The sequence below is a fragment of the Aeromonas sp. 601039 genome, assembly GCF_049174415.1.
Taxonomy (GTDB): domain Bacteria; phylum Pseudomonadota; class Gammaproteobacteria; order Enterobacterales; family Aeromonadaceae; genus Aeromonas; species Aeromonas veronii_A.
Genome location: NZ_JAAKTL010000020.1, coordinates 1 through 57,671, shown reverse-complemented (window position 1 = coordinate 57,671; position 57,671 = coordinate 1). Strand labels below are relative to the sequence as shown.

The following is a 57,671-nucleotide window of genomic DNA, read 5'->3' as shown; positions in this document are numbered from 1 at the left end:
CTGAAAGGGCGGCTGCGCTCCCACCCGGATGTGGCGGCGCGCCACTATGGGCCGGTGGAACCCGCTCGCCTCCCGCGCACAGAGAGCGAAGCGATACCGGCCTGAGCAGCGCAGAGATCCGCAGCCGGGTATATGCATAAGCCACAAGCCGCATGCACATACCCGCGCTGACAAAAACAACAAGCAACGAACAACAAAACAAGTCATGGCCAGAGCCTGGCCATCACGGAGCAACACGATGAAATTCAAGACCATGAGCGTACACAGCGGCCAGCGGATCGATCCCCAGACCGGCGCCCTCACCACCCCGCTCTACCAGAGCAGCACCTTCAGCTACTTCAACGCCCAGGCGGGCAAGGAGCGCTTTGCAGGTCAGGCCCCCGGCTTTATCTACAGCCGCTTTGGCAACCCCACCACCGCCGAGCTTGAGCAGAAACTAGCGGCGCTTGAAGGTGCCGATGAAGCGCTGGTGGTGGCGAGCGGCATGGCAGCGGTGAGCGCCATCATGTATGCCCTGGCCGACAGCGGCGATGAGGTGGCCTATATTGGTCCGCTCTACGGCGGCACCGATGCCTTCCTCAAGCAGACCTTCAGCCGCGCCGGCATAAAAGTCACCGCCTACGAGAGCGATCGGGATCTGCTGGCCAACATCCGCCCCGCCACCAAGGTGGTACTGTTCGAAACCCTGACCAACCCCACCCTCAAGGTGGTGGATCCGCGGTTGGTGGTGGAAGCAGCCCGCAAAGTGGGCGCCATCACAGTGTGTGACAACACCTTCCTCACCCCCTACCTGCTGCGTCCGCTGAAGCTCGGTGTCGACGTGGTGATGCACAGCGGTACCAAATATCTGGGCGGCCACGGCGACATCATCGCCGGGGTGGTGGCGGGCTCTCACGCCCTGATGAAGTCGATCCGCACCGTGGCCCTCAAGCATATCGGCTCCCCCATCGGCCCGCAGGAGGCCTACCTGCTGCAACGCGGGGTCAAGACCCTGCCGCTGCGGATGGATGCCCACCTGCACAATGCCCAGAAAGTGGCCGAGTTTCTGGCGGCACATCCGGCGGTGAAGAAGGTGATCTACCCGGGGCTTGCCAATCATCCGGGCCACGATGCCCTCGGCGCCTTCGCCAGCGGCTTTGGCGGCATGGTGAGTATTGAACTTGAAGGCGGGTTTGCACGTTGCGCCACCCTGCTCGATAACCTGCAACTGTTCGTGCAGGCGGTGAGTCTGGGCGATTTGGAGAGTCTTGCCTGCCATCCGGCCAGTACCACCCACGCTGCCATGGACGAGGCGAGCCGCCTCGCCGCCGGGGTCAATGACGACCTCATCCGCTTCAGTATCGGGGTGGAAGATGCGGACGACCTGATCGCCGATCTGGCAGCCGCGCTGGCGCAGATCTAACCGGGAGCGAGTTTCTCACTTGCCCGCCAAATTGCTGCGAGTGATAACACCCAGACACAACAACGGCCCATCAAGGGCCGTTGTTGTTTGTCGCGATGTGGAAAATGCGGGATTTACTCCTCCCACACCACCACTTGCGATGAGGGCCAGCGCTCCCCGACATGGGCATATTTTTGCTCCAGCAGGTGACGCTTGATCTTCATGGTGGGGGTCAGCACGCCGTTCTCGATATTCCAGGGTGTCTTCACTACCAGAATGCCGCGAATTTTGGCATGGGATTCCAGCTGATCGTTGACCCGCACCCGCGCCGCTTCCAGTCTGGCGTTGACCTCCTCCCGATTGCCCTTCATGGCACTCTCGGCCAGCTGCACCAGCGCAATGGGCTGCGGCATGCCGTAACCAATCACGCAGAGCTGTTCGATGATGGGTTCCTGCCCCAGCAGCCCCTCGATGGGCACCGGCGCCACATACTTGCCCTTGGCGGTCTTGAACACATCCTTCATCCGGCCGGTGATGGTGAGATAACCCTCCTTGTCCAGCTTGCCCATATCGCCGGTGTGGAGCCACCCCTCGGTATCGATGGCCTCGGCGCTGTGCTCGGGATCCTTGTAGTAACCCAGCATCATCCCTTCGCAGCGGCAGAGGATCTCCCCCTCGTCAGAGATCTTGATGGTCACTCCGATCCCCGCCTTGCCGACGGTGCCGATCTTGTCGGCGCGGAACGGGTAGTTGATGGTGGAGTAGGCGTGGTTCTCGGTCATGCCCCAGGCTTCCGTCACCTTGAGGCCAATGCTCAGATACCACTCAAGCAGCGCAGGGGAGACAGGCGCGGAGCCGCAGCCGAGTACCCGGGCCTGATCCAGTCCCAACCCCTTTTGCAGCTTGCGTTTGATAAGGCCGGAGATAAGCGGGATCTTGAGCAGCAGTTCGAGTTTGTTCTGGGGCAGCTTCTCGTGGATCTTGATGCGGAACATGGCCCACAGCCGCGGCACCGAGATAAAGACGGTGGGACGGCAGCGTTTGACATCTTCGATAAAGGTGTCGAGGGATTCGGGGAACGCGATAGTAGCACCGCCATAGAGGCTGCCGCCGTAGATGTAGACCCGCTCGGTAATATGGGCCAGCGGCAGGTAGGAGAAGCCCCGATCGGCCTGGCTCAGGCTCACCGTCTCCACCAGCTTCTCGCACGACCAGGCGTAACGCTCGACGCTCAGCATGGCCCCTTTCGGCTTGCCGGTGCTGCCGGAGGTGTAGACCAGACTCAGCAGGGAGTCAGGGGCCTGCACCGGGCTGTCAGGGATCGGCTCATGCGCCTCCAGCAGATCGTCCCACTGGTGGCTGGCTGGCATGGTGTCATAGGGGAAGGCGATGCGCAGCAGATCGTCGGGTACGCCAGCCTCCTGACTCTTCCAGTCATCCAGCTTGCCGACGAAGATCGCCTTGGCTTCGCTGTGGCGCAGCACATATTCGATGGTGTCGACGTTGGCGGTCGGGTAGATGGGCACGCTCACATACTGCCCCATCTGCATCGCCAGATCGGCGATAAACCACTGGGCGCAGTTCTTGGAGAGCAGCGCCACCTTGTCACCGGCCACCAGACCGAGGTGACGCAAGGCCGTCACCATCCGCCGCGCTTCATCGGCCACTTCACCCCAGGTGAAATCGACATATTCGCGGTTGATGGTTTGACGCAGGTAGGTTCGATCAGGACACTGCCGCTCCCAGTGATAGAGCATCTCGAGCGGCAGTTTATTGGCAATACGTGAGGAGGAGGCCATAGTTTAATCCCTGAAACAAAAGGCGAAACTTATTATTAACCTTTCACTAACTTCAGGGGAAGGATAAACTCAAACTTCAGTTTGAATTGTGTATCCGATCAAGCTTCTGCATCTTGTTGCAAACGACTCCACATCGCCTGCACCAGTTTTTCATCCTCTTCAGAAAGCTCACCTTGCAAGATCGCCTCGTTGAGGCTGCGCAGCACATAGCTCTTGACGTCCCGCACCAGGGTCTTGCCTTCCAGCTCGGCCCGGGCAACGGCCAATGAGATATGACCTCGCAGGTAACCCCCCGCAAACAGCTCATCGTCGGTCGCGGTGGCAACCATGCTGTCGATCAGTCCCAACAACTTGTGCTCAAAATCGTGAATCGTCATGTAACGCAGCCTCATTTGCGGCAAAAAATTCGGGGGTATGGAACCGCAATCCGGTTGATTGCAGCTCTCTGGCGCCAGGCCAGCAGCGTCCTTGGCGTCCTATTCCGGGTTGGCCACCGGGTAGATGACCTGATCCTTGTATCCCGTGGTTATTCGCAGATAACCACGCAACGCCCGGTTTAATTCGGGATCATCGGTGTCCACCAGCAGCGGCCTGCCCGCAAGGGCGGCAAGCTTGGCTTTGGTTGCCAGCACCTGGATATTGTCCAGCCCGACACACCGAATCACCTCAGGACTCAATTGCTGATTTCCGCGCCCGAACAGATGTCCCTGTCCGCCTATCAGGGTAATGATCAGCCGGCAGCGACGGCCGCGGATCCGGGTCAGGATCTCGGCGGCGCTGAGATCCTGCCCGATAAGTCGGCCATTTTCCACCAGATCCACACCGAGTAAAGTATTTTCCAGACCGAGCTCAGCCATACAGGCTGCCACCGTGCTGCCGGAGCCCATCAGATAGAGGGTATCGGGCTCCATCTGCTCCACCACACCGGCGGCGAGATCCGCCAACACCAGCTCTTCGGACTCCTTTCCCCCCTGCTTGACCGCCTGTACGTAACGCAGATCGCCGGGCACCTTCAGATGGCCGTAGTGGCGGGCCCGCACCTTGCCCGCGCGAAACGCCTCCTCGTCGATGTCGCGCACCTCGGCATCGATCAGGCTGAGCAGTTCCCCTGCGATCATCCGCGCCACCACCCGCCCGCTGGCGGCGGGGGTCACCCCGTAGACGCCGGAGTGGATCTTGCACCCCGCCGGAATGCCAAGCACATGGCAGGACTCCCCCACCGCGGCGCAGATATCCCGCGCCGTGCCATCGCCACCGGCAAACAGCAGCAGATCGACCCCGGCTTCGCACATCAGCTCTGCAGCGTGGCGGGTATCGTCAGCCGAGGTGCTTTCCCCGACCGGTTGATAGATGACCCGACAGGGTAGTCCCAGAGATCGGGCTACCGTCCCCCCCATCTCTCCCGCCACCGTCAGCAGTTCGAATGGGACATTCAGCTCGCACAGTGGCAACAGAGCTTGCCGCGCCCGCTCCTGCGCTTTGGGCACAGCGCCTCGGGCCAGCGCCTCGGCAACCACACCGTCACTGCCCTTGAGCCCCACTGCACCGCCAATCCCGGCGACCGGATTAATAATGAACCCTAATCGAAACATGCCTGCCTCCCTTGCGATGGCCACCATTTTTATCTTTTCCCCCCTCAGGGACAAGCGCTGGCGCCCCTGCTAGAATGCGCTGCTTCAATTTTCCAACCAATTTTCAACCAAGGTTCAATCATGCTGGAATGGGTTCTTGATCCCTCTGCCTGGGTCGCACTCGCCACCCTTACCCTGCTCGAGATCGTGCTGGGCATCGACAACATCATCTTTATCTCCATCCTGGTCGGTCGCCTGCCGGAGGCGCAGCGTCAAAAAGCGCGTATTCTGGGTCTGGGGCTCGCCATGGGTACCCGGATCCTGCTGCTGCTCTCGCTGGCCTGGGTGATGCGCCTCACCGATCCGCTCTTCACCGTGCTGGGTGAAGCCATCTCCGGCCGCGATCTGATCCTGCTGCTGGGGGGCCTGTTCCTCATCGGCAAGAGTGCTCACGAGATCCACGTCACCCTGGAAGGGGCGGCCGAGCCGGAGAGCATCAGCAAAGCGGCCTCGGGCTTTATCAGCACCCTGATCCAGATCGCCATCCTCGATATCGTGTTCAGCCTCGACTCGGTGATCACCGCAGTCGGTATGGCCGATCACGTGCCGGTGATGGTGCTGGCCATCATGATCGCCGTCTTCATCATGATGTTTGCCGCCAAATCCATCGGTGATTTCGTCGACAGCCACCCCACCATCAAGATGCTGGCCCTCTCCTTCCTCACCCTGGTCGGTTTCGCCCTGATGGCCGAGGGGATGGATCTGCACATACCGAAAGGCTACATCTACTTCGCCATGGCCTTCTCGCTGGTGGTGGAGATGATCAACATCCGCTTGCGCAAGCACAGCGAGGTCGACACAGGGAAGTAGTGTCGCCGGATCAAAAAGAGCGCCTCTCGGGGCGCTCTTTTGTTATGCACACGGCATGCTGCCGGATAGAGATCACTGGTTGGCAATCACAATGGCAACCCGGCGGTTTTCTGCTCGTCCGGCTGCGCTCTTGTTGTCCGCAACCGGGGCCGTCTCACCGCGGCCACGGATCTCAAGATTGGCGGGCATCATCCCCACCGAGATCAGCACATCTGCCACCGATTGGGCTCGTTTCAGAGAGAGCTGCTGGTTGTAGCTGCTCTCGCCCGTATTGTCGGTATGGCCATCCACCCTCGCCTTGTCGAGCCCGACCCCAAGCAGGGCCTTGCCCAGTTTTTCCACTATCAGCCGGGTCTGCGGATTGAGTTCACCCACATTGTTGGCAAACAGCACCCGGTTGGCCAGATCCAGTGTCCAGCCCTCATCGGTCAGATAGAAACCTTGCTCCTTCAATACTGCCAGCTGTTCCGGGGTCAACCCCCTGGGGGTGCTCTGACAACCCACCAGCAGAGAGAACAACAGGCCCAGCACGACAGCCTTGATGGAGAGGGATAGTTTCATTGTTATGACTCCTTTACACCTTGACTCACGCCGATTTGGCGGCCTCAACCTCCTCACGGCGTGTACGTTTTGCCAAATACATGGCTTTGTCTGCCAGCTCGCACAGCTCGCTGGCGCGGGTCCCGGGTTGATGGATGGCAAAACCGATGCTGATCCCTGCCACCAGTTGCTGTCCATCCCGCAATACCACAGGATCACTCATCGCCTGCTGAATGCGGTCGATCACCTCTTCCACATCCTGCCCCAGATGCACAGGTGTCAGCAGTATGGCGAACTCATCCCCCCCCAGCCGGCAGACCAGATCTCCGGGGCGCAGCTGATGCTGTACCCGCCGGGAGAGGGTCACCAGCACATCGTCACCGGCGTTGTGCCCCAGGGTGTCGTTAATCTGTTTGAAACGATCGCAATCGAGATAAAGCAGGGCGAACGGGGCCCCCCCCTCGCTTACCTCCCCAATGGCATGCTCGAGGCGAGCTTCGAATAACGCCCGGTTGGGCAACCCGGTCAACGCATCATGGGTCGCCTGGTGGAGCAGACTGGCGTTCTCCCGCGCCTGATGAGCCTGCCAGGCTTGCAGCTCATCCAGCAGGGCGTTGAAATCCTCTCCCAGTTCATTGAGCTCGACGATATCGGCCGGTGGCGCCCGCATCCCCAGAGTGCGTTGTCGACGCACCGAGTGGGCGACCTGTGCCAGTTGTCGCAGTGGCGAGGTGATCGCGACCTGCATCCGCCCGGCGACATAGAAGGCGCCCATCACACTCAACACCAGGCAAATCACCATCACCAGCAGCACCGAGAGCAAGAACAGCAACAGATACTCGCCATGACCGCGCAGCTCTATGGTGGCAATCTGATCACCTCCCCGCAGCATGGGATAGGTGACCGGCCCCGGTAACAGCAGGCGGGCAAGATAATCTTCGACTGTGGCCAGTGGATTGCTGACGGGACGAACCCATTTAGCGAGCTGTTGACCATTGGCCAGCACGATACTGGCTTCGGCCACCTCCTCATGGGCGACAATACCGCCAAGCGCCTCGCTCGCTGCCTCTTCATCGTGGAACACCACCGCCGCCTCGGCGCTGTAGCTGATTGCGCGGGCCACCAGCTCCAGATTGTGATCGGCGTAGAAGCGTACTACCAGCAAGGCAATCAGAGTAAAAAAGAGTCCCGCCACGCTGACGGCCGTGATGGCGGCCACCAGATGGGTTCGCCCCAGGCTCTGACGTAGGGTCGGACGACGGGGATCCGCGCTGACCTGTCGTCTCATGGGACCCCCTTGTCGGCACGGGCCAGCTTGAGCACAGCGGGATGTACTCGTACGCCGCTCAGGGCCAGGGCATCGAGGTTCACTTTAAACCGCACTCGCACGCTGTCCGGCGAGGTCTGCAGGCAGAACACCGAGCTGGTGGAACAGTCGTGGTTGTATTCGCTGATGCTGAGCACTGAATGACCCTGCAAGCGCGCAAACAACGCAATCCGGGTCGGCTCGTCGACGACGCCGAGATAGAGCACATCGCAATTATCACTGATGGCCGGATCACTCGCGTCGTAGCGATTGACCTGCACGGCACGGCCATTGGCCTGACGATCGATGGTAAAGAGGGCTCCGGCATACTCCGTCGGCGCCGCCACACATAGGCGCAGCACCGCAGGCTCGGTGGGCCAGCGAGTGTAACTCAGGATATCGAGCACCAGCTCCCTGACCGCCGTCGCCCGGCTCTCTGCGGCCGTTTCCGCCAGCGCGTGAGGCAACAGCAGACCAAACCCTAACAGCAAGGGCGCCAGGCGAGCGGCGAAACGGGGAGAAAAGAGTAACAGCATGATCGGGAAGTGGCCGCCTTGACAACACCGCTGCAGTGGCATAGCGGTTCGGGTACATGTATCCAGATAGTAAGTTGGTGGACACTGGCCTGACAAGTCTCCCGAAGCCCTCCCGCCCGGAAGCCGTGTAAAGAAAACAGAGAGCCCGTCTGGTGACGGGCTCTCTGTTGGCTGGCATCCGGAACAACTTACTTCTTGCTGATGCCATATTCCCGCAGCTTGTTGGCGATGGCGGTATGCGACACACCCAGGCGTTTGGCCAGCTGACGGGTCGACGGGAAGGCGGGATAGAGCCGGGCCAGCAGCTGGCTCTCGAAGCGCTTCACCGCATCGTCGAGATTCCCCTCAAACCACTCGTCGATTAGCGGCATGGTATCGGCCGCCACCGGCAGGTCGATCTGCTCGGGCCCCAGTTCATCCCCTTCCAGCAGGGTCATGGCACGGTAGAGACAGTTGCGCAGCTGACGCACGTTGCCCGGCCAGCGGTAGGCGGTCAGGTAGTCGGCCATGTTGCGGGTAAAGCGCGGACGGGGTCGCTGCAACTCGCTGGCAAAGCGGGAGACAAACTGCTGGGCCAGCACCATGATGTCTGCCTTGCGCTCGCGCAGGGGGGGCAGCGCCAGACTGAGCACGTTGAGGCGATAGTAGAGATCCTCGCGGAAGGTTCCTTCGTGCACCAGATCCAGCAACTGCTTCTGGGTGGTGCAGATGAAACGCACGTTGACCTTCACCTCCTGCTCGTCACCGACCCGGCGGAATACCCCATCCTGCAACACCCGCAAAAACTTGGTCTGCAGATGGGGAGACATGTCGCCAATCTCGTCCAGCATCAGGGTGCCGCCGCTCGCCAGCTCCAGCACGCCGCGCTTACCCTCGGTGTTGTTGCCAAAGGCGCCGGGGGCATAACCAAACAGCTCGCTCTCGGCCACGTTATCGGGCATGGCGGCGCAGTTGAGGGCCATAAAGGGGTGGCTGGAGCGCAGGCTGGCCCCGTGACAGGCACGGGCCAGCAGCTCCTTACCGGTACCGGTCTCACCGACAATCAGCAGCGGCGCATCCTGCATCGCCAGTTTGCGCGCTTGCGACAACACCTCTTTCATCTTGGGGCTCTCGGCCTGCAGATGCTCGAAGCCCCCCACTTCCACCGCATGAAGCGCGCTGAAGTGCAGGCCGACCCGACGGGCAGATTTGAGCACCACCACGGCCCCGGCCAGCGCCTGCTTGCCGCGGGCTTCTGCCACGAACAGCGGCATCAGATCTGCCAGATACTCTTCGCCATTGAAACTGAGCTTGCAGGTCTGCGGCTTGATCTCGCTCGCCTCCAGCCAGCGGGTGAAGGAGAAACCCTTGACCAGCGAACCGAGCGCCACGCCGCGTACCTCCTCCACCGGCAAGCCGAGGGTGGTGAGGGCAGACTGGTTGGCCTGGGTCACCTTGCCCTTGCTGTCGAGGGAGAAGACCAGATCCGGCAGCGCCTTGAGCAACGCCTCGATCTCGTGATGCTCTCGCTCGGAAGGCATGTAAGGGATGGTCTTGACGTCGTAGACGCCGGGAATGCGGCGGATCTCCGGCATCAGGTGCTGAAAATCACTGAACTCCAGCTCGGGAAAGTTGAGATAGATGATGCCTGAGGTATCGATTTCGATGCCGCGCAGATCGATATTGTGCTCCACCAGGCGGTCGAGCAGTTCCCGGGTCAGGCCCAGGCGGTCTTCACAGCTGACTTCAAGACGCATTCGGGACACACTTCCTAGCTAACTCTATGAATGAGCGGATAATACAGTCTCGATCCCCCCAGTGCGAGCGCCAGCCCATAAAAATGCGGGCCCGCCCCGCTTTCGCAGGCAGGCCCGGGTCAACCGATGACGCTGGTGTGGGGCGCCATTACCGGAGCAACTGATCGGTACGCGCCGCCATGATGAAGTCGTTGCGATGCAAACCGCCGATCTTATGCATCCACCAGCTGACGATCACCATATCGCTCACTGGATGAGTGGTGGCGTTCACTTCAGCAGCTCATCCGTGCGTGCAGCCATGATGAAGTCGTTGCGGTGCAAGCCGCCGATCTTGTGGGTCCACCAGCTGACGGTCACCTTACCCCACTCGGTCAGAATGGCCGGATGGTGGAACTCCGCCTCCGCCAGCTCGCCCAGGCGGTTGGTAAAGGCCAGCGCCTCCTTGAAGTTGCGAAACGTAAATTCCCGTCGCAGTTGCAGCGCCCCCTCCTCCACCAGCGGCTGCCAGTCGGGAATAAGCTGCATCAGCTCGCGCAGCTCCTCATCGCTCACCTTGGGGGCATCGGCGCGACACGCTTCACACTGTTGGCTGGCCAGTTCGGACATGGGTTACTCCTGCTTGAATTAATGAAAAATTAATGAAAATGAAATAGGGTTGTTTGCTTTTGGTCAGCTCGCCTGTTTGCCAGCGGCAACCTCAAAACGTGGCGGATAGAGGCCAAGCCGACTGGCCTCGGCCAGAGCAGCCATGATCTCCTCCCCGGTCAGCTGGTAGAGATGATCGAGACTCGGCAGCACAAAATAGGTGGGCTGCATGATGTCGATGCGATACGGGGTGCGCAGCATAGTCAGTAGATCGAAGGGTTGCAGCAGCGGCTTGCCGGAAAGGGCATAAGCTGTCTCGCCGATGGAGGAGAGAATGCCGCCACCGTAGATACGCAGCCCGCCAGGTGTCGCCAAGAGGCCAAACTCCACGGTGAACCAGTAGAGCCGCGCCAGAAAAACCCGCTGCTCCTTGCTCGCCTGCTGCCCCAACTGACCGTAGAGGTGGGTGAAGTGGGCAAAGGCCGGATTGGTCAGCATGGCGCAGTGGCCGAAGATCTCGTGAAAGATATCCGGCTCTTGCAGGTAGTCGAGCTCGTCCCGGCGCCGGATAAAGGTGGCCACCGGAAACTGGCGATTGGCCAGCAGGGCGAAGAAGCGATCGAACGAGATAAGCGCGGGCACCGCCGCCACCGACCAGCCGGTCGCAGGCTGCAAGACGGCGTTGATCTCGGCCAGCTGGGGGATGCGATCACGGGGCAGCCCCAGTCTGTCGAGACCGGCCAGATACTCGTTACACCCCTTGCCATCGAGGGCGGCGAACTGGCGTTCGATCAGGATCTGCCAGGTGCCATGCTCCTCGTTGCTGTAGTGGATCACCCCGTCAGCATCCGGCTGGTGGGCGGTGTAGAAGGTTGCCATAGCGGTTCCATCCTCTGGCGCCACATCAGGCGCCTTGCCGTTTCATCACGGCTTCACTGTAACGAAATGGCAACAAAAAAAGCAGCCGACCCATGAGTCGGCTGCCGGAAACAGTTGTAAATAAATTGTGACAACCCCGCTAACCAATCCCCACTACAACTTGACCATGATATGGCGCGGCACCGTGTAATCCTCCAGCGCATAGAGGGAGAGATCCTTGCCGTAACCCGACATCTTCATGCCGCCGTGGGGCATCTCGGAGGTGAGCATGAAGTGGGTATTGATCCAGGTGCAACCATATTGCAGGTGGCTGGCCACCTTGCTGGCGAGGCTCAGATCCTTGGTCCAGACCGACGAGGCGAGGCCATAGTCCGAGTCGTTGGCCCACTGCACCACCTGCTCGGCATCGTTGAAACGGGTCACCGACACCACGGGGCCAAACACCTCGCGGCGCACGATCTCATCCTCCTGCCGGGCCCCGACAATCAGGGTCGGCTCGAAGAAGAAGCCGTTGCCGGGACGGATCTTGCCCCCCGCCGTCACCTCCACATGACCGCAGCTCTGGGCCCGCTCGACAAAGCTGGCGACCCGGTTGCGCTGTCTGTCCGAGATAAGCGGCCCCATCTCCACCCCCTCCTCGTACTGACTGCCCACCTTGATGGAGGCCACCGCCTCGGTCATGGCGGCGACAAACTTGTCGTAGATCTTGCCCTGGGCATAGATACGGCAGGCGGCGGTGCAGTCCTGGCCGGCGTTATAGAAACCGAAGGTGCGAATGCCCGCCACCACCGCCTCCAGATCCGCATCGTCGAAGATGATCACCGGCGCCTTGCCCCCCAGCTCAAGGTGGGTGCGCTTCATGGTGCGGGCGGCGCTCTGCAGGATCTTCTGGCCGGTGGCGATATCGCCGGTGAGCGACACCATCCGCACCAGCGGGTGCTCCACCAGCGGCGCCCCTACACTCTCGCCCCGCCCGCAGATGACGTTGATAACGCCGCGGGGGAAGATCTCGCTGGCCAGCTCCGCCAAACGCAGCGCGGTGAGCGGGGTCTGTTCGGAGGGTTTGAGCACCACCGTATTGCCCGCCGCCAGCACCGGCGCCATCTTCCAGGCCGCCATCATCAGCGGGTAGTTCCAGGGGGCGATACTGCCCACAACACCTATGGGGTCGCGCCGGATCATACTGGTGTGCCCCTCGAGATACTCCCCCGCCAACGGCCCTTGCAGGCAGCGGGCCGCCCCGGCAAAGAAGCGGAAGCAGTCCACCACCGCGGGCAGCTCGTCGTTGAGCACAGCCAGATAGGGTTTGCCGCAGTTGAGGGATTCGAGCGCCGCAAACTCCTCGGCGTGGCGCTCGACGAGATCCGCCAGACGCAGCAGCAGGTTGCTGCGGCTTGCCGGGGTGGTACGGCTCCACTGGGCGAAGGCGCGCTGGGCACCGTTCACCGCCCGGTTCACCTGTTCGAACGAGGCTTCGGGCACGGCGGCGATCTGTTCGCCGTTAGCCGGGTTGAGAATAGGTTCGGCCTGCCCCTCGCCGGTCACAAACTGGCCATCAATCAAGAGTTGAGTTGAGAGTTTCATGGTTGCATCCTTGCGCACGCGTTGAATCATCATTTGCCACTGCCAGCGACATCATGGGTGTCGCGAGTGAGGTAGTAGGCAAGCAAAATGGGGATAGTGGTGAAGGCCACTATGATGAGGGCCACCACGTTGGTGACCGGCCTGTCTCGGGGACGGATCAGCTCCTGATACATCCAGATGGGCAGCGTGGTCTGCTGGCCCGCCGTGAAGGTAGTAACGATCACTTCGTCAAAACTCAGGGCAAAGGCCAGCATGCCCCCCGCCAGCAGCGCCGTGGCCAGATTGGGCAGGATCACGTAGCGCAGGGTCTGGAAGCCGTCGGCCCCGAGATCCATCGACGCCTCGATGAGGCTCTGGTTGGTGCGGCGAAAACGGGCCAGCGCATTGTTGTAGACCACCACCACACAGAAGGTGGCGTGGCCGATAACGATGGTCCAGAAGCTGAACGGGATCTCCATCAAGCCGTAGGCCGAGCGCAGCGCGATACCGGTGACGATACCGGGCAGCGCGATGGGCAGCACCAGCAAGAGCGACACAACCTCCTGACCGAAGAAGCGGCTGCGGGCAATGGCCCCTGCCGCCAAGGTGCCGAGGATCATGGCCGCCAGCGTCGCCAGCCCCGCGACCTCCAGCGACAGCTGGATGGCACGCCACACATCGGGGCGATTGAGGGTCACCTCGAACCACTTGAGGGTGAGCCCGGGGGGCGGAAACTGGTAACTCTTGCTCTCGCTGGTGAAGGCGTAGAGGAAGATAAACAGAATGGGAAAGTGCAGGAACAGAAGGCCACCGATGGCGGCGTACTTGAGCAGACCCGAATGGCGCTCTCCCTGACTGCTCACTGAGCTAGCTGACATGAAGGCCTCCTTGCTGCCGGTTCAAAGCGATTGATTCAAAGCGCATCAAAAGCCCCCAGTCTTTTCGCAATCGCCAGATAGATGGCGATGATAAGGATCGGCACCAGCGAGAAGGCGGCGGCAAAGGGCAGGTTGCCCGCCGTTCCCTGCTGCATGTAGACCACCTGACCGATATACATGGTCGAGTTGCCGATGATGCCGGGGATGATGTAATCACCGAGGGTCAGCGAGAAGGTGAAGATGGAGCCCGCCACCACACCGGGCAACGCCAGCGGCAGGATCAGGTTGCGAAAGGTCTGGGCGGGTGTCGCCCCCAGATCGCTGCTCGCCTCCAGCAGGGATCGCGGAATACGCTCCACCGCCGCCTGAATGGGCAGGATCATGAAGGGCAGCCAGACATAGACGAACACGATAAAGGTGCCGAGCCGCGAGAAGGAGAGCGACGGGCCACCTATCACCGGCAGGGAGAGGATGGCATCGAGCAGCCACTCCAGCCCCATGCTGTCGGCCAGCCAGCTCACCACTCCCTCCTTGGCCAAGATCAGCTTCCAGGCGTAGACCCGCACCAGATAGCTGGACCAGAGCGGCAGCATGATCCCCACATAGAACAGCGCCCGGGTCTTGCCACTGGTGTAGCGCGCCATGTAGTAGGCAACCGGAAAACCGAGCAGGGCGCAGGCCAGGGTCACCAGCAGCGACATGCCGACGGTGCGGCCGATCACATCCAGATTCTCCGGCCGTAGCAGGGCGACGAAGTTTTGCAGCCCCAGCTCGTGGCGCACCTGACCGCTGAACTCGTCCAGCCCGAACAGGGAGTTGGAGAGCAGCATCAGCAAGGAGCCGACATAGATGATGCCGAGCCACAGCAGCGGCGGCCCCAGCAGGATCGCCAGCAGCAGGCCGGGCCGACCATAGAGCAGGGTCGAGAGGCGCCGCAGCGGCCTGAAACGGGCAGGTTCGGGCTGATGGTTCATGGCAAGACTCGCACTGTGAGGGGCACTCATGGCTGCGCCCCCTGATGGGCGCCACTCAGGCGATGGATGGCCTGCTCCGGCCAGCTGAGACTGACCCTGCTGCCACGGGCCAGACGGGCCTGCCCCTCATTGGGGTGGTTGACGATGATCTCGAGCTGCTCCCCGAGATCAACCCGATAACGGACGAAGGGACCCAGATACTCCACCTCGCGGATCTCTCCCGACCAGCCCGGCGCGCCCGCCTCAGCGAGCCGGATCCGCTCCGGGCGCACCATCATTTGGCTGCCGTCACCGCACAGCCGTCTGGCCTGCTCCCCTTCGAACAGATTGACGGTACCGACGAAGCGGGCCACAAACGGCGTCGCCGGAGCGTCGTAGATAGTATCGGGCGCAGCGATCTGCTCGATCTTGCCCTGGCTGAAGATGCAGATCCGGTCGCTCATGGAGAGCGCCTCCTGCTGATCGTGGGTGACGAAGATAAAGGTGATGCCCAGCTGGCGTTGCAACGCCTTGAGCTCAAGCTGCATCTGCTCGCGCAGTTTAAGATCGAGGGCCCCCAGCGGCTCATCCAGCAGCAGGATGCGTGGCTGGTTGATGAGGGCTCGGGCGATGGCGATGCGCTGGCGCTGGCCGCCGGAGAGCTGGCTCGGGCGGCGCTTGCCGACCCCGGGCAGTCGCACCAGCTCCAGCATCTCGTCCACCTTGCGGTAACGCTGTGCCTTGGCGACCCCCTTGAGCATCAGGCCATAGCCGATGTTGTCGCGCACATCCATGTTGGGAAACAGGGCATAGTCCTGAAACACGGTATTGAGGTTGCGATCGTAGGGGGGCACGGTGGAGCAGGGTTCGCCAAACAGGCGGATCTCCCCGTCGCTCGGGTACTCGAAGCCCGCGATCATCCGCAGGCAAGTAGTCTTGCCGGAACCGCTCGGCCCCAGCAGGGTAAAGAATTCCCCGGAGGGGATCTGGAAAGAGATGTCGTCGACCGCCTTCACATCGCCATAGTGGCGACTGATCCGGTCAAATTGTACGGCGTTCATGGGGCGTCCTTGTCTGTGCTGGGATGGGCCGGACTCCTGTCCGGCCCGCTTGATTATCCGCTCTCGGCAGTCGTGCAGAGGAGGCGCAGCGCCCCTGCCGTTGGCAAGGTGGCAGCGGTTCCGACCACCTTGCTCACCCCGCCTTAGCGGCCGCCCAGAATGGCGATATAGTCGGAAACCCAGCGGTAATAAGGCACGCAAGTTCCCTGGCTCTTGCACTGGGAGACCGGAGTGCGCCAGAAGCGAACCCGATCGAAGTTGTCGATACCGTTGGTTTTGCACCCGGTCGGGCCCAGCAGGGCATTGCCCTCGCAGGCGGCAGGTACCACAGGCACCGAGCCAAACCAGGCGGCGAGATCTCCCTGCAGCTTGTTGCTCAGGGAGTGCTCCAGCCACTTGTAAGCGCAGGTGAGGTTCTTGGCATCGCTGTGCACCATGCTGGTATCGGCCCAACCGGTCACTCCCTCTTTCGGCACAGTGGTGGCGATGGGCTGCTTGTCGGCGATCAGGGCGTTGGCCTGGAACGGCCAGGAGCCTGAGGCAACCACCCCTTCGTTCTTGAAGTCGTCGATTTGAACGAAAGCATCATGCCAGTAGCGTCCCACCAGCTGGCGCTGCGTGCGCAGCAGATCGAGGGAGGCCTTGTACTGCTCCTCGTTCAGCTCGTAAGGATCTTTGATGCCCAGTGCGGGCTGATGGGTCATCAGATAGAGGGCGGCATCGGCGATGTGGATCGGGCCATCAAAGGCCTGCACCCGCCCCTTGTTGGACTTGCCATCCGCCAGGGTCTGCTCCTCGAACACCACGTTCCAGGAGTCTGGTGCCTTGGGGAACACCTTGGTGTTGTACATCAGGATATTGCCGCCCCACTGGTAGGGCACGCCGTAGTGTTTGCCATCCACAGTGTGCCAGGGGGCATTTTGCAGACGGGGATCAATCTTGCTGTAGCTCGGGATGAGCGCCAGATTGAGCGCCTGCACCTTGCCACCGGCAATCAGACGCAAGCTGGCATCGCCGGAGGCGGTCACCAGATCGAAGCCCCCCTCGTTCATCAAGGCCACCATCTCGTCCGAGGTGGCCGCCGTTTTGACGTTCACCTTGCAGCCGGTCTCTTTCTCGAATCCGGTCACCCAGTCGTAGTTCTTGTCGGTCTCACCACGTTCGACGTAGCCAGCCCAGGCCACAATATTGAGCTGGCCTTCACCCTTGCCGAGCTCGGTCGGGGCAGCCTGGGTCTGGCCTGCCAGCAGCGCCGGAACAAGAGCCAGCATCAGAGGGGTCAATTTCATCATGCACTCCTTGCATTGTGTTGACTTGCATCAGGTGAGGGAACGCCGCCATGGGCGTTAACATCCTGTTAACCAGAAATGAGCTTAGGGGAGTGGCAATACGATGAATATTTCAATTTTTGGTGGCTCAGGTATCAGCTAAATCGATATCGAGTGCAGATGAATCTGATTTTTGGTGGCTACCCCGCAAAAGATGGCTAGCGAGGGAGCGCCTGACGGGCCCGCAACCGGCTCTGATCCCGCGCAATATCGATAAATTCCCGCGCCGTCCAATCCAGCCGAGAACCACGGCGCCACACCAGCCCGATATCGATGGCGGGAATGGGCTCCTTGATGGGGCGCGCCTCGACCCGCTCCTGCTCCAGCGACCAGGGGCGATAGGCAAAATCGGGCAGCAGGGCGACCCCGAGCTGGCTGGCGACCAGACTGCGCACTGCCTCCACCGACGCGGTGCGCAGCACGATGCGGGGGGAGATGCCGTAGCGGCGCAGGCCGCCACCGATGATCTGATCGAGCTGATCGGCGGTCAGCGAGATCATCGGCTCCTCCCCCAGCGCGGTGAGCGAGAGGGTCGACTCGGCGCAGAGCGGGTGGTTGGCGGCCAGCCAGAGCCGCAGCGGCGAACGGGTCAGCAATTCGGTATCAAACGCCTCTTGCCGGATGGTGCGGTTGGTCATCAGGATCCCCACATCCACCTCGCCGTTGACGATCTGGTGCTCCAGAAAAGGCTGTTCATCCTCCTTCACCTCGATCTGTACCGCCGGAAAGGCGCGGCGAAAACGGCCGAGCGCCTCTGAGAGGTAGTAACCCGCCACCAAGGTGGTCACGCCGACGGTGAGTCGCCCCTGATCCTGCTGGGCCACCGCTTTGAGTGAGTGGCTCGCCTCGGTCATGGCGCCGAGAATACGGCGGGCGTGGAGCAAAAACTGGTGGCCCTGAGTGGTGAGGGTGACGCCGCGCGGATTGCGCTCGAATAGCGGGGCACCGAGCTCGGTCTCCAGCTCGCGAATGGCGCTGGTGACCGCCGACTGGGAGATGTGCAGCTCGGCGGCGGCACGACTCACTGAGAAGCTGTCGGCCACGGCCACAAAATAACGGATCTGGCGAAAGGTAAAGTTCATCGGGCATCCTTGCCGATTGGTACGATGAGTGTGATTGGTAAGATTGACTGCCAGCTTAACCGTAAACGGGCGCCTCGCCAAAACCGGGCTCTGCTGCCAACTCAATGATCTGCCGATTAAAACCATGCCCCTGCGGCTTGGCGAGCACGACAGGGGCATGGGTCATCGCAACAAGGTGCAGACAGGGCTATCAGGATTTGTTGAGATACCCCGCCAACTGGCCGATCAGCCGCTTGCGCAGCTCGCCGAGTTTGGGTTTCTCGTCCGCACACCAGGGCAGCGGGCGGCACGCCTCTATGGTGCGCAGGCCAAGGCGAGCGGTGAGCAGCCCGGCCCCAACCCCTTGCGCCGCGCGGGCAGAGAGCTTGGCGGCAAACTCGGCGCCCAGCAAGTCCATCCCCACCTCGGTCACCAGCTCGGTGGCACCGGCGTAGAGCATGTTGCGAAACACCTGACGGATCAGACGTATGCGGCTCCAGTAGCCAAGTTCGATGGCGTAGACATCGGCGATATCCTCGATCATCCGCAGGTTGCGCCACAGCATCAGCATCATGTCGACGGTGGCGAGCGGGCTGAGCGCCACCAGCACGGCGGCCTCCCCCGACCATTTGGCCACCCGCGCCTGGGCCAGCTTGTCACGCTCGCCGAGTACCAGCTGGCTATAGAGGGTCAGCACTTCCCGATCGCTGTGGCTCTCATCGAGCTGGGCCAGCCAGGTTTGATACCCCTCGCGCCCCTTGTCGCCACTTTTGACCGCCAACCCTTCGCAAAAGGCCTGCCCCTGCCCGACTCCCTGATGAGCAAGCAGATCTTCTGCTCGCGAGCGCACATCCTGACGCCGCTTGAGGGTGCGCAGCCGCAGCCACTCGCGCCCCACCACGCTGGCAGTTCCCGCCGCCACCAACGCCGAGGCTGCCAGCCAGGCGCTCCCCCAGAGCGGGGTGGTGAGGAATTGATCGTAAAGAAAGGCGCAATACTGGCCCAAGGAGAGCAGACCAACCGCCCCCAGCCCCCACGCCAGCAGCCGATGGCGGCGGCGCGGTTTGCTGACGAGGGCGCTCTCCACCTCGGTGAACTCGTCCAGCTCGTCGAGGCGCTCGAAACTTGCTTCCTCCAGCCGCTGAGCCGGTGCGGGCGGTCGCTCGTCACTGGCCACCGTCAAGGCAGGCTCAAGGATCACCTTGCCCTGCAACGGTGGCCGCTCTTTTATCTGATCGTTCATCGCATTGTTCTCCTGTGCGCAGCCTTCGGCTCAGGTGCCAAGACCGCACACCGTTATTCGAGGTGATCCCCGAGCAGAAACTCCAGCGCTGCATCGAGCCGGATATGGGGCAGTGCCTGATGGGGGCTCATGGGCATGGGGCGAAACGCCTGAAAATCAAAGCCCTGACTGTTCCACCACTGCGCTGGCGGAATATGGGGCGGCACCTCCCCCGGGAACAGCAGCAGCGGATCACCGCTCAGGCTGGTGCCACGGATGGCGGGGAACTCGCGGCCATTGGCCACCCCCTTGCCCACTTCGGTCGCCTTGATGGCGGCGAGCGCCAAGCACTCAGTGGTGATCCCCTCAAAACGAGCCTGACCGCGACCGCTGCGTACCAGATGCTGCAGCAGGGAGACCATGGGCGCATGCTGTTCGGGGGTGACGTGATCGGCCTTGCTCGCCACAAACAGCAGCTTGTCGATACGGGGCGAGAAGAGCCGCCGCCACCAGTTGCTTTTGCCGTAGGCAAAGCTCTCCATGATGCGGGCGATGGCCTGCTGCATGTCGCCAAAGCTGGCCGCCCCGGCGTTAAGCGGCTGCAGGCAATCCACCAGCACGATCTGGCGATCAAAGCCGGCAAAGTGCTGCTCATAAAAACCCTGCACCAGATGCTGCTTGTACTGCTCGAAGCGCTGCTTGAGAGTGGCGTAAAGAGTGCCATCGGCGGGCTCGCCGACAGGCATCTCCCACACCCAGGGGACAAATTGCAGCATGGGGGCACCGGCATACTCGCCCGGCAAGACGAAGCGGCCGGGCTGAATAAGGTGCAATCCCAGCTCCTGTTTGCAAGCATGCAAGTAGGCGGTGTAACGCTCGGCTAGCTCAGCCACCGGCCGCTCTTCGAAGCGCTGATCGACCTGCCACCCGGGTGTCAGCCAGCTGGCGGCAAGTGCCTGCAGCTCTGAGCGACGAAGCTGCTCGCGCACCTGTTCGCTCCACTGCTCGTAGCTCATCTCAAGGAGCGGCAAGTCGAGCAGCCACTCTCCGGGGTAGTCCACCAGATCCACGTAGAGGGTGGAGATCTCCCCCAGATGTTTGCGCAGGGGATGACGGGTGCGATAACGGATTTCGAGGCGCACTTCGGCCACCCCGCGGGTCGGCTCGGGCCAGGCAGGTGGATCGCCAAACAGGGAGTCGAGGCCACGCTCGTAGGCAAAGGTGGGGATGTGGGCATTGAGCTGCGGCACCCGGCGGGCGCCGAGGATGCGCCCTTGACGCAGGGCATCCCACAACGGCAAACGGCCGTCGATGGCCGCGTGTTCCAGCTGGTTGACCAGCGCCGTGATAAAGGCGGTTTTGCCGCTGCGAGAGAGGCCGGTCACCGCCAGCCGGATATGGCGATCCCGCACCCGGTTCACCACGTCGTTCGCCTTGTGTTGCAGGCGAGTCAACTTCTGTTCCAGTTTGTTGAGTATCAAGGCTTGATCCGTTCTCCCTTGGTGGTTGCATCCGGCGTGCTCAGCCGTGCGAGAGGTCGACCGCTTATCCACGTCTGGATAGTTGTCGTCGATAGTGGATCATCACAGAAGATTCCACCATCGACATTGAGTGCTTTAGCAAGCACTACAGCTTGCGAAATTCCCGCTGCAGGGTGAACTCCCTGGAGGTCACCAGTTTCTCGATCCGCTGAACTCTGGGCTCCAGCGCGTCAAGTTCCTGCGCGATGCGTCCCAGCGCCTGATGCGGGGTGATCCCCGCCTGCCAGCTGCGGGCCTTCATCCGCACCTCGGCAAAGTCGGCGTCCTCTTGCGAATAGAGGGTGACCGGCTTTTTGTCGAGCAAGAACCAGGCGGCGATATAGGCGGTGAAGGTGATGAAACCGGCGAAGATAAGGCCACTGATGGCGAGCAGCCGCACGATCCAGGTCTCCACCCCGAAATACTCAGCCAAACCGGCACAGATCCCGGCTATCTTGCCACGCTGGGGATCGCGATAGAGGTTACGCCCTTCACGACTGACACTGCTCATACCTTGTTCCTCCAACCGGGTACTTCTGCATCCAGAATTGATTCCAGCGCGCCCACTCGCTCCTGCATCTTCTCGGTGCGAGCCAGCAGCCCTTGCAGCTGTTCCCGCTCGCTATCGGCAAGACCGGCGCCGATGCGCCCCTTGGCACGATAGTGCAGCACCAGCCAGATGGGGGCCACCACCACCATGAAGACCACCATGGGAACCATCAATACGCCCAGCAGATCTTCCATCTGTTACTCCCCCTGTTTGCCTTCGCTTTTGCTGTCGCCCTGCCCCAGCTTCTGGCGCATGGCTTCCAGCTCACGACTTATCTGATCGTCCACTTCCAGCTCGGCAAACTGCTGCGCCAGCGCCTTGTCGGACTGTCCCAGATCGGCGCGCGCTTCCATTTCGTCGATGCGACGCTCCATCCGCTCGAACTTGCTCACCACCGCCTGGCTCTCGCCACGGGCGACCTGGCTCTGCACATTGAGACGGCTGCTGGCCGCTTCGGTGCGAATGGCCATCGCCTTTTGACGGGCGCGGGCATCTTCCAGCTTGGCTTCGAGCTGACGGATCTCTTCACCCAGCTTCTCGATGCCGCTGTCGACCGCCTGCTGCTCGCGGTAGAGGGTCTCCGACAACTCGGTCTGTTTCTTCTTCTCGATAAGGGCCGCGCGGGCCAGATCTTCACGTCCCTTGGTCAGGGCCAGCTCGGCCTTGGCTTGCCACTCGTCAACCCGCTCCTGATGACGGGCGACCTGACGACCAATCTCTTTCTGGCTGGCGAGGAAGCGGGCCAGATTGGAACGCTCCTTGACCAACTCGTCCTCCATCTCCTGGATGATCAGGCGCACCATCTTCTGGGGATCTTCTGCCTTGTCGAGCAGGGCCGTCAGGTTGGAATTGATGATGTCGGCCAGACGGGAAAAAATACTCATGATTGCACTCCTGTTATTGGCATGGCGTTGTTTCTCCATTGACAATGGCAACTTGTGTGCCAATCTGGAACAAAATTTAACTTGTTGATTTATATGGGCTGAATAGCCGGATTGCAAGATGCCTCGCGCAAGAGATGATTAAAATCACCAACTTTTGGTAAGATTGACCAGTTTTTACAACTGACAGGGATCACTATGACCACGGCCACGGAAAGCCTGCTGGGGGAATCCAACGCATTTCTCGAGATCATTGAGCAGGCCTCACGGCTCGCCCCGCTGCGCAAACCCGTGCTGATCATCGGTGAGCGGGGGACGGGCAAGGAGCTGATCGCCCACCGCCTACATTATCTCTCGGCGCGCTGGGATCAAAGCTTTGTCACCATCAACTGCGCCACCCTGAGCGAGAGCCTGCTGGAGACCGAGCTGTTCGGTCACGAGGCGGGATCGTTTACCGGCGCCGCCAAGCGCCATCAGGGCCGCTTCGAGCGGGCCGATGGCGGCACCCTCTTCCTCGACGAGCTGGCCACCACCAGCGCCCGGGTGCAGGAGAAGTTGCTGCGGGTCATCGAGTATGGCGAGTTCGAGCGGGTGGGTGGGGCCAAGCCCCTCAAGGTGGATGTGCGGCTGGTCTGCGCCACCAACGAGGATCTCCCTGCGCTGGCCGACAAGGGGCAGTTTCGCCACGATCTGCTCGATCGGCTCGCGTTTGATGTGATCACCCTCCCCCCCTTGCGGGAGCGGCGGGAAGATATCCTGATGCTGGCGGAGCACTTCGCCCACAGCATGACCCGGGAGCTGGGCTATCCGCTGTTTGCCGGTTTCTCGCGTAAGGCAACCCAGCTGCTGCTGGATTACCACTGGCCGGGCAACGTACGGGAGCTGAAGAACGTGGTGGAGCGCAGCATCTATCGTCAGGGCAATCCCCAGCTGCCGCTCTCGACCCTGGTGCTCAACCCGTTTGATTCCCCCTGGCGACCACAGGTCACGCAACCTGCGCAAGAGGCCCGAAGCGAGGTACAATCTGCATCCCCCCTCGCCTTGCCGCTCGATCTCAAGCAGGCGGTGGCAGAGTACGAGATTAATTTACTCAAGCAAGCGATGCAGCAATCCCAGTATAATCAGCGCAAAGCCGCTCAACTGCTGGCCTTAAGCTATCACCAGTTCCGTGGCATGCTACGCAAATATCAGCTGCTGGATGGCGATAACGATGCAGAACAAGAGTGAAGGAGTGCGGTTGATGCCGACTCCAGCAACACGCCAGCCTTCGCGCTGGCACATTTGTATCAAAACGTGCGTACAAAACCCCTATAAGAACATGGTTCAACAATGAGAATGCTCACACCCTTGCTGCTGGGTCTGCTGGTGCTGGTCACCGGCTGCCAGAAGCAACCCGAGGCCTCCAAAACCGGACTCATCTATTGTGCTGAGGGATCCCCCCTCTCCTTCAATCCCCATGTTTCCAACTCCGGGGTGACACTGGATGCCAGTGCCCGTCCGCTCTACGACCGCCTGCTGGAGGTGAACCCCAACACCCTGGCGCTGGAGCCGGCGCTCGCCACCAACTGGCATGTCAGCGAGGATGGCCTCACCTATACCCTGACCCTGCGCAAGGGGGTGACGTTTCACCATACCCCCTGGTTCAAGCCCACCCGCACTTTCAATGCCGATGACGTGGTCTTCACCTATGCCCGCCAGCTTGACGAGCAGCACCCCTATCACAATGTCTCCGGCGGCGATTACCCCTACTTCTACAGCCTGGGGCAAGACCTGCTGATCAAACGGGTGAGCAAGAAGGGGCCGCAGACGGTAGTATTCGAGCTGAACCAGCCGAACGCCTCCTTCCTCGCCACCCTGGCCAGCGACTATGCGGTGATCCTCTCCGCCGAATACGCCGAGCAGATGTTGCAGGCGGGCACCCCGGCCCTGCTGGATAGCCGCCCCATCGGCACCGGGCCGTTCAGCTTCAAGGAGTATCGCCACAACGAGTTCATTCGCTATCAGCGCCATCCCGGCTATTGGGGCGGCGATGCCAAGATTGAACAGCTGGTCTACGACATCACCCCCAAATCCGCCAAACGGCTGGCCAAGCTGCTGACCGGCGAGTGCGACGTGATGAGCACCCCTTCCGCCAGCCAGCTCTCGGTGATCAAGCAAAATCCGGCGCTGAGCCTCTCGGTCCAGTCGGGGATGAACGTCGCCTTTTTGGCCCTCAATACCCGCAAGCCGCCCTTCAACAACGTCAAGGTGCGTCAGGCCATTGCCAGCGCCATCAACATCGACAACCTGTTGCAGGCGGTCTATTTCGATACCGGCCTGCCCGCCAACAGCCTGTTGCCGACCCTCTCGTGGGGGTACAACCCCAGCCTGCCCGAGCGCAAACCCGACCTGAAACGGGCGCGCCAGCTGCTCAAGGAGGCGGGACTGGAGAAAGGGTTCGAGATGCAGGTGCTGGTACAGCCAGACGCCCGCCCCTACAACCCGGATGCGGTCAAGACCGCCCAGCTGATCCGCAGCGATCTGGCCAAGGTCGGGATCAAGCTCAAGATCGTGCAACGGGAGTGGCCGGTGATCGAAGGCCGTCTCACCAAGGGGCAGTACGACAGTCTGCTCTCCGGCTGGATTGCCGATAACGCCGATCCGGACAACTTCTTCCGCCAGCTGCTGAGCTGCTCGGCAGTGGAGCGCGGCAACAACTACAGCCGCTGGTGTAGCCCGGCCTTCGATCAGTTGCTGGATGATGCGGTCACCACGCCCCAGCTCTCGTTCCGGCTGCGTAACTACTACTATGCCCAGACCCTGCTTAACGAACAGCTGCCGCTGATCCCGCTGGCGCACGCCTTGCGTACCCAGGTCAGCCGCAGCGACATCGAGGGGCTGACGCTGATGCCCTTTGGCGGCACCTCCTTCAACCAGGCTCACAGGGAGTAAGCATGCTTCTATACACCTTGCGCCGCATCAACCTGCTGCTCATCACCCTGCTGGCGCTGACCTTTGTCGCCTACCTGCTGGACTATCGGCTGATCGGCAATCAGCTCAGCTTCTGGAGCGGCTATCCCAACTTCCTGCGCCGCATTTTCGCAGGCGACCTGGGGCTCTCCAGCGTCTCCGGACTGCCGGTGCTGGACGAGATCCGCCACTACTTCCCGGCGACCCTGATCCTCTGTCTGGCGGCGTTCGCCATCTCGCTGCTGGTGGGGATTCCTCTCGGCACCCTGGCGGCCCTGTCACAGGGCAAGACGCTGGATCTCTCCATCATGACTGCCGGTCTTATCGGCTATGCGGTGCCGGTGTTCTGGCTGGCGCTGCTGGTGGTGATGCTCTTTTCGCTGGATCTCGGCTGGCTGCCGGCGTCGGGCCAGATCAGCCTGCTCTACGACGTGCCCCCCATTACCGGCATCGCGGTGATCGATGTGCTGCTCAGCAACGAGCCCTGGCGGCAAGCGGCGCTGCACGATGCCCTGCGCCACCTCATTCTCCCATCACTGGTGCTGGCGGTGGTGCCCACCACCGAGGTGATCCGCCATGTGCGCAGCTCCCTCATCGACGTGATGAAGCAGAACTACATCAAGGCGGCGGCGAGCCGGGGCCTTTCCAAGGCGCAGATCGTCTGGCGCCATGGTCTGAAGAACGCCCTGCCGCCGGTACTGCCGCTGCTGGGTCTGCAACTGGGTAGCGTGCTCACCTCCGCCATGATCACCGAGGTGGTGTTCGAGTGGCACGGGATCGGCCGCTGGCTCATCAGCAGCATCGCCCTGCAGGATTACGCCGCCATTCGCGGCGCAACCTTGGTGGTCGCCAGTTTCGTGATCCTGACCAGCGTCAGCACCGAGTTGCTGACCACCCTTATCTATCCGGCACGGCGCAAAGAGTTGTATGCCAAACAAGATTGAACGCGCTCATGGCGTGACCAGGAGCCAGGTATCCTATGCAAGATAAATCGAACATCTATCCCGAGCTCAAGATCCTCTCGCCCCTTGAGCAGACGTGGGCCTCCTACAGCCGCAATCCGTTGGCGATGGCGGGGCTCTGGTGCTTTTTGCTGTTGCTGCTCATCACGCTGGCGGGGCCGCTGGTCGTCCCCTACGGCATCGATGAACAGCACACCGACAAGCTGCTGCTCGCCCCCTCCTGGGCGGCGACCGGCAACATCGACTACTTCCTCGGCACCGATGATTTGGGGCGCGACATGCTCTCCCGGCTGGTGGTGGGGGCACGTCTCACCTTCGGCTGTGCCCTTGTCGTGGTGGTGATCGCCATGGTGGTGGGCTCCGCCATCGGCATACTCGGCGGCATGAGCAAGGGGCTGAAATCGAGCGTGCTGCACCACCTGCTCGATACCCTGCTCTCCATCCCCTCCCTGCTGATGGCCATCATCATGGTTGCCATTCTGGGGCCGGGCCTTGGCAATACCCTGATCGCCATTACCCTGGCATTGATCCCCCCCTTTATCCGGGCCACTTACAACGCGGTGCATGCCGAGATGCAGAAGGAGTACATCATTGCCAGTCGGCTCGATGGCTCGCCCCCCTTCAGGATCATGCGGCTGGCTATTTTGCCCAATATCGTCGAGACCCTGGTGGCCCAGACCACCCGCACCTTGTCTGCGGCCATTCTCGATATCTCGGCAGTCGGTTTTCTCGGCCTCGGCGCACAATCCCCTCAACCGGAGTGGGGCACCATGCTGGCCGATTCGAGTGACCTCATCTATCTCGCACCCTGGACCGTCACTTTGCCGGGCATGGCTATCCTGTTCAGCGTGCTGGCCACCAACCTGGTTGGTGAAGGCATCCGCGAAGCACTCAAAGAGGGGAATGACTGATGCCGCTGCTCGATATTCGCAATCTCACCATCGAGATCGACACACCGCAAGGCAAGGTCAAGGCGGTGGACAAGGTGAGCCTGACCCTGACCGAGGGGGAGATCCGCGGTCTGGTGGGTGAATCCGGCTCAGGTAAAAGTCTGATCGCCAAGGTGATCGTCGGCATCGAGAAGGACAACTGGACGGTACGTGCCGACCGGATGCGCTTCAACGACATGGATCTGCTGAGCATGCCTCCCAAGGAGCGCCGTCGCATCATGGGTCGCGAGATCGCCATGATCTTCCAGGACCCCATCAGCTGTCTCGACCCCTCCGAGGAGATCGGCACCCAGCTGGAAGAGGCAATCCCGACCGATTCGTTCGAGGGGCAATTCTGGCAACGCTTCCAGTGGCGCAAGAAGAAGGCCATCGCCCTGCTGCACCGGGTCGGCGTCAAGGATCACCGCAAGGTGATGCGCGCCTATCCCCATGAGCTGTCGGATGGCATGTGCCAGAAGGTGATGATCGCCATGGCCATTGCCAACCAGCCGCGTCTGCTGGTAGCCGACGAGCCCACCAGCGCCATGGAGTCCACCACCCACTCCCAGATCCTGCGACTCCTGGACAAGATGAACAAGCTGGGCAATACCACCATCCTGATCATCAGTAACGACATCGCCGCCATCGCCAACCTGACCGATACCATCAACGTGATGTACTGCGGCCAGATGGTGGAAGTGGGCACCCGGGAGCAGATCCTTGAGACCCCGCATCACCCCTATACCGATGCCCTGCTCAAATCGATCCCCGACTTTGACAAGCTGGTGCGCCACAAGTCGCGCCTCGAGACCCTGCCCGGCGTCATCCCGCCACTGCAACACCTGCCCATCGGCTGCCGTCTGGGGCCGCGCTGCCCCTACGCCCAGAAGCAGTGCGTGCAGACTCCTTTGATGAACAAGATCAAGGGCCATCAGTTCAGCTGTCACTTCCCGCTGAACATGGAGGAGCCCAAAAAATGATGACCGTTAATGCCCCCATGAAGGAGCCCCGCTTGTGATCGAGCCATCCCTGTTGCAGGTCAGAGGCCTTAGCAAAACCTACCAGAACCGTACCGGTCTGTTTCGTCGTCAGGCAGTAGAGGCGATCAAGCCCCTCTCGTTCGATCTCGAAGTGGGCCAGACCCTCGCCATCGTCGGCGAAGCTGGCTCCGGCAAGAGTACCCTCGCCCGCATTCTAGCCGGCATGATCGAACCCACCAGCGGCGACATCGCCATCGACGGCCAACTGATGGTGCATGGCGATTACCAGACTCGCTGCAAACTGCTGCGGATGATTTTTCAGGATCCCAACACCTCGCTGAACCGCAAGATCCGGGTCGGCCAGATCCTGGAAACCCCGCTGCGTCTCAACACCGAGATGACCGAGGAGGAGCGCCGTGAGAAGGTGGTGCAAACCCTGCGCATGGTGGGGATGCTGCCGGACCACGCCCTGTTCTATCCGCAGATGCTCTCCTCCGGTCAGCAACAGCGGGTGGCGCTGGCACGCGCGCTGATCCTCAACCCCAAGATAGTGGTGGCCGATGAGGCGCTCTCCACCCTGGATATCTCGGTACGCTCCCAGATCATCAATCTGCTGCTGGATATGCAGGAGACCATGGGACTGAGTTATGTGCTGGTAGCCAACGATCTGGGCATCGTCAGCCATATCAGCGACGAGGTGCTGGTAATGCACGAAGGTCGGGTGGTGGAGCGCGGCAAGACTCTCAAGGTGTTTGCCGATCCCCAGCATGAGGTGACTCGCCGTCTCATCCAGAACTACAACAACGAATACCGCAAATAGAGAGGCGCTGGCCGCTCCCTTGCCGCTGTGTTTCGCCGAGCTCACTCGGCGAGATCAAAAAAGCCCACTGCATGCAGTGGGCTTTCTGTTACCGGCGTTGCTGCTTAGGCTTGCAGCAGCAGACGGTTGATACGGGAGACGAAGCTCGCCGGATCGTTCAGCCCGCCCTGCTCGGCCAGCTGGGCCTGTTCGTGCAGCAGGGTGACCCACTCACCGAACAGAGCCTCGTCTTCAATGGTGTCGAGTTTCTTCACCAGCGCATGGTCAGGGTTGAGCTCCAGAATGTACTTCTGCTCCGGTACCGGCTGGCCGGCCGCACGCATGAGCTTGATCATCTGGGTGCTCATACCGTAGGCGTCAGTGACGATGCAAGAGGGTGAATCGGTCAGACGGTGAGTGACACGCACCTCTTTCACTGCATCGCCCAGGCTCTTCTTGACCCGCTCCACCAGACCGGCGTTAGCTTTTTCGGCCTCTTCCTGCGCCTGCTTGGAGGCTTCATCTTCCAGATCGCCGAGATCCAGTTCGCCACGGGTGACGGAGATGAGCTGCTTGCCGTCGAACTCGGTCAGGTGGCTCATCAGCCACTCGTCCACTCGCTCCCACATCAGCAGCACTTCGACACCCTTCTTGCGGAAGATCTCGAGATGCGGGCTGTTCTTGGCAGCGGCATAGGAGTCGGCGGTGATGTAGTAAATCTTCTGCTGACCTTCCTTCATGCGGCCAACGTAATCCTCGAGAGAGACTGTCTGGGCTTCGCCCTCGCCAGCGGTGCTGGCAAAGCGCAGGAGCTTCGCGATCTCTTCGCGGTTGGCGTAATCCTCGGCCGGGCCCTCTTTGAGCACGTTACCGAACTCTTTCCAGAACTTGGCGTACTTCTCGGCATCGTCTTTCGCCAGCTTGGAGAGCATGGTCAGGACGCGCTTGGAGCAAGCCTTGCGCAGGGAGGCGGTCACCTTGTTGTCCTGCAGGATTTCACGGCTAACGTTGAGCGGCAGATCGTTGGAGTCCAGCACCCCTTTGACAAAGCGCAGGTAGGTCGGCATAAACTGCTCGGCGTCGTCCATGATAAAGACGCGCTGTACGTAGAGCTTCAGACCGTGCTTCTGCTCGCGGTTATAGAGGTCAAACGGTGCGCGGGCCGGTACGTAGAGCAGGCTGGTATACTCCTGCGCCCCTTCCACCCGGTTGTGACCCCACAGAAGCGGGTCTTCAAAGTCGTGGGCGACGTGCTTGTAGAACTCCTGATACTCCTCGTCCTTGATATCTTTCGGGTTACGGGTCCACAGTGCAGTCGCGCGGTTGACCTGCTCCCACTCGCCCGGGGTGCCGACGATGGTCTCACCATCCTCTTCCCGATCCGGGGTACCCTCTTTGTACATTTCCACCGGCACGCTGATGTGGTCGGAGTATTTGCTCACCACGGAGCGCAGACGCCAGTCGTCGAGGAACTCGTCCTCTTCGGCACGCAGGTGCAGGATAACATCGGTACCGCGACCCTCTTTGGTCACGTCAGCCACGGTGAAGGAGCCTTCCCCTTCCGATTCCCACTGTACGCCCTGCTCCGGCGCGGTGCCGGCGGCGCGGGAGACCACGGTCACCTTGTCGGCCACGATAAAGGCGGAGTAGAAACCGACCCCGAACTGACCGATCAGCTGGGAATCCTTACCCTGATCGCCGGAGAGGTTTTTGAAGAATTCGGCGGTGCCGGACTTGGCGATGGTACCCAGATGCTCGATCACCTGATCACGGGTCATACCGATCCCGTTATCGGAGATGGTCAGGGTACGCTTCTCTTTGTCCACCACCAGGCGCACACGCAACTGGCCGTCGTTTTCAAACAAAGAGGCATCGGAAAGCGCCTTGAAGCGCAGCTTGTCCGCCGCATCGGATGCGTTGGAGATCAGCTCGCGCAGGAATACTTCTTTGTTGGAGTAGAGGCTGTGAGCCATCAGGCTCAGCAGTTGTTTGACTTCAGTCTGAAAGCCGTGGGTTTCGGCATGAACACTTTGGGTCATGGACCAATCCTCAGAAACATCGGGTTGAACATATGCCCAACCTAGATGGGGACGGCCAATCAAATATCAAGGGGGCGAATGTGCAATCCTGCTCATTCGCCCCCTTTTTCCATTCAACTGCCGATTTTCTGATCAAGCCGCAATGATACAGCCCTATCCCGCCCCTTATTTGAGGCGCTGACGCCCCATCAGGGAGTGGGAGAGCGTGGTGCCATCCACCAGCTCCAGCTCTCCGCCCACCGGCACACCGTGGGCGATGCGGCTCACCTCTACCCCGGCAGCACGGGCCATATCAGCGATATACCAGGCGGTAGCATCCCCCTCGATGGTGGGATTGGTGGCGAGGATCAGTTCGCTGATGTGCTCTTCCTTCAGGCGGCGCTCGAGAATATCGAGTCCCAGCTCCTCCGGGCCTATGCCGTCCAGCGGCGAGAGGTGGCCCATCAGCACGAAGTAGCGGCCGGAGAACTGGCCGGTCTGCTCGATGGCGGCCACGTCCGCCGGGCTCTCCACCACGCAGAGCAGACCGTTCTCTTCCCGCTTGGGATTGGCGCAAATATCGCAGCGATCGTTCTCGGTAAAGGTGCGGCAGTGGCTGCAGTGGCCAATCTCGGTCAGGGCGCGAGAGAGCAGTTGGGCCAACCGCAAACCGCCGCTGCGCTCACGCTCGAGCAGGGTAAAGGCCATCCGCTGGGCAGACTTAGGCCCCACCCCCGGCAATACCTGCAGGGCTTTCATCATCTCATCGAGCAGGGGACTGAACTTCATAACACTCCTTACACAGGCCTGCCCCTCGCCACCACCAGGGCCACGACGGGTCAGCAAAACAGGATAACGCCATTGGCGCAGGACTATACCCGAGCCGGCCCATGACTGCCATTTGCTTTGCTGGCCAGCGCAAAAACGCGGCGCTTATACTTGGTCAAAGACAAACGGGCGGTGTCATAAAAGATCGCCCCCCTCATCAGGACAAGGAGGTTAAATGGAGACACAACATATAAAGCCTCTGGTCCGCCGAAACGGGCTGACCCTGATCTGGGCCGGGGGGCTCATCACCAGCCTGATGCTATTACTGCTCTGGTTGCTTGTGGAAGGCCCGGTGCTCCCGGCCTATATATTGCTACTGAGTGGCATGATGATGACCTTGATAGGCTGGTTCAAGCTCAATGAACCCCCGATCAGCCTCTCCCTATGCCAGCACTCCCTCCACTATCACCACAAATATGGCGGCTGGGCACTGAAGTGGCACAACATCCAGCGTATCGATCAACCCAGAATCCATGTTGGTTGGGATCTCCAGCCCCTGCCCTATATCGGTTTCAAGATAAAACAGTATGACGAGTTTCTGACACTGATCACTCCCAGACTGGCCGTGCATCTGTTGACAGAGCAGCGCCCTGTGTTGCTGCATGCCCTGCATAATGAGCAGCTCCATGGGCAGCCAGTGCATACCAATGACCCCTTACAAGGCATCGACTGGCTGGAAGAGAGTCACTTTTGCTCCCCGCAAGGGCTGCACTACGATGGAGCATTGGCCATGCTGGCTCAACGGATGATTCGCATGCGCCACTTGCTCGGTTATGACCTGTTGATCCCGGTAGGCAGCCTGGATCGGGAACCGGATGATTTCCTCAAACTGCTGCGCCAATACAGGCAGGAGGCGATCGTCTCTCCACTACCTTCATCAGAGCCACACGCTCAATAACCCCCCTGCCAAGTGGTTGTCGCTACGTCCCAGGCACTAAACGGTGAGCTATCCAACCCGGTTGTAACACCCATTAGACGATTGCAGAGAGTGCTGATGAGAACTACCGATTCCCATAACACTAAATACTCATACCCTGAAGTAACCACCCTTCACCATGTGGTGCGGTGTTTATTTGAACAGTTAACTGCCATGGGTCATGGCAGTTAAAGAGGCTCATTTTTCGACATTGGATGCCAAAACGCTCAAGCGCTCTTGGCAACACGTTTTTATTTGTAATGGCTAACCAAAATCTAATTACCATACAAGTAACCCGAATTGCCGACGCACCTCCTACAGCGAATCATCACTTTTATTTAAGCCTTATTTTTTATACACTTAAATACATGTCGGGAGATTATTGGATGGCTTTTCCCTCAGATAACGAAGGATGTCGAGCCGAGTAAAACCAATCAGGAAGCAGAACACGTGTCCTCGAGAAGCAAACAAACCGTCAAGCTTGATGATGTCGCGGCCCTGGCCAAGGTGTCCCCCTCGACAGTCTCACTTTATGTACGTCATCCAGACAAGGTAAAAGCCAATACCGGCCATAAAATTCAGCGTGCCATTGATGAATTGGGTTATGTGCACAACAAAATTGCCAGTCAGTTTACTGCCGGGCGAAGCTCGGCAATGGCAATTATCGTTCCTTCCATTTCCAATATTACCTTTAGTACCTTTGTCCAGCAGATTGAACATATCGTGAGTGATGCAGGTTTTCAGCTCTATATCGCATCTCATGATCACTCAATGGAAAAAGAGGAGCAGCAGATCCGCTCCATTTTACAATGGTCTCCTGCCGCCATAACCCTCACTGGCGCGAAGCACAGTGATACTACGATTCGTATGCTGGAGCACAGTGCGGTGCCTGTGGTTCAAGCATGGCAAATCGGTGAAGCCAGTCCGTTTGTCGCGCAGGTCGGTATAGATCATTTTCAGGTGGGTTACGATGCCGCATCTTACCTGATACGCTCCGGCTGCCATAAAATTGCCTATTTCACGACCCGTTTTAACGATGACGTGCGTGCGCAGAGCCGCTACAGCGGCTTTTGCCAGGCACTTGAGACGGCGGGTATGGATCCCTTGTTGGTCGAAATCCCTTACAGCGACAATATTTACCCCGCCGCACGCGAACTACTCATCAAGACACTGCTCAAAGAGCGCAAACTCGACGGCATTTTTGCATCAAACGATACCATTGGTACTGCATTGCTGATGGAGGCGATTGCACGCAATATCCCGGTACCAGAGCAACTCTCTATCATCGGGTTTGGCGATTTTCCAGGCAGCGGTTATCTGGCCCCCGTGACCTTGTCCAGTATCAATATCAATATTCACTCTGTTGCCAGCCAGGCTGCATCCATGATGTTACGGATGGCTCGCGATCCCGATTATAGAGGCGAGATCATTGATGCCGGATTTGACTTGATCCCCAGACAGAGTACCCGGTTTGTTTTGTGACCAAGCCAATATAGTCACACCATGATCCATCACAAAACCATGGCCTTGATAAATAGCCCATGAAGATAAATGCCCCCCATGTATCTACCAGAACACTATCCATTGCGTCAGATATTTTTAAGCAGGGCACCAGTTACTGCCAGCGCTACAAGGTTTTGGTTAAGTAATATCGCTGATGAAACACCGGGCACTTTTCCAACGTCATGACGACTGAATACCCCCGCGCTTGGTAAAAAGGCTTTGCTTGAAAACTAAAAGTATCGAGCTGTGAAAAACGGCAGCCGCGCTCGCGGGCAGCCTGCTCCATCGCTGCCAATAACCGGCCTCCTACACCGCGCCCCCGCAGACTGCTGGCCACCCACAGATACTCGATATAGAGCCAGTTGCCGTAGGTATGGCCGCTGCATCCTCCGGCACGACGCATCTGCTCATCCTGATAGAAGATGGCAAGTGGGCGACGTATCTGTTCACCGACAAACTCACGATTGGTTGTGATCAGATTGTCTCGTAAAAAATCGATGTCGTCCTGGCTGGGGTTTTGCACAACGTCAAGAGTGTCAATCATGCTGCTCTGCTCCTCTGGTGAAACATAATGGCCGTGAACATTGTCACGGCCATGGGTTATCCGGGTCGCATCCTCTATGGCGAACGCCGGTGCGATTTACGCCAGATCCTTTAGCTCGGCAAACAGCGAAGCCCAGGGACTTTTGGCACGATAGAACACTGGGGGCTGGCCAATCGGTGCAGGCAGAGTGACCCGCTGGCCCCCTGTAAAGCGCTGGCCGCTCCAGATATGAGTCCACTGCTCACCTGCAGGCAGGTAAGTTGTCCACTCACGCACATCCCCTTGGTGAACCGGTGCCACCAGCAACTCTGACCCATAGAGGTATTGATCCTGTATGACGTAGACCTCGGGATCATGTTCAAAATGCAGCATCATGGCACGTTGAACCGGATACCCTTTCTCAGCCGCTTCATCCACCAGGCTACGCAAGTAAGGAGTCAGGTGGCAATAAACTCGGGTCATCCGGGCAAAATGCGCCAACGTGCTGCCATCCTGGTCAAACTGGAAGTTCTCATCAGGGCGGTTACCTTCGTGGGTACGCATGACTGGGGTAAAGGCAGCCATTTCAACCCAGCGGTCAAACAGCTCCTTGGTTCGACGGTTGCCAAACAGTGAGGTGTAGCCACCGATATCCGAGTGGTGATAAGCGTTCCCCAACATACCGGAGGAGAGCGCCCCCGAGATCACCGTGACCAGACCGTCGTGACGGCTGAAATCGACACATTGATCGCCTGCCCACAGTAGCGGGCAGTATTGCTGCACCCCGGTGTAACCGGCTCGCATAAAGAACAGGGCATCACCGGTTTGGCCGTTCATAGCGATCGCGTCAGCGTTGCACTGGGCCCACAGAGTCGGCCAGGCATTGTGCATCAGCTTGGCATCGACACCGTTGTGCAGGTAGATGTTATCGGTCGGCAGGTACTCGCCAAAGTCAGCCATCCACCCCTTGATCCCCATGTCCAGCATGTTTTTACGCAGCACGGTATCACGGAACCAGGCCATGGCGTCTGGATTGGTAAAGTCGATACAGCCGCAATAGAATTCGCCAAAGTCGACCAGCGCAACCTGACCATCCTTGTCCAGCGCCATATAGCCGAGCTCTTTGGCGATCGGAAACAGCTTGCCATCTTCACACAGGTAGGGGTTGACGTAGGCCATGAACTCGATGCCCTGGTCATTGAGCGCCTTGATCCTGGCGGGCAGATTGGGGTAGCGATCCTGATGGTGCTGCCAATCCCAGTCCCAGAACAGGCGCTTGCCAAACGAGGTGACCCGCAAGCCGCACCAGTCTTCACTCCACAAACCCGAAACCTTGATACCATGGTCAAGGGCGTTTTCCAGACGACTGAAGGTATTGACCTCTCCCCCCTTCAGACCAAGGATCGCCCCCTTGTAAACCCACTCAGGCAACCTGGGCTGGCGGCCAAACCGGGCGGACAGTTTTTCGATAATGCCCAGATAGCTCTCTGCGGTGCGCAACTCGATGGCCTGCGGGATCGCCCACACTTGCAGCTCATGAAACCCTTCGTGACGAAAATCGAAATCGGCATAAGCGGTGGTGTCGATATGGCAGCTGTATTTACGAGAGGAGACAAACGTGGGTTGCGGATAGTTGGTGTGGTAGTAATCCCCACCGGCTTTGCCCATCACATCGGCTTTCCATTTGATCTCGCTGTGGGGATGGCGACCAACACCGGGCTCTGAGGTCCACAACGGAAAGTGACGGCCACGCAAATCAAAATAGGACATCTGCTCGCCACAACCCCAGACATGCTCTTTACGTTCGGCCGGCAATCTGACCCAAAAGCGGTTATATGCCTCGTTCAGTATGGTCGGATAAAGCATCACATCATCGCCATCACACACCACAGCCACCTGTAACAAAGCCGGGGTCAAGGCATTCGGGGCAAAAACAAACAGGTTGTTGTCAACCTGTTCGATATGAGTCAATGCGACGCGAGACTCGATATAGTCTTCGATATCAAAATTGCCGCGATAAATTTCCATTTTTTCCCGGCCCTTGCCTATATAAAACGCTGGGACATCCGCTTGATGAGAAAATAACAACTGCTGCTGGTGCTGAATCGTTAACGCCTGTGACGAAAATTCGAGTTGCATTGCATAAGCTCCTGTTTAGTCGGGCCATCCCCGCTTGCTCGCAAACACAATAATAGCGCTACGATTTCATTTCAATCACGTAAAACCCAAACAGCGATCTCGATCACCAATCAACATCCGCCACATGAAAACGCTTGGCCCATTTGTAAACACCATTTTTAAGAGAATCCTTAACCACCAGCGCAATCTCTCGATCTGGATCCCACTTTTCAACAATCACCCTTGCGCCAACAATCGCATCGCTACGATTATTGGCAGGCCGGATGGGTTCCACACTATGGAGAATAAAATGGTTGTTCAGGCGCATATCGAAAGCAGACTGCCTTTTAGGGAAAAACTTGCCTATGGCGTCGGCGATTTTGGTTACAACTTTGTATTGAATATCACCACCCTCTATCTGCTTAAATTTCTGACCGATGTAGCAGGTATCAATGCGGCGTGGGCAGGCGTCATCTTTTTGGTGGCGAAAGTGTTCACCGGCTTCACCGACCTGGGCACCGGCATTTTCCTCGACACCCGCAAGAGCTTCGGACCTCGCGGCAAGTTTCGTCCGATGCTGCTCTGGACCATAGTGCCGCTGTTTATCTGCAACATGTTGCTGTTTTGCAATTTTGAGCTCGACAGCGAGACCAAGACCACCCTGTTCATTGTCTGCTTCATGGCCTTTGGCCTGTTTTTTAGCCTGGGCAATGCCAGCTATGGCGCCATGGTGCCCTCTATGACCAAAAACGTTCAGGATCGCGCAGAGCTGGCAGCCTGGCGTCAGGGCGGAGCCAACACTGGCTTGTTGCTGGCCACCGTCGGTTTCATGCCCATCGCCATGTTGTTTGAATCCCAGGAGACCGGCTACATGGTGGCAGCCCTGGCCTACACCTCGGTCGGCTTGGCGGCGGTGCTCTTTTGCTACCTCAACGTCAAAGAACACCACACCATCATAGGTAATGACCCTGACCAGATAGTCGAGAAGCCCACCATCAAGGAGGGGCTCAAGGCGGTACTCAAGAACAACCAGTTGCTGGTGCTGGCAGTAGCCAACCTGCTGACCCTCTCCGCATTCAACGTCAAACTCACCGTGCAGGTCTTCTACGCCCAGTACATTCTGGGTGATGTCTCCATGGTCTCTTACATGAGCTTTGTCAGCATGGGGTGCATCTACCTCGGGGTGTTGTCTGTGCCTGCGCTGGTACGCCGCTTTGGCAAAAAACCTGTCTATCTGGCCGGATTGTGCCTGTGGATCTCCGGCGACATTGCCAACTACCTGTTCGGTGGCACCGTCATGAGTTACGTGCTGTTCACCTCGCTGGCGTTCTTTGGCACCTCTTTCGTCAACAGCCTTAACTGGGCGTTTGTCTCAGATACCGTTGAGTACGGTGAGTGGAAAACCGGTACCCGTACCGAAGGCTTGGTCTACTGCGGCATGACCTTCTTTAGAAAGTGTTCGCAAGCTATCGCAGGGTTCGTCCCCGGGTTTGCTCTGGCACTGGTTGGCTACATGCCCAATGTGGAGCAAACCGATGCCGCCAAAGCCGGGATCACCGGACTGATTTTCATCTACCCGGCAAGCCTGGCCATCGTAACGGCACTGGTGATGGCCCTCTTCTACACCCTCAACGAGCAGCGCTATCAAGAGATCATCGCCAGCCTTGGTGCCCGCCGTGTGGCGACCACCCAAAGCTGACTCTCATGCAACTGGCAGCGGCGTGCTGGCCACGCTGTTGCTCTCTTCAAGGATGTGATCCCATGACATATCGCAATGTGGCAAGTGACCGTCTGGCATGGCAGGAAAAGATGGCCTACGGAGTGGGGGATCTCGGCTATAACTTCCTGCTCAACTGCACAACGCTCTATTTGCTGATCTTCCTGACCGATGTGGCAGCCATTCCGGCAGCATGGGCCGGAGCAATCTTTCTGGTTTCGAAGTTCTTTACCGCCTGCACCGATCTGGTGACCGGCAGCGTGCTGGATAATCGTTCCGAGCTCGGCCCCAGAGGTAAATTTCGCCCCTTCCTGCTCTGGACCATAGTGCCACTGGCTCTTATCAACACCGCCCTGTTTACCAGCGTTGAGCTCCCGGTCATCGCTAAAACAGTGCTGTTTACCCTGCTGTTCATGATGTTTGGTGCCTTTTACAGTTTTGGCAATGCCTCCTATGGCGCCATGGTCCCGGCCCTCACCAAGCGACTCCAGGACCGAGCCGAGCTCGCCGCCTGGCGCCAGGGGGGAGCCAATACCGGATTACTGCTCTGCTCGGTGGGGTTCATGCCGCTGGTATTGCTGTTTGACAAACCACAGGTCGGCTATAGCGTTGCGGTACTGATTTATTCGGTCATGGGGGCTGCAGCAGTACTCTTTTGCTACAGCAGAGTTCGTGAACGCCATGTGCTGCCATCGGTTGTCAACGAATCGGGGTTTTCGGCAGTACAAACCAACGCACGGGCCGTGCTGGCAAACCGTCCGCTGGGCATCCTGGCGCTGGCCAATCTGCTGACGCTGGCAGCGTTCAACACCAAGCTGATTGTTCAGGTTTTTTACGCCCAATATGTGATTGGCGACGTATCGATGATCGCCTACATGAGCTTCATCAGCATAGGGTGTATCTACCTGGGTGTATTGCTGGTCCCCTTTGCCGTGCACCGTTTTGGCAAACTGCCTGTCTATCTGGCCGGCATTGGCGTGTGGATATGCGGTGACCTGCTCAACTACCTCTACAGCGAGAGTGCTCTCGATTACATCCTCTTCACCTCCCTGGCCCTGTGGGGATCCGCTTTCGTCAACAGTCTCAACTGGGCGTTCATCTCTGACACCGTCGAGTATGGGGAATGGAAAACCGGCATCCGCACAGAAGGGCTGGTCTACTGCAGTCTGACCTTCTGCCGCAAATGTTCGGCCGCGCTTGCGGGCCTCATCCCCGGGCTGGTGCTGGCATGGTCAGACTATGTTCCCAACGCGACGCAAAGCACCGAGACCCAAAGCAGCATCGCCAATCTGATGTTTCTCTACCCGATCTGTGCCCTGATTTGCGCTGCTGCCTTGATGTTGCTGTTCTACCCGCTCACTGATGCTCGCTATCAACAGATCGTCCGGGAGCTGGCACAACGCCATGCCCTTGCTTCTCCCCGGAAACCCCATCACCGAATGAGTGAACAATCTACTCCATCGCCTGCCCCCCCCCCTCTTCGTGCGGGTCAGAATGGCTGAATTTAACATGCTGTTTTTATTGAATTAATCCTTAACAAAATCAGACAAAGAGAGCGCTATTCCTATGTCATTCAACAGTGAAAACCTGGCCAAGCTCGATATCTCGGCGCTGCGTAGCCAACGCTGGTATGCCCCCGACACCATCCGAGCCTTCGCCCATCGTCAACGCAGTCAGCAAAGTGGCTTGAACCGCGACGAATTCATGGGCAAGCCAGTGATCGGGATCATCAATACCTGGAGTGAAATGAGCCCCTGCCATAGCCACCTGCGTGAGCGCGCCGAGGCCGTCAAGCGAGCCGTCTGGGCCGCGGGAGGCTACCCCGTTGAATTGCCCGCGCTGTCGGTCGGGGAAGTATTGGTCAAGCCGACCACCATGCTCTATCGCAACTTTCTTGCGATGGAGGCAGAAGAGCTGCTGCGCCAGCATCCGATCGATGGGGCTGTGCTGCTCGGCGGTTGCGACAAATCCACGCCAGCCCTGCTGATGGGTGCCATTTCGATGGACTTGCCGGTGATCTTCTGCCCCGCCGGCCCCATGTCGAGCGGCAAATGGCGCGGCCATGTCACCGGTGCCGGTACCCATACCAAGAAGTTCTGGGACCAATTGCGCTTGGGGGCCATTACCCAGCATGACTGGATCGAGCTGGAGGGGGCGATGACTCGCTCCATCGGCACCTGCAATACCATGGGTACAGCATCCACCATGACCTCCATCGCCGATGCCATGGGCTTTATGTTGCCGGGGGCCAGCTCCATCCCCGCCGCTGACTCGCGACACGTCCAGATGGCAGCCCAATGCGGCCAAATCATCGTCGACATGGTGTGGCATGATCACAAACCTTCCCGCTGGCTGACCCGAGCCAACTTCCTCAATGGCGTAGTGGCCTACATGGCGCTCGGCGGCTCCACCAATGCCGCGATCCACATGATTGCGATGGCCAACCGGGCGGGCATCAACCTCACTCTGGAAGACATGGAGTCGGTGGCACGGGAAGTCCCTGTGCTGGCCAATCTGTTTCCCTCTGGTGATCAGTTGATGGAGGAGTTCTTCTTCGCCGGCGGTCTGATGGCCCAGCTGAAAAAGGTGGAGTCATTCCTCCACCTCGATGCGATCGGGGTCACCAATCGTCCCGTTGCACAGTGGATTGCCAACGCGACCTGTTATGACGACAACGTGATCCGCTCGCTAGATAACCCTGTGGTACCGCTCTCCCGTGGATGTGCATTGACAGTATTGCGCGGCAATCTGTGTCCCAACGGGGCTGTGATGAAATCATCTGCCGCCAAACCCGAACTGCGCCACCACAAGGGCCCTGCCATCGTCTTCGACAGCCATCAAGAGCTCTCGGATCGCATCGATGACCCCGCCCTGGAGGTAACCAAGGAATCAGTGATTATCCTGCGCAATGCCGGCCCGGTCGGCGCGCCGGGCATGCCGGAGTGGGGCAACCTGCCGATCCCGAAAAAGCTGCTGCAACAAGGCGTCACCGACATGGTGCGGATTAGTGATGCCCGCATGTCCGGTACTCACTATGGCACCTGTATCCTGCACGTTGCCCCTGAAGCGGCCATTGGTGGCCCACTGGCACTGGTACGTACCGGTGACCTCATCGAGCTCGATATCGCCAATGGCCGCCTCAACATGCTGGTCAGTGATGAAGAGCTGGCCGAGCGCCGCCGCACGCTCAAACCGGTACACAAAGTTTATGAACGCTCTTATGCCGCACTCTATCAACAACATGTGACCCAGGCCGATCAGGGCTGTGACTTCGATTTCCTCCAGGCTGGCAGCAAAGTGCCCGAGCCCCCGATTTTCTAAAGGAGCAAACAATGAATCCGTTCAAACTTGCGATTACTCAAGGTCCACGCCCACTGGGCACCTGGATGATGACTGGCAGCGATACGGTGGCGGAAGCCATGGCGACTGTCGGTTTCGATTTCTTGGTGCTGGACCAGGAACATGTGCCGGTCGATAGCCTGGATGCGATCCGTATCGATCGCGCCATTCGTGCCAGCAACCCGGCCACCACCCCACTCTACCGCCTGGCCTGGAACGACACTGTGTTGATCAAACGGGCGCTTGATGGCGGTGCAACGTCGCTGATGGTGCCGTTTGTCAACAGTGCAGCAGAAGCCCGCAAAGCGGTAGAGGCGGCCTACTACCCTCCCCTAGGCAAACGCGGCTTTGCCGCGGTGCATCGTGCGTCCGGTTACGGTGCCGAACCCGAATTCGTGCGTAAAGCCCGGGAAGAGCTCTGCCTTATCCTGCAAATTGAGACCCCTGACGCCATTGATGCCATGGAAGAGATGGCCATTGAAGGAGTGACCGGCTTCTTTATCGGCCCCGGCGATATGAGCGCAGCCATGGGCCATATTGGCAATCCCTCTCACCCCGAGGTGCAAGCCAAGATCCGTGAAGGGCTGGAGAAGTGCCAGCGCTTGGGATTGCCTTGCGGGATCGTCGGTGGCAACCCCGAGCTGGTGAACAAATATCAAGAGATGGGTTTTAGCTTTGTGGCGCTCGGCTCCGACATGAGTTACCTGCTGGCTCGCGCCCGTGAACAGCTCGCCGCGATCCGGGGGGAACGTCTGAGCATATCCGGTGGCGAGGTTTACTGATGAAGAGGCTTCACCGCCAAAGCGGCCCGCTTGATCTGGAGCTCATCCCCGAGCTTGGTGGCGCTATCGGCAAACTGACCTGGCATGGCAGGGAGATCTTGCGCTCCCTGCCCGATGGTCAGAACGTCACAGTCAACCAGGGGGGCTGTTTTCCCCTGGTACCTTACTCCAACCGTATTGCTCATGGACGGTTTCACTTCGCCGGATATGATTACGCCCTGCTGCGTAACTTTGGCGATCATCCCCACTCAATTCATGGCAACGGCTGGCAGCAGCCATGGCAAGAAGGGGATGCAGATGATGACTCTGTCGTGCTGACCCTGCACCATGACGCACAGGGAGCATCCGCGGCGCAATGGCCCTGGCCTTATCGGGCAACTCAGCGCTTCACCCTGCAAGAGAATGCGCTGCATATCATACTCACTTACCACAATCTGGCCGATCACGCTGTCCCGGCTGGGCTGGGCTTTCACCCCTATTTTCCCCGTGCGGCGCACGCCGAGATCCAGTTCGACGCAGGCGGTGTGGTACTCAACGACCACAAGTCCCTGCCCACTGGTCTCGCGCCACTACCGACCCAATGGAACTATCGCACTTGGCGCAAACCTGAACCCGCCAGTGTCGATAACTGCTTCCATCACTGGAGTGGCTGTGCACGGGTGCGCTGGCCAGATGAGAAGCTGATGGTGACCCTGAGCTCACCCGATGCGCCTCACGCCATCCTGTTTCTGCCGCCCGCCGATCGTGACTTCATCGCCATCGAGCCGGTTTCTCATATCAATGATGCCATCAACAACGGTGGCTTTGGTGACCCTGCGCTGGCCATGGCCACTGTGCCAGCCAATGGGCAGTTGCAGATCTCCATGCTGCTTGAGGTTTCTCACTATGCCTAATCCTGCTCTGCTACTTGCCGACTACCGCGGCCATCTGCCCGAGTGCCCGACCTGGAGCACTGATGAACAGGCGCTCTACTGGACCGATATTCTCGAGCGTTGCCTGCACCGCTATCACCCCGAAAGCGGCGCCATGACGACAATCCCCTTCCCCGAAGAAGTGGGCTGTTTTGCCCTGCGCGAACAGGGTGGCTTTATCGCAGCGATGCGCACCGGGATCTATCTGTGTGATCAACACGGGCAAATTGAGCGTAAAGTCGCCGATAACCCCAATAACCCAGCGCTGGCCCGTTTTAATGATGGCGGTACCGATCAGGCGGGTCGTTTCTATGCGGGCACTTACTGGAGCCCACGAGATTACAACGGCGCCCTGCTATGCCGGGTTGATGCCGAGCTGCAGATGTCGGTGATCCAGTGCGACATTCTGGGAGCCAATGGCTTGGCATTCAGCCCAGACATGCGCTGGATGTACACCACTGATACCCCCAACCGCCGCCTTTATCGCACTCCGTTGGCCCGCGACGGTTCACTCGGTCAACGGCAACTGCTGCGCGAGTTTGCAGCCCGCGCCGACGAAGGGCGCCCGGATGGGGCTGCAATCGATGTCGAAGGATGCTACTGGAGCGCCCTGTTTGATGGCCATCGTATCGCCCGCTTCTCTGCAGAGGGGGTATTGCTGGCCGAATATCCCTTGCCGGTACGTTGCCCCACCATGGTCTGTTTTGGTGGTGAAGACATGAAGACCCTCTTCATCACCACCACTCGCGAAAATATGGACGCCGCCGAACTGGCAGCACGTCCGCTCTCAGGTGCGCTGTTCAGCATGCGTGTTGACATCGCCGGTCTTGCTAAACCCACATTTAAGGAAAACAACGGATGAAAACTATCGGCTTTATCGGTCTTGGTCTGATGGGCGAAGCGATGTCAAAGAACATCGTCAAAAAATTTGATGGCAATGTGTTGGTATTCGATATCAATCAGGAGGCTGTCGCCCGGGTGGTCGATGCAGGCGCCATCGCCTCCCCTTCCATTGCCAGGTTGGCAGCCGATGCGGATGTGATCATCTCCATGGTACCGCGCTCCGAACACGTCAAAGCGGTCTATACCGAACTGCTGCCACACCTTGGCCCCGGCAAGATCACCATCGACATGTCCACCATTGACCCGGCAGTGTCAATCGCCTTATCCCGCCAGGTAGCAGAAACCGGTGCCGTGATGCTCGATGCGCCCGTGGTCAAATCGGTCCCTGCCGCCGTGGCTGCCGAGCTCGGGATCTACATAGGTGGCGACCTGTCCGCCTACAAAAAGGTCAAGCCATTGCTAGCCATGATGGGCAGCAACCAGATCCACCTGGGGGGCAACGGCCGTGGTTTGATCATGAAGGTGCTGCACAACACCTTGGTCGCCCAAATTCAGAACAGTGTCAACGAAATGCTGGCCACCGCCGATCATTTCGGCATCGATAAAGAGAGCTTCAACACCGCCGTCTCTTACGGTGGCGGCAGCAACTTCTATCTGACCAGCAAGATAGGTGCCCTGATCGCCGAGAACTACAACACTGTCTTCTCGCTGGAGAACATGGCCAAAGATATCGGCATTATGAAGAACCTCATGGGAGAAGAAGCGCTGACCCTGCCCGGAGTCGAATTGGTGAATAACATTTACCAGCAAGGCCTGAATAACGGTTTGGGCCGTGAGGATTTCTGTGCCACTTATAAGTTGGTAAAGCAAAACATTCAATAGCTGGCTGATAAAAACCATCGCATGAGGTAATTAATTTACCTCATGCCAATCGCTGTACGATTTAATATCAACTTACCATTGGCGAGTCAATCACTATGCGTATCCACCCCAAAATATGCTTAATCCCTCTTATATGCTGCAACGCAGCTTTCGCGGGCGGTTATTTTGAAAGCCGTGAGGCATTTAACTTTGCTACCGACCAAAATGAGTTATTGTTGCGACTCGGCTATAACTGGGAATCTGGTGCGGGTATTATGGCCAGCAATGCGTATAATACCGATAAACTAGACAAGCTAAAGCACAGTTATAACGAAATTGAAGGGTGGTATCCGCTATTAAATTTAACCACCAAACTCTCGGTCAATGCCGGTGGTTTGGTTAACTCCTCTAGCTCTGGCTCTGGTGGCTCTGCGTATCTGGATGGAAAGTACAACTTTACCGATAACTTTTCCGTTATTGCACGATACCGTTACAATCATCAAAATTATCTAACTACGGATCTTGATGGTTATGGCGATAATAACGATACCAATGAATACGCACTGTATATTGTCAATAAAATAACACCAGCTTTGACCCATACTTTTGAATCGCACTATTTTTCTCGCGTCAATAATTTCAACAGTGCTAATGGGAAAGATCATCACTGGGAGCTAACCAGTCAAACCCGCTATCGAATCAATCCACAATGGATGCCTTATCTGGAATTACAGTGGTACGATAGAAATATTGCCTATGATGCAGAGGCATACCGGATCCGTATTGGTGTTAAATACTTTTTCTAATGTTGCCAGATGAATTCAATCTATGACTCACGGAGAGCAGTTATGAACTATTCCCAGCAAGTACAATATCACTCTATTGCCGGCAAGGTCGCCGTTATCACAGGTGGCGCCAGTGGCATTGGCGAAGAGTTGGTGCGCGCCTTTGTCAGCCAAGGTGCCAAAGTCGCCTTCCTCGATTTTGATAAATCTGCAGGCGAAGCACTCGCGCATGAGCTCGACTGCCTGTTTCTGTTTTGCGATGTCACCGACCTGACTCTGCTCAAAGCGTGTTTTACGACCATTGAACAACAGCTGGGCAGTGTCGATATCCTGATCAACAACGCGGGCAGCGATGATCACCATAAAATTGAGGATCTGACCGAGGAGTATTTCGAAAACCGCATCAATATCAATCTGCGTCACCAGTTGTTTGCGATCCAAGCCGTGTTGCCAGGCATGGAGCAAAAAGGGAGCGGCAGCATCATCAATATGGGATCCATCAACTGGATGCGGGGCCGCCCCGGGAGAGTCTGCTACTCCCTGTCAAAAGCCGCTATCCATGGTTTTACCCGTACCCTGGCGCAGGAGTTGGGCGCAAGAGGCATTCGGGTTAACAGCCTGGTCCCAGGCGCAATCCGTACCCCCAAACAGGATGCGATGTGGGCGCAACTCGACCCTGCCGCGGTGAACCAGTTTGTCGAACTGCAAGCACTCAAATTCCGTCTCGATGGCTCACATTGTGCTCGCATGGCCCTCTTCCTGGGTTCTGACGAATCCAATGGCTGTACCGGCCAAGATTTCATTGTTGATGCGGGGCTTACTCTGAACTAAGGCTCTGTCCCAAGGCTGTCTGCTTGAAATGATGAGGTTTGAGCAATATCTGGCTGGCATGGCATTCAACCATGCCGGGCAATCCAGAAGAGGCAAATGCTGCAGATATTGCTTGTTTTTATAGATACGCGCTTGGCTAGATGGGACAGGTCTCGATGCAAATGGGGAAAACGCCATTAATCCGAGCAAGAGTGGTCTCCATGACCCTCTCTTACATCTGAGGGTACCGGAAGAAGATCCCACCATCTTCAGAATGATGCGATCAACTGATATGCAAACCACCAACAGTTGAGATAGTCGGGGCGCATAATAAATCATGCATAAAGAAAAACCCCTGCTCTAAAGCAGGGGTTTACTGTTTGGCGGTGAGGGAGGGATTCGAACCCTCGATACGTTGCCGTATACACACTTTCCAGGCGTGCTCCTTCAGCCACTCGGACACCTCACCAAATTTTTGCTCACTGTTTTATGTGCTTGAGCTGCACATTCGCTGGCGGACCATGCCGCGGCGACGGGGCGTAATGTAAGGGATACGATGGCTTTTGGTCAATGCAATTTTTTACTTTTTGCGTTCGTTTGCTCAATATCCGAACCAAGTGACCAAAAATATGCCGTTTCGTATCCCTTTCAATCAATTTACTGCCGCTTCGTGCAAATGTTCACCTTTGAGCGCCTCTTCCAGCGAACCGTAGAATTCCAGCTTGCCGGGCTGCGGCCGCACCTTGGCACGGGCCAGGGTCTTGAGCGGTTGGAACTGCAACTCGGCCACCCGCAACTCGACCCCGGCTTTGGCCATCTGCTTGCCAAAGTGGAGGAAGGCAGACAGGCCGCCCGCATCGAGGATGGAAACCGCCTCCATCTGCAACACCAGCACCTGGTGCCCTTTCACTTGCGCTTCCAGCTCGGCAAAGACCCGTTCGGCCGCGGCAAAGAAGAGCGGGCCGTTGATCTTGTAGAGCAGGCCGTTGTCCGGCACCTCGTGGGCATAGCGCTTGTGCTCGGCCAAATCGTGCAGTTTGGTCATCTTGGCGATTTCACGCATAAAGAGCAGGGAGGCCAGGATCACCCCGAAGGTGATGGCGATGACCATGTCGAAAATGACGGTGAGTGACAGGCAGACCAGCAGCACCAGCACATCGGATTTGGGCGCGCGACGGATCAGCTCCACCACCTTGTGCGCTTCACTCATGTTCCAGGCCACGATGAGCAGCAAGGCAGCCATGGCCGAGAGCGGCAACCAGGAGAGCCAGGGGGCCAGCACCAGAATGGCGGCCAGCACCACCAGCGCATGGACGATCCCCGAGATGGGGGACGTAGCACCGGCACGCACGTTGGCGGCAGAGCGAGCGATAGCGGCGGTAGCGGTAATGCCGCCAAAGAAGGGGGCGAAGATGTTGCCAAGCCCCTGCCCCACCAGCTCGGCGTTGGAGCTGTGTTTGCGACCGGTCATGCCATCGAGCACCACGGCGCAGAGCAGCGACTCGATCGCCCCCAGCATTGCCATGGAGAAGGCGGCAGGCAGCAGCCGCTCAACAGCCGCCAGGTTCCATTCAACTGGCAAACCATCCGGTCCGGGCAAGGCCCAGGGCATCACCAGGGTCGGCGCGATGGGCGGGATCCCCATCCCTTGAGTGCCATCGGCCAGGGTATAGCTGAACTTGCTGCCGATGGTGGCCACATCCACCCCAAAGTAATGGAGGCCAAAACCCAGACCTACCCCGACCAGCACTGCGGGCAGGTGGCCAGGCACCGGCAGACGCAGGCGCGGCCAGAGCAGCAGCACGGCCAGCGTTGCGACCCCCACCAGGGTATCGCCCCACTGCCAGCTTGGCAGGGCGGCGGCCAGCGCTTCGACCTTGCCCAGATAGGTTTCCGGCATCTCGGGCACGCTTAGGCCAAAGAAGTCCTTGATCTGCAAGGTGGCGATCACGATGGCGATACCACCGGTAAAGCCCAGCGTCACTGACGGGGGAATGTACTCGATAAGGCGGCCAAGACGGGCCATCCCCATCGCCACCAGAAAGAGGCCGGAGATGAGCGTCGCCATCAACAGACCACCGACCCCGAACTGCTGGGCGACAGGATAGAGGATCACCACAAAGGCAGCGGTCGGGCCGGAGATGGAGTAGCGGGAGCCACCGGTCACGGCGATCACGATTCCGGCAATGATGGCGGTATAGAGACCGTGTTGCGGCGGCACACCGCTGGCAATGGCCAGTGCCATGGCGAGCGGGATGGCGATGATGCCCACCGTCACACCGGCGATAAGATCACGGCCGAAGCGGGCCATGCTATAGGGTTCATCAATACAGGACTGGCGTAAGGCTATGGCGAGCTTCACGCTATTTAAAGAGGCTTGCTTGTGCATGTATATCGTAATACCAGAAGAGGGAGATAAAGGCCGGAGAGATCCGGCGCCCGATCATCATCAAGGGCCGGCAGGGCTGTCGACGCGGCGATGGTATCCTGCGTAACCTTACTCCAGACGGGTCATTTTTTCGATGGGCAGGATCAATGAAAAGCACTCTGCCCCATGATTTGGCCCATTTACCGCCAAATCGCCGATCTTGACTCCAGCTCTCCCCCTTTTAGCCACAAAGATTACCATTTGAGCCTCACCTGGTTACCAGCACGTTCGCGACATCATGCTGTCATCATCAGGTTGATGCGAACCGAACCAATGCCCCCTGCGCCGGTTGGGGGGAGCGATGGCAAGGGACTGATTGTGCTGAAAATAAACCGCAAAGCGCAACTTTTGGGCAAACAGTCCGAAAATCCGGTTTTCGAGAAATTCGCGGGTTGACACCCGCCGCCCTGGTCATTAATATTCGCCCCGTCTTAACGAGACAGGCAATTCCTCCTTAGTTCAGTCGGTAGAACGGCGGACTGTTAATCCGTATGTCACTGGTTCAAGTCCAGTAGGAGGAGCCAATTCCCTCGTAGTTCAGTCGGTAGAACGGCGGACTGTTAATCCGTATGTCACAGGTTCAAGTCCTGTCGAGGGAGCCAAATTCTAAAGCCCAGCCTTTTGGCTGGGCTTTTTCGTATCTGCCTCAGAAGAGTCTAGAGAAGCCTAGATTACTCATCCCCACACTGGGGGCTGTCACGTCCACAAACAGGTCAATGCCACGCCACAACCGAGCATGCTCACGGAGTGCTTGCTGATAGGCACAAGTGGCGATTGCGGTAGAACGCTCGGCGTCGATGCTCACCAGAGGGGACAGCTCGTCCGTGAGGTACGCCCCATGGGTCAGGATATTCTGCTCGTACCAGGCATCCCTGTGCTCGGGAGCGGCGAGAAAATCCCGTTTGCTCCGGTTACAGTTGGCGTGTGCCAGTACGAAGTTGTGGCCCAAATCGATTGGATAACGACGCCAGGGGATGAAATGGTCTACCTCACCACTCCCGTGTATCGCCTTGTTACAGTAAAAACAGGTTCCCCCCTGCAAGTCCCTCAAAACCTCCCCCACCCGTACCAGCGCCTGACGGCTTGAACCAAATAGAAAATTCTCCAGCCCTACACTTGGGCCAATCAGTGGCTGATTCCCCTTGATGTCGCAGATAAGCTGCAACCAATGCTGTCGGGAGAGGGAGACCACCAGATCGTAAAAGCGGTGGAGACAGTAGAGAATTCCGGGGTTCAGGCAGATATGATCCGCGCCCCTTTGATGAGGATAGAGGTGGCACTCCTCTCGCCCACCCAGGATCTGCAGACGCCACAAGGGCCCCTCAACAAGGATGCGCCGAACTCGGGCAAGAAGAGGCCGCCAGGCGTCGTGCCGACGCAGTGCAGTTACCGAGCGGACCCCCTCTGCACGCAGCCGGGACAACTCCGTTAGCATGATGGCCTGACGACCGCTGCTCTGTTTGAGCAAGGTAGCCGTTTCTCCCGTCGCCGAGTAGGGCAGACTGTGCTGCCAATAAAGCTCCACAAACTTGGTGGCCAGTTCGTCCAGCGTAATAGTGCGCGCCGCGGTCAGATCATGGGTCTCGGTACTGCGCTCAATCGCGATATCTGCAATCCCGTGGAGCAAGGCGCACTTGTAAGTGGCCACAAAATCGCCTTCGGTAAAGATGCGTTGCAGATAGGCAATAAAAGCGAGTTGTTGCTCAGGGGAGGCGTGCATGTTCACCCCCAAGGATCAGACTCTGCCAACTCAAGCCGCTACGCGCCAAGGCATCCTCCTGTGGTTCTGACACATGGAGCAGTGTCATCCCCTCCTCCAATGCAAGCCGCTCCACCTCATCGACAGCTACCGGATACATGGCTCGCTCCCGCATCTCCTGCTCCGAGATAACCAGACGAAGACTCAGTACCAGATAACCATCTGGTGAGAGCAGCTCATGAAGACGTGCCAGCGCCAAGGGACGAGACTCCGGGGGTAGATGCATCCAGACAGCACTGAGCAAAATCAGATCAAAAGTACCGGTCACGCGAGAGAGAGCCGGCATAGCGTCATTGACCCAATCCACTGCAACATCCCGGGTACGGCACTGTCCCAGCGAAGCGAGTGCCTGACTGGGTTCGACAGCGACCACACTGTGGCCCTGATGGAGCCCGGCCAAAAACGCGGCATCCCGACCACTGCCAGCCCCTACATCGAGCAACCGGCGCGGCGCCGCCACGAGCCAAGGCTCCAGCAGAGTGAGCCAGTCGCAATGAACAGTGCGCGAAGATACTTGTTGGTAACGGGCCGCCAATTCGGTGGCGTGGCGCTGGTAGTAGTCGAGGGACACAATGCGTTCCAATCGGAAAATAAAGGGAAATAGTCTCACAAGATCAGTGGGTTGACTATGACAAGGACGACACTTTACAGACATGAACGATTAAGGGGGCAGAGGCATTTACAAAAACGGGATGCCAGCCAAAAGAAGCGCGGCCAGAGGGCTCTGAATGATGCCACCGCTCAACATTTCGGGTAATATTCGTCCAACTCACTGATCTGTTGGCACTTATTATCGCCATGATAGGTCAACGCCAGATGGAGATGGCTATTGATGAACCCAGCTGATGTCGTGGCCCTGTTTGGGGATGACAAGATTCTTTCTTTTGACCTTGAGCTGACCAGGGATGAAAAGCTGCGCCATCTGGGTGCACTCCTGGCTGATCGTGAGCTCAATCTCAAAGGCCCGCAGGATCTCTCCCTCAAGGCGTTAAATGCTCTGGCACAGGGGGCTGAGGTAATCCTTGGCCATAATATTCTCGATTTTGATCTCCCCTGGTTGGCCAAACAGGCTGTACGTCCCCAGTTGCTTCTCGAAAAGCCGGTAATAGATACCCTCTATCTATCTCCCCTTGCCTTTCCCAAAAACCCCTATCACCGCTTGGTCAAGGATTACAAACTGGTTCGGGATACCCTCAATGATCCGGTCGCGGATGCAAGGCTCGCATTGCAGATCTTCTCGGAACAGTTGATAGCCCTGCAAGCCTTACCCCTGTCCCAATTGCAGCTTTATCAATATCTGTTCGACCAGGGAGTCATGGCGCAATTTAACACTCAGGGTCTGTCACTGGTGTTTGCCAGACTGACAGGCCGCCCGCCAGTGCGGGTCTCGGAGCTACCCACTCTCATCAAGAGCATTGCCCATGAGAAAGCGTGCCCCAATCAGCTCAACCGGGTGATTGGTGATGCCCTGCGTCAACCCATGCTGTTGTTACCATTGGCTTATGCCTGCGCCTGGTTGCCCGTGTCCGGCGGGAACTCCGTGTTGCCCCCCTGGATTTGGCGCCGCTTCCCCCAGACCGCAGAAATCATTCACACAATTCGTGAACGTCACTGCGGTCATGCTGACTGCAGCTATTGTCAGGAGAACCACGATGCACGCCGCCATCTGCAGCGAATCTTCGAGCTCGACAACTTTCGCAACCTGCCTGATGGGACACCATTGCAGAAGACCTTGATCGAGGAAGCCATGGCTGGCGTCGCATTGCTCGGCATACTCCCAACCAGCGGCGGTAAGTCGCTCTGCTACCAGCTCCCGGCACTGGTGCGTAACCAGCGAAGCGGTGCTCTCACGGTCGTGATATCCCCCCTGCAGGCACTGATGAAGGATCAGGTGGACAACCTTAAACACAAGGCCGGTATTGAAGGGGTTGCCGCTATCTCGGGGCTGCTGACGCTACCAGAGCGAGGCGCGATTCTTGAACAGATCCGTATGGGGGATATCGCCTTGCTCTATATCTCCCCCGAGCAGTTGCGCAACCGCACAGTCAAACAAGCAATACGACAACGTCAGATCGGTGGCTGGGTATTTGACGAAGCGCACTGCCTGTCGAAATGGGGGCATGATTTTCGCCCTGACTATCTCTACTGTGCCAAGGCCATCGCCACCATTGCCAAGGAACAGCAGGTCCCCATGCCTCCTGTCTTCTGCTATACCGCGACCGCCAAACCGGATGTGATTGAGGATATTTGCGCCCAGTTTCTCGACAAACAGCCCAGACCTCTTCTCAGACTGGAAGGCGGGGTTGAACGTACCAACCTCGAATATGCCGTCGTTGAGTGTCCCGGTCTCAATAAACAGGGCCATATCCTTAACCTGCTCGAGCAGTTCTTCGGTGAGGAAAAGCCCGGTTCCTGCGTTATCTACTGCGCAACCAAGCGCAGCGTGGACGAGCTGGCCGATTTCCTCGGTCAGCAACAATCCCTCCCGATCTCGCGCTTTTACGCCCGAATGGACAGTGCCCAGAAAAAAGCGACTCTCGAACAATTTATCAATGGCGAGATCCGGGTCATCTGCGCGACCAACGCCTTCGGGATGGGGATCGACAAGGATGATGTGCGTTTGGTGATCCATGCCGATATCCCCGGCTCCCTCGAAAACTATCTACAGGAAGCGGGACGAGCGGGACGCGATACAGCACAAGCCCACTGCGTACTGCTGTTTGATGAACAGGATATCGAGAAACAGTTCCAGCTCGAGGCAATGAGTGAAGTCAGCCTGCGCGATATCAAGCAGATTCTGCGCGGAATACGGCTCAGGGCCAGCAAAGGCGGCAAGCAGGAGAACAACCCGCCACTGGTCGCAACCAGTGCAGAGCTCATCAACCAGCCTGAGGTGGAAACCAGCTTTGCTGCCGATGACACCAATGCGGATACCAAGGTCAAGACAGCGATCGCCTGGCTCGAGCGCGCTGGCTATCTGGAGCGCAGCGACAACATCACTCAGGTTTTTCAGGGGCGCCCTCTGTTTGCTTCCACAGAAGAGGCAATGAAAAGGGTAGACAGTCTAAAACTCGCTCCCAAGGCCAAAGCCATCTGGCAAGCGGTTATCCAGGCGCTGATGAGTGCTGCCGATGATGATGGTCTCAGTGCCGATGCCATTGCCGAAGAGGCAGGCCAATACATGGCCGATCACGGAAGTGGAGTTCAGGCCAGTGAAGTGATGCGGGTACTCACCCAGATGGCGGATGTCGGTCTGCTCTCTCAGGGGATGTTACTGACTACCTGGCTTCGCCCCAAAGGAAGAGACAATGCCAAGGTGCTCTGCGGGCAAGTACACAGCATTGAAAAGGCGATGCTGGACACCTTGCGTGAAACAGAACCCGAACCTGATACAGGGCAAGGGCTGATCTTTAACATTCGACTGGTCAATCAGGCCATCAAAGATCTGGGGCATGAGCGGTGTAACCCTGGCTTGCTGCGCAATTTGCTGACCAGCTGGGCCCAGGATGGTCGCTCGGGGGGCGAGAAAGGCTCCATTGATGTCAAATATCTCTCTCGGGATCTTTACCAACTCACCTTCAACCGAACCTGGTCCCAGATTGAGCAGACAATTGAGCAACGCCATCGCGTCACTGGCGCCACCCTCGATTTTCTCTACACCCTGTTGGCAAGCAGCGAAGAGAGTGTCCAGCGCCAAGTGATGCTGTCATTTGCCCTGGAACAACTGGTCAAATACCTGCGAGAAGACATGGATGTGGCTCAGCTAATGAACAAGCGGGAGGCAAGCAGCCAGCAGGAGTGGTTGCTCAAAGGGGCAGAGCGGGCACTGCTCTACCTGCATGAGCAACACGCCATCGTGCTGCAAAATGGTCTTGCCGTGTTCCGAAGCGCTATGACCCTCACGCTGACCGCTGAGCGGCAGCAACAATACAACAAGGCAGACTATCAGCCGCTTGAGCATCACTATCGCCAGAAGGTGATTCAGATCCATGTGATGAATGAATACGCCCGCATCAGCCTGGAGCACTTCAAGAAAGCCAAAAAGCTGGTGACAGACTACTTTTCCATGGAAGCTGACAAGTTCCTCGGTCACTACTTCAAAGGGCGCAACAAAATCCTGGAGCTGGCGACCAGCGAACACTCCTGGAAGCGCATTGTCGAAGATCTTCACAACCGAGCCCAGGAGCAGATCGTTCAGGCACCGCCCGAGCAAAACTTGCTGGTACTGGCAGGCCCGGGTTCAGGCAAGAGCAAGGTGATTATCCACCGCTGCGCCTACCTGATGCGGGTCAAGCAAATCTCCCCATCGCGGATCATGTTGCTCTGTTACAACCATAATGCGGCGATGTCCCTGCGCCGACGCCTGACCGAGTTGCTGGGGCGTGACGGAGCACGGGTCTCGGTATTCACCTTTCACGGTCTCGCAATGAGTCTGACAGGCAATGCGGTGCAAAACCGGACATCCGACGATATCGACTTTACCACCATCATTGATGACGCAATCAAGCTGCTCCGGGGGGAGCAGAACCAGCTCGGTCTCGAATTGGAAGAGCAGCGGGAAAAGCTGCTCGGTGGATTGCAATTTCTGCTCGTCGACGAGTATCAGGACATTGATGAACAACAGTACCAGCTTATCGCGGCACTGGTGGGCAAAAGCGAAGAGGATGAGGAGGCCCGACTGCATCTGATGGCTGTGGGTGATGATGACCAATCGATCTACGCCTTTCGCGACGCGAACGTCAGCTTTATTCGCCGCTTTGAGCACGACTACAATGCCCAGACTCACTTCCTGACCTGGAACTATCGTTCCACCACCCACATCATCGAGACCTCCAACCGCGTGATTGAGCACAATCAGGATCGCATGAAGCGTACACATCCCATCAAGATCGACGACAGGCGCAAGATGGAAGTGGCCGGGGGGCACTGGGAGGGACTGGAGGCAGCACAGGGCCGTGTCATCATCCAGCAGTGCCAGGATGTGGCGCAACAGGCAGCCGAGGTTGTGAGACATATCGCGCTTATCCGTGAGAAGACTCCCACTTGCCCGCTGGAATCTATCGCCGTGCTGGCCCGTAATGGGCTGGAGAAGGAGGAACTGGCCTGGGTTCGCTCGGCGCTGGCAGATGCCGATATTCCCTGTCGTTTTACTCTGGATAAAGAGAACGGTTTTCCTGTGCATCGCTGCCGTGAAATCTTGCGCTATCAGAATTGGCTACAACAGCAAGGTCATGCCCTGCTGACAGCGGAGCAACTTGCAGCCCCTCTCCCTCCACTCTCACTGGCCAACCGTTGGGAGGAGCTACTGCACAATCTGATTGCTCAATGGCAAGCCAGCCAGGGAGAGCACGCTCTTTCTGCCCACCACTTCCTGATGTTCCTCTACGAGTATTTGAGCGAGCAAAAGCGCCAGATCCGCTTCGGTAAAGGGGTATTGTTAAGTACGGTACATGGGGTTAAGGGGGAGGAGTATCGCCATGTGATACTTCTCGACGGCGGCTGGCAACGCGCGGCGGAGCTATCGACCAGTAACCTGGAAGAAGAGCGGCGCCTCTTCTATGTGGGGATGACACGTGCTATCGAAAGGCTGGTTCTCATGGCTCGCCACGATCAACGTAATCCCCATATTCCACTGATCGCCTCCCACTGCTACGTGCAGAGACCTTACGCAACCCGACCGGACAGACAACGTCGTTTTGCCATGATGGGTATGTCGCAACTGGTGTTGGGCTATGCCGGACGCAGTAGCGAGACTCATCGTATCCACCGCCTGCTCAGTCAGATAAAGGTTGGCGATGCCGTGCGTATCGCTCCCGATAAAAACAACAAGCTTCATGTGTATCACCAGAATCACGAAATAGCTCGCCTCTCCCTGCTCGGCGAAGAGACCTGGAAATTCGACATGAATAGCATCCGTGAAGCCCGAGTGATTGCTCTGGTGGAACGACGTAAAGAACAGGAGAAAGAAGAGTATCAACCCAAGATGCGCAGCGAACGTTGGGAGATCCCCATAATCGAGCTGGAGTTATGAACCAAACTGGTAGCCCCCCATGCTACCGGGATAGACCTTCACGACTTGCAGCACCAGCTGTGCCGGTACTGCAATAGGTGATAGTGAAAGCTTGGTGACTTGACGACACGTCGCTGCCAATAGCCTCAATTCAGGTCATAATGTAGTGGTCAACTAAATCCGGACACTTGGTTAGGCCGTTCTTCGGCTTTTGCTGGCGGTATCCCGTCATTGTGGCAATGTGGACGCCGCCAGTTGTAGTAAGTAATCCATCAGGTAATAACTGATATCTCGTTTCGCTTCTCGCAAGCTCATATATCCCATAGCCGGGAGCCACTCTGACTTCAGGCTCCTGAACAGTCGCTCCATCGGGGCGTTATCCCAGCAGTTACCACGACGACTCATACTCTGGGTCATGCGATAGCGCCACACTCGTTGCCGAAATGCCCGGCTGCCATATTGGCTGCCCTGGTCAGAGTGAAATAGCACACCGGATGGGCAACCCCGCTGCTGATAGGCCATCTCCAGTGCTTTGATGGCTAGCTCTGCATCTGGTTTATCTGACATCGCCTAGCCCACGACCCGCCGGGTGTGCAGGTCAAGAACCGCTGCCAGGTAATGCCAACGACCACCTGCCCAGACGTAGGTGATATCGCCACACCACACCTGATTGGGTTGCTG

The 57,671-nt window shown here is 58.5% G+C and carries 50 protein-coding genes, 3 tRNA genes and 1 pseudogene (1 of these 54 running past the window's edge); 23 read left to right on the top strand and 31 right to left on the bottom strand.

Annotated features, from left to right (window positions below; all coding sequences use genetic code 11):
- Together G5195_RS15870 and G5195_RS15865 are read left to right on the top strand one after the other, a co-directional pair.
- Positions 1-105, top strand: the 3' portion of a protein-coding gene (locus G5195_RS15870; RefSeq protein ID WP_421223813.1) for an isopenicillin N synthase family dioxygenase. 939 nt of this gene lie to the left of the window's left edge; only the last 105 of its 1,044 coding nucleotides appear in the window; the start codon falls outside the window, past its left edge; the stop codon is at positions 103-105.
- A 133-nt stretch (positions 106-238) separates the two neighbouring features.
- Positions 239-1,402, top strand: coding sequence for a trans-sulfuration enzyme family protein (locus tag G5195_RS15865; protein WP_421223811.1), 1,164 nt, complete (start codon positions 239-241; stop codon positions 1,400-1,402).
- Between the two features lie 113 nt (positions 1,403-1,515).
- On the opposite strand, the gene G5195_RS15860 is transcribed toward G5195_RS15865, so the two are convergent.
- From G5195_RS15860 to G5195_RS15850, 3 genes are all read right to left on the bottom strand, one after another.
- Positions 1,516-3,180 (bottom strand): AMP-binding protein, encoded by a 1,665-nt coding sequence (locus G5195_RS15860; RefSeq protein WP_421223809.1) that lies wholly within the window; start codon positions 3,178-3,180, stop codon positions 1,516-1,518.
- 98 nt (positions 3,181-3,278) lie between these two features.
- On the bottom strand, positions 3,279-3,557 hold the full coding sequence (locus G5195_RS15855) for a YfcL family protein (RefSeq protein ID WP_005333639.1): 279 nt from the start codon (positions 3,555-3,557) through the stop codon (positions 3,279-3,281).
- Positions 3,558-3,656: 99 nt separating this feature from the next.
- Positions 3,657-4,772, bottom strand: coding sequence for an ATP-NAD kinase family protein (locus G5195_RS15850; protein WP_421236296.1), 1,116 nt, complete (start codon positions 4,770-4,772; stop codon positions 3,657-3,659).
- A gap of 120 nt (positions 4,773-4,892) precedes the next feature.
- On the opposite strand from G5195_RS15850, the gene G5195_RS15845 reads away from it, so the two are divergent.
- On the top strand, positions 4,893-5,621 hold the full coding sequence (locus G5195_RS15845) for a TerC family protein (RefSeq protein ID WP_421236295.1): 729 nt from the start codon (positions 4,893-4,895) through the stop codon (positions 5,619-5,621).
- Between the two features lie 72 nt (positions 5,622-5,693).
- On the opposite strand, the gene G5195_RS15840 is transcribed toward G5195_RS15845, so the two are convergent.
- The 18 genes from G5195_RS15840 to pspA all read right to left on the bottom strand — a co-directional run bounded on the left by G5195_RS15840 (position 5,694) and on the right by pspA (position 22,223).
- On the bottom strand, positions 5,694-6,182 hold the full coding sequence (locus tag G5195_RS15840) for an OmpA family protein (RefSeq protein ID WP_421209252.1): 489 nt from the start codon (positions 6,180-6,182) through the stop codon (positions 5,694-5,696).
- Between the two features lie 25 nt (positions 6,183-6,207).
- Positions 6,208-7,449, bottom strand: a complete 1,242-nt coding sequence (locus G5195_RS15835) for a diguanylate cyclase domain-containing protein (protein ID WP_266134814.1) — start codon at positions 7,447-7,449, stop codon at positions 6,208-6,210.
- On the bottom strand, positions 7,446-8,003 hold the full coding sequence (locus G5195_RS15830; protein ID WP_216978930.1) for a YfiR family protein: 558 nt from the start codon (positions 8,001-8,003) through the stop codon (positions 7,446-7,448). The genes G5195_RS15835 and G5195_RS15830 overlap by 4 nt, the downstream gene beginning before the upstream one ends.
- A 188-nt stretch (positions 8,004-8,191) precedes the next feature.
- On the bottom strand, positions 8,192-9,739 hold the full coding sequence (tyrR, locus tag G5195_RS15825; protein ID WP_005333656.1) for a transcriptional regulator TyrR: 1,548 nt from the start codon (positions 9,737-9,739) through the stop codon (positions 8,192-8,194).
- A gap of 148 nt (positions 9,740-9,887) precedes the next feature.
- A complete protein-coding gene (locus G5195_RS15820) occupies positions 9,888-10,010 on the bottom strand; it encodes a 4a-hydroxytetrahydrobiopterin dehydratase (protein WP_370688904.1) in 123 nt (40 codons plus the stop codon).
- Complete coding sequence (locus G5195_RS15815) at positions 10,007-10,345, bottom strand: 4a-hydroxytetrahydrobiopterin dehydratase (protein ID WP_019444917.1); 339 nt, start codon at positions 10,343-10,345, stop codon at positions 10,007-10,009. Before G5195_RS15815 ends, G5195_RS15820 begins: the two co-directional genes overlap by 4 nt.
- Positions 10,346-10,408: 63 nt before the next feature.
- The gene (gene phhA, locus G5195_RS15810; RefSeq protein WP_421207020.1) at positions 10,409-11,203 is read right to left on the bottom strand and encodes a phenylalanine 4-monooxygenase; all 795 of its coding nucleotides are present in this window, start codon (positions 11,201-11,203) and stop codon (positions 10,409-10,411) included.
- Between the two features lie 153 nt (positions 11,204-11,356).
- Positions 11,357-12,787, bottom strand: a complete 1,431-nt coding sequence (locus tag G5195_RS15805; protein ID WP_421236294.1) for a gamma-aminobutyraldehyde dehydrogenase — start codon at positions 12,785-12,787, stop codon at positions 11,357-11,359.
- Between the two features lie 29 nt (positions 12,788-12,816).
- Entirely contained in the window at positions 12,817-13,644 is an 828-nt protein-coding gene (locus tag G5195_RS15800) for an ABC transporter permease (RefSeq protein WP_421236293.1), read from the bottom strand.
- Positions 13,645-13,679: 35 nt separating this feature from the next.
- On the bottom strand, positions 13,680-14,648 hold the full coding sequence (locus tag G5195_RS15795; RefSeq protein WP_005346227.1) for an ABC transporter permease: 969 nt from the start codon (positions 14,646-14,648) through the stop codon (positions 13,680-13,682).
- Positions 14,645-15,658, bottom strand: coding sequence for an ABC transporter ATP-binding protein (locus tag G5195_RS15790; RefSeq protein ID WP_139494223.1), 1,014 nt, complete (start codon positions 15,656-15,658; stop codon positions 14,645-14,647). Before G5195_RS15790 ends, G5195_RS15795 begins: the two co-directional genes overlap by 4 nt.
- Before the next feature lie 143 nt (positions 15,659-15,801).
- Positions 15,802-16,947 (bottom strand): ABC transporter substrate-binding protein, encoded by a 1,146-nt coding sequence (locus G5195_RS15785; protein WP_421236292.1) that lies wholly within the window; start codon positions 16,945-16,947, stop codon positions 15,802-15,804.
- A 197-nt stretch (positions 16,948-17,144) separates the two neighbouring features.
- A complete protein-coding gene (locus G5195_RS15780) occupies positions 17,145-18,068 on the bottom strand; it encodes a LysR family transcriptional regulator (protein WP_421236291.1) in 924 nt (307 codons plus the stop codon).
- 190 nt (positions 18,069-18,258) lie between these two features.
- Entirely contained in the window at positions 18,259-19,290 is a 1,032-nt protein-coding gene (locus G5195_RS15775) for a YcjF family protein (protein ID WP_421236290.1), read from the bottom strand.
- A gap of 53 nt (positions 19,291-19,343) precedes the next feature.
- Complete coding sequence (locus G5195_RS15770) at positions 19,344-20,750, bottom strand: YcjX family protein (RefSeq protein ID WP_421236289.1); 1,407 nt, start codon at positions 20,748-20,750, stop codon at positions 19,344-19,346.
- Between the two features lie 145 nt (positions 20,751-20,895).
- Entirely contained in the window at positions 20,896-21,300 is a 405-nt protein-coding gene (pspC, locus tag G5195_RS15765) for an envelope stress response membrane protein PspC (protein WP_005333670.1), read from the bottom strand.
- Positions 21,297-21,533, bottom strand: a complete 237-nt coding sequence (gene pspB, locus G5195_RS15760) for an envelope stress response membrane protein PspB (RefSeq protein ID WP_005333672.1) — start codon at positions 21,531-21,533, stop codon at positions 21,297-21,299. The genes pspC and pspB overlap by 4 nt, the downstream gene beginning before the upstream one ends.
- Before the next feature lie 3 nt (positions 21,534-21,536).
- Positions 21,537-22,223, bottom strand: a complete 687-nt coding sequence (gene pspA / locus G5195_RS15755; RefSeq protein WP_005361184.1) for a phage shock protein PspA — start codon at positions 22,221-22,223, stop codon at positions 21,537-21,539.
- 195 nt (positions 22,224-22,418) lie between these two features.
- On the opposite strand from pspA, the gene pspF reads away from it, so the two are divergent.
- From pspF to G5195_RS15725, 6 genes are all read left to right on the top strand, one after another.
- Positions 22,419-23,447, top strand: a complete 1,029-nt coding sequence (gene pspF / locus G5195_RS15750; protein ID WP_005333674.1) for a phage shock protein operon transcriptional activator — start codon at positions 22,419-22,421, stop codon at positions 23,445-23,447.
- Positions 23,448-23,555: 108 nt separating this feature from the next.
- A complete protein-coding gene (gene sapA / locus G5195_RS15745; RefSeq protein ID WP_421223907.1) occupies positions 23,556-25,151 on the top strand; it encodes an ABC transporter substrate-binding protein SapA in 1,596 nt (531 codons plus the stop codon).
- Positions 25,152-25,153: 2 nt separating this feature from the next.
- Positions 25,154-26,113 carry an ABC transporter permease gene (locus G5195_RS15740; protein ID WP_421223893.1) on the top strand — a complete coding sequence of 320 codons (960 nt, stop codon included), beginning with the start codon at positions 25,154-25,156 and terminating at the stop codon, positions 26,111-26,113.
- Between the two features lie 35 nt (positions 26,114-26,148).
- On the top strand, positions 26,149-27,042 hold the full coding sequence (locus G5195_RS15735) for an ABC transporter permease subunit (RefSeq protein ID WP_421223891.1): 894 nt from the start codon (positions 26,149-26,151) through the stop codon (positions 27,040-27,042).
- Positions 27,042-28,040, top strand: a complete 999-nt coding sequence (locus tag G5195_RS15730; RefSeq protein ID WP_227342654.1) for an oligopeptide/dipeptide ABC transporter ATP-binding protein — start codon at positions 27,042-27,044, stop codon at positions 28,038-28,040. The genes G5195_RS15735 and G5195_RS15730 overlap by 1 nt, the downstream gene beginning before the upstream one ends.
- A gap of 34 nt (positions 28,041-28,074) precedes the next feature.
- The gene (locus G5195_RS15725) at positions 28,075-28,860 is read left to right on the top strand and encodes an ATP-binding cassette domain-containing protein (RefSeq protein WP_421209248.1); all 786 of its coding nucleotides are present in this window, start codon (positions 28,075-28,077) and stop codon (positions 28,858-28,860) included.
- 104 nt (positions 28,861-28,964) lie between these two features.
- Here G5195_RS15725 and htpG read toward each other — a convergent pair whose 3' ends face one another.
- Positions 28,965-30,878, bottom strand: coding sequence for a molecular chaperone HtpG (gene htpG, locus G5195_RS15720; RefSeq protein ID WP_139746660.1), 1,914 nt, complete (start codon positions 30,876-30,878; stop codon positions 28,965-28,967).
- A gap of 165 nt (positions 30,879-31,043) precedes the next feature.
- Positions 31,044-31,646 carry a recombination mediator RecR gene (gene recR, locus G5195_RS15715; protein WP_019444931.1) on the bottom strand — a complete coding sequence of 201 codons (603 nt, stop codon included), beginning with the start codon at positions 31,644-31,646 and terminating at the stop codon, positions 31,044-31,046.
- A gap of 214 nt (positions 31,647-31,860) precedes the next feature.
- Between recR and G5195_RS15710 the strand changes: the two genes are divergently transcribed.
- Together G5195_RS15710 and G5195_RS15705 are read left to right on the top strand one after the other, a co-directional pair.
- On the top strand, positions 31,861-32,583 hold the full coding sequence (locus G5195_RS15710; RefSeq protein WP_227342650.1) for a DUF2982 domain-containing protein: 723 nt from the start codon (positions 31,861-31,863) through the stop codon (positions 32,581-32,583).
- A 468-nt stretch (positions 32,584-33,051) separates the two neighbouring features.
- A complete protein-coding gene (locus G5195_RS15705) occupies positions 33,052-34,083 on the top strand; it encodes a LacI family DNA-binding transcriptional regulator (protein WP_216953430.1) in 1,032 nt (343 codons plus the stop codon).
- Positions 34,084-34,228: 145 nt separating this feature from the next.
- On the opposite strand, the gene G5195_RS15700 is transcribed toward G5195_RS15705, so the two are convergent.
- The 3 genes from G5195_RS15700 to G5195_RS15690 form a co-directional block, all read right to left on the bottom strand.
- Positions 34,229-34,648 carry a GNAT family N-acetyltransferase gene (locus G5195_RS15700; RefSeq protein WP_421236288.1) on the bottom strand — a complete coding sequence of 140 codons (420 nt, stop codon included), beginning with the start codon at positions 34,646-34,648 and terminating at the stop codon, positions 34,229-34,231.
- A 96-nt stretch (positions 34,649-34,744) separates the two neighbouring features.
- On the bottom strand, positions 34,745-36,766 hold the full coding sequence (locus G5195_RS15695; protein WP_421236287.1) for an alpha-glucosidase: 2,022 nt from the start codon (positions 36,764-36,766) through the stop codon (positions 34,745-34,747).
- Positions 36,767-36,869: 103 nt separating this feature from the next.
- Positions 36,870-37,073, bottom strand: coding sequence for a hypothetical protein (locus G5195_RS15690; RefSeq protein ID WP_421236286.1), 204 nt, complete (start codon positions 37,071-37,073; stop codon positions 36,870-36,872).
- On the opposite strand from G5195_RS15690, the gene G5195_RS15685 reads away from it, so the two are divergent.
- From G5195_RS15685 to G5195_RS15645, 9 genes are all read left to right on the top strand, one after another.
- On the top strand, positions 37,056-38,444 hold the full coding sequence (locus tag G5195_RS15685; RefSeq protein ID WP_421236285.1) for a glycoside-pentoside-hexuronide (GPH):cation symporter: 1,389 nt from the start codon (positions 37,056-37,058) through the stop codon (positions 38,442-38,444). The genes G5195_RS15690 and G5195_RS15685 overlap by 18 nt on opposite strands.
- Positions 38,445-38,506: 62 nt before the next feature.
- A complete protein-coding gene (locus G5195_RS15680; RefSeq protein ID WP_421236284.1) occupies positions 38,507-39,964 on the top strand; it encodes a glycoside-pentoside-hexuronide (GPH):cation symporter in 1,458 nt (485 codons plus the stop codon).
- Between the two features lie 64 nt (positions 39,965-40,028).
- Complete coding sequence (araD, locus tag G5195_RS15675) at positions 40,029-41,783, top strand: L-arabinonate dehydratase (protein ID WP_216978944.1); 1,755 nt, start codon at positions 40,029-40,031, stop codon at positions 41,781-41,783.
- A gap of 11 nt (positions 41,784-41,794) precedes the next feature.
- Positions 41,795-42,583, top strand: a complete 789-nt coding sequence (locus G5195_RS15670) for an HpcH/HpaI aldolase family protein (protein WP_216978945.1) — start codon at positions 41,795-41,797, stop codon at positions 42,581-42,583.
- The gene (locus G5195_RS15665; RefSeq protein WP_216978946.1) at positions 42,583-43,476 is read left to right on the top strand and encodes an aldose 1-epimerase; all 894 of its coding nucleotides are present in this window, start codon (positions 42,583-42,585) and stop codon (positions 43,474-43,476) included. Before G5195_RS15670 ends, G5195_RS15665 begins: the two co-directional genes overlap by 1 nt.
- Positions 43,469-44,356 carry an SMP-30/gluconolactonase/LRE family protein gene (locus tag G5195_RS15660; RefSeq protein WP_421236283.1) on the top strand — a complete coding sequence of 296 codons (888 nt, stop codon included), beginning with the start codon at positions 43,469-43,471 and terminating at the stop codon, positions 44,354-44,356. The genes G5195_RS15665 and G5195_RS15660 overlap by 8 nt, the downstream gene beginning before the upstream one ends.
- The gene (locus G5195_RS15655; protein ID WP_069556391.1) at positions 44,353-45,219 is read left to right on the top strand and encodes an NAD(P)-dependent oxidoreductase; all 867 of its coding nucleotides are present in this window, start codon (positions 44,353-44,355) and stop codon (positions 45,217-45,219) included. Before G5195_RS15660 ends, G5195_RS15655 begins: the two co-directional genes overlap by 4 nt.
- Before the next feature lie 95 nt (positions 45,220-45,314).
- On the top strand, positions 45,315-46,004 hold the full coding sequence (gene ompL, locus G5195_RS15650) for a porin OmpL (RefSeq protein WP_216978948.1): 690 nt from the start codon (positions 45,315-45,317) through the stop codon (positions 46,002-46,004).
- A 42-nt stretch (positions 46,005-46,046) separates the two neighbouring features.
- Positions 46,047-46,814 carry an SDR family NAD(P)-dependent oxidoreductase gene (locus tag G5195_RS15645; protein ID WP_216953421.1) on the top strand — a complete coding sequence of 256 codons (768 nt, stop codon included), beginning with the start codon at positions 46,047-46,049 and terminating at the stop codon, positions 46,812-46,814.
- Positions 46,815-47,174: 360 nt separating this feature from the next.
- Here the strand turns inward: G5195_RS15645 and G5195_RS15640 are convergent.
- Together G5195_RS15640 and dauA are read right to left on the bottom strand one after the other, a co-directional pair.
- A tRNA-Ser gene (locus G5195_RS15640) sits at positions 47,175-47,262 on the bottom strand.
- A gap of 183 nt (positions 47,263-47,445) precedes the next feature.
- Positions 47,446-49,182, bottom strand: a complete 1,737-nt coding sequence (gene dauA, locus G5195_RS15635; RefSeq protein ID WP_069528347.1) for a C4-dicarboxylic acid transporter DauA — start codon at positions 49,180-49,182, stop codon at positions 47,446-47,448.
- Between the two features lie 487 nt (positions 49,183-49,669).
- Between dauA and G5195_RS15630 the strand changes: the two genes are divergently transcribed.
- Positions 49,670-49,745: transfer RNA gene (locus G5195_RS15630), tRNA-Asn, on the top strand.
- Positions 49,746-49,747: 2 nt separating this feature from the next.
- Positions 49,748-49,823 (top strand) — tRNA-Asn (locus G5195_RS15625).
- A gap of 44 nt (positions 49,824-49,867) precedes the next feature.
- On the opposite strand, the gene G5195_RS15620 is transcribed toward G5195_RS15625, so the two are convergent.
- Positions 49,868-50,941, bottom strand: coding sequence for an HNH endonuclease (locus G5195_RS15620; RefSeq protein WP_421236282.1), 1,074 nt, complete (start codon positions 50,939-50,941; stop codon positions 49,868-49,870).
- Positions 50,925-51,551, bottom strand: coding sequence for a class I SAM-dependent methyltransferase (locus G5195_RS15615; protein ID WP_416034159.1), 627 nt, complete (start codon positions 51,549-51,551; stop codon positions 50,925-50,927). The genes G5195_RS15620 and G5195_RS15615 overlap by 17 nt, the downstream gene beginning before the upstream one ends.
- Positions 51,552-51,812: 261 nt before the next feature.
- On the opposite strand from G5195_RS15615, the gene G5195_RS15610 reads away from it, so the two are divergent.
- Entirely contained in the window at positions 51,813-57,011 is a 5,199-nt protein-coding gene (locus tag G5195_RS15610) for a RecQ family ATP-dependent DNA helicase (RefSeq protein ID WP_421221573.1), read from the top strand.
- A gap of 149 nt (positions 57,012-57,160) precedes the next feature.
- Here G5195_RS15610 and G5195_RS15605 read toward each other — a convergent pair.
- Positions 57,161-57,671: pseudogene (locus G5195_RS15605) on the bottom strand (IS3 family transposase); the annotation flags it as partial.

Excerpts from the sequence above, each read along its gene's own strand:
- G5195_RS15865 (WP_421223811.1), top strand. The coding sequence starts at position 239 with ATGAAATTCAAGACCATGAGCGTACACAGCGGCCAGCGGATCGATCCC.
- G5195_RS15860 (WP_421223809.1), bottom strand. The coding sequence starts at position 3,180 with ATGGCCTCCTCCTCACGTATTGCCAATAAACTGCCGCTCGAGATGCTC.
- G5195_RS15855 (WP_005333639.1), bottom strand. The coding sequence starts at position 3,557 with ATGACGATTCACGATTTTGAGCACAAGTTGTTGGGACTGATCGACAGC.
- G5195_RS15850 (WP_421236296.1), bottom strand. The coding sequence starts at position 4,772 with ATGTTTCGATTAGGGTTCATTATTAATCCGGTCGCCGGGATTGGCGGT.
- G5195_RS15845 (WP_421236295.1), top strand. The coding sequence starts at position 4,893 with ATGCTGGAATGGGTTCTTGATCCCTCTGCCTGGGTCGCACTCGCCACC.
- G5195_RS15840 (WP_421209252.1), bottom strand. The coding sequence starts at position 6,182 with ATGAAACTATCCCTCTCCATCAAGGCTGTCGTGCTGGGCCTGTTGTTC.
- G5195_RS15835 (WP_266134814.1), bottom strand. The coding sequence starts at position 7,449 with ATGAGACGACAGGTCAGCGCGGATCCCCGTCGTCCGACCCTACGTCAG.
- G5195_RS15830 (WP_216978930.1), bottom strand. The coding sequence starts at position 8,003 with ATGCTGTTACTCTTTTCTCCCCGTTTCGCCGCTCGCCTGGCGCCCTTG.
- tyrR (WP_005333656.1), bottom strand. The coding sequence starts at position 9,739 with ATGCGTCTTGAAGTCAGCTGTGAAGACCGCCTGGGCCTGACCCGGGAA.
- G5195_RS15815 (WP_019444917.1), bottom strand. The coding sequence starts at position 10,345 with ATGTCCGAACTGGCCAGCCAACAGTGTGAAGCGTGTCGCGCCGATGCC.
- phhA (WP_421207020.1), bottom strand. The coding sequence starts at position 11,203 with ATGGCAACCTTCTACACCGCCCACCAGCCGGATGCTGACGGGGTGATC.
- G5195_RS15805 (WP_421236294.1), bottom strand. The coding sequence starts at position 12,787 with ATGAAACTCTCAACTCAACTCTTGATTGATGGCCAGTTTGTGACCGGC.
- G5195_RS15800 (WP_421236293.1), bottom strand. The coding sequence starts at position 13,644 with ATGTCAGCTAGCTCAGTGAGCAGTCAGGGAGAGCGCCATTCGGGTCTG.
- G5195_RS15795 (WP_005346227.1), bottom strand. The coding sequence starts at position 14,648 with ATGAGTGCCCCTCACAGTGCGAGTCTTGCCATGAACCATCAGCCCGAA.
- G5195_RS15790 (WP_139494223.1), bottom strand. The coding sequence starts at position 15,658 with ATGAACGCCGTACAATTTGACCGGATCAGTCGCCACTATGGCGATGTG.
- G5195_RS15785 (WP_421236292.1), bottom strand. The coding sequence starts at position 16,947 with ATGAAATTGACCCCTCTGATGCTGGCTCTTGTTCCGGCGCTGCTGGCA.
- G5195_RS15780 (WP_421236291.1), bottom strand. The coding sequence starts at position 18,068 with ATGAACTTTACCTTTCGCCAGATCCGTTATTTTGTGGCCGTGGCCGAC.
- G5195_RS15775 (WP_421236290.1), bottom strand. The coding sequence starts at position 19,290 with ATGAACGATCAGATAAAAGAGCGGCCACCGTTGCAGGGCAAGGTGATC.
- pspC (WP_005333670.1), bottom strand. The coding sequence starts at position 21,300 with ATGAGCAGTGTCAGTCGTGAAGGGCGTAACCTCTATCGCGATCCCCAG.
- pspB (WP_005333672.1), bottom strand. The coding sequence starts at position 21,533 with ATGGAAGATCTGCTGGGCGTATTGATGGTTCCCATGGTGGTCTTCATG.
- pspA (WP_005361184.1), bottom strand. The coding sequence starts at position 22,223 with ATGAGTATTTTTTCCCGTCTGGCCGACATCATCAATTCCAACCTGACG.
- pspF (WP_005333674.1), top strand. The coding sequence starts at position 22,419 with ATGACCACGGCCACGGAAAGCCTGCTGGGGGAATCCAACGCATTTCTC.
- sapA (WP_421223907.1), top strand. The coding sequence starts at position 23,556 with ATGCTCACACCCTTGCTGCTGGGTCTGCTGGTGCTGGTCACCGGCTGC.
- G5195_RS15740 (WP_421223893.1), top strand. The coding sequence starts at position 25,154 with ATGCTTCTATACACCTTGCGCCGCATCAACCTGCTGCTCATCACCCTG.
- G5195_RS15735 (WP_421223891.1), top strand. The coding sequence starts at position 26,149 with ATGCAAGATAAATCGAACATCTATCCCGAGCTCAAGATCCTCTCGCCC.
- G5195_RS15730 (WP_227342654.1), top strand. The coding sequence starts at position 27,042 with ATGCCGCTGCTCGATATTCGCAATCTCACCATCGAGATCGACACACCG.
- htpG (WP_139746660.1), bottom strand. The coding sequence starts at position 30,878 with ATGACCCAAAGTGTTCATGCCGAAACCCACGGCTTTCAGACTGAAGTC.
- recR (WP_019444931.1), bottom strand. The coding sequence starts at position 31,646 with ATGAAGTTCAGTCCCCTGCTCGATGAGATGATGAAAGCCCTGCAGGTA.
- G5195_RS15710 (WP_227342650.1), top strand. The coding sequence starts at position 31,861 with ATGGAGACACAACATATAAAGCCTCTGGTCCGCCGAAACGGGCTGACC.
- G5195_RS15700 (WP_421236288.1), bottom strand. The coding sequence starts at position 34,648 with ATGATTGACACTCTTGACGTTGTGCAAAACCCCAGCCAGGACGACATC.
- G5195_RS15695 (WP_421236287.1), bottom strand. The coding sequence starts at position 36,766 with ATGCAACTCGAATTTTCGTCACAGGCGTTAACGATTCAGCACCAGCAG.
- G5195_RS15685 (WP_421236285.1), top strand. The coding sequence starts at position 37,056 with ATGGTTGTTCAGGCGCATATCGAAAGCAGACTGCCTTTTAGGGAAAAA.
- G5195_RS15690 (WP_421236286.1), bottom strand. The coding sequence starts at position 37,073 with ATGCGCCTGAACAACCATTTTATTCTCCATAGTGTGGAACCCATCCGG.
- G5195_RS15680 (WP_421236284.1), top strand. The coding sequence starts at position 38,507 with ATGACATATCGCAATGTGGCAAGTGACCGTCTGGCATGGCAGGAAAAG.
- araD (WP_216978944.1), top strand. The coding sequence starts at position 40,029 with ATGTCATTCAACAGTGAAAACCTGGCCAAGCTCGATATCTCGGCGCTG.
- G5195_RS15670 (WP_216978945.1), top strand. The coding sequence starts at position 41,795 with ATGAATCCGTTCAAACTTGCGATTACTCAAGGTCCACGCCCACTGGGC.
- G5195_RS15665 (WP_216978946.1), top strand. The coding sequence starts at position 42,583 with ATGAAGAGGCTTCACCGCCAAAGCGGCCCGCTTGATCTGGAGCTCATC.
- G5195_RS15660 (WP_421236283.1), top strand. The coding sequence starts at position 43,469 with ATGCCTAATCCTGCTCTGCTACTTGCCGACTACCGCGGCCATCTGCCC.
- G5195_RS15655 (WP_069556391.1), top strand. The coding sequence starts at position 44,353 with ATGAAAACTATCGGCTTTATCGGTCTTGGTCTGATGGGCGAAGCGATG.
- ompL (WP_216978948.1), top strand. The coding sequence starts at position 45,315 with ATGCGTATCCACCCCAAAATATGCTTAATCCCTCTTATATGCTGCAAC.
- G5195_RS15645 (WP_216953421.1), top strand. The coding sequence starts at position 46,047 with ATGAACTATTCCCAGCAAGTACAATATCACTCTATTGCCGGCAAGGTC.
- dauA (WP_069528347.1), bottom strand. The coding sequence starts at position 49,182 with ATGCACAAGCAAGCCTCTTTAAATAGCGTGAAGCTCGCCATAGCCTTA.
- G5195_RS15620 (WP_421236282.1), bottom strand. The coding sequence starts at position 50,941 with ATGCACGCCTCCCCTGAGCAACAACTCGCTTTTATTGCCTATCTGCAA.
- G5195_RS15610 (WP_421221573.1), top strand. The coding sequence starts at position 51,813 with ATGAACCCAGCTGATGTCGTGGCCCTGTTTGGGGATGACAAGATTCTT.